We start from the raw sequence: 57,671 nt of genomic DNA, 5'->3' as shown, positions 1-57,671 counted from the left end.
CAGATTTCAAGCGCCTGCTCACCGGTGTCTGGCTGAGAAACCAGGAGTTCATCTACATTTACACCCAGCTTTGCAGCATAAACCGGATCCAGCGCATGCTCAGCATCAACAAAGGCACAGGTTTTGCCCGCTTTTTGCGCTTCTGCAATCACCTGCAGCGTTAACGTGGTTTTACCACTTGATTCAGGACCATAGATTTCAACGACCCGGCCAAACGGTAAGCCACCTATTCCAAGCGCGATATCTAAGCTCAATGACCCTGTTGAGACCGAGTCAATATCCAATGCATGGTTGTCCCCCAGGCGCATAATGGAGCCTTTACCAAATTGACGTTCGATCTGGCTCAATGCTGCGTCGAGTGCTTTCTGTTTGTCGTTGGTCATGATAATGTCCGTTCTATTGAATGCGATAAAATTGAGTATACTGTATTTTTATACAGTATCAAGAGATTTTTTCAAAACACCTTAAGGCCTCGGCAATAGTGCCATTGCGGACCGCCTCGCGGTCACCGTCAAAGGTTATCGCCCAACTGCGTGTTCCCGTTGGCCAGGCTAAACCAAACCAGACCAGCCCCACCGGCTTAGCAACACTGCCACCACCAGGTCCGGCTAATCCGGTGACAGCAATGGCAAGTTCAGTCCCAGCGGCTTGCCGGGCTCCCTGCGCCATGGCTTCTGCCGTTTCCGCCGAGACTGCACCAAACTCGTTCAAAGTCGCCTCAGGTACGCCTAGCAAATCCTGCTTTAGCCGGTTGCTGTAAGTGATAAAACCGCCCTCGAACCAGGCTGAGCTGCCTGGCACTGAAGTTAAAGCATAACCGATTCCACCGCCGGTGCAGGATTCAGCGGTGGTGATTTGCCAGTTTTTTGTTGTTAACCAACGACCGATTTCTTGTGCCAGATCATAATGAGATTGTGTTACCATTTTGCTTCCAGGCTCCCATAAAAACTTACTCTAAACGGATAATAACAGGCATGCCGAAAGCGACAACCGCCAGCGCAGATTTTTCCGCTCATACGCCCATGATGCAACAATACTTACGCATCAAAGGGGAACATGCAGACACCCTTTTATTCTATCGTATGGGCGACTTTTACGAACTCTTCTTTGACGATGCGCGTAAAGCTGCTGAATTACTGGACATTTCACTTACCCAACGTGGCGCCAGTAACGGTAAACCTATTCCTATGGCCGGTGTGCCTTACCATGCCGCGGAAAATTATCTTGCCCGGCTCTTACAGCTCGGTGAATCAGTGGCTATCTGTGAACAAGTCGGCGACCCAGCCACCAGTAAGGGTCCGGTTGAGCGTAAGGTTATCCGCGTACTGACTCCGGGCACAGTCACCGATGAAGCATTATTAAGCGAAGCCACCGAGAATCTGTTGGTGGCGGTGACCTATGATAAAACCTTTGGCGTGGCCTGTCTTGATTTAGCCAGCGGTCGTTTTAGCGTTTTAGAATGTGACAACGAAGCGCAGCTGCAAGCTGAGCTGCAACGCCTGCAGCCTGCTGAATTACTGCATCCTGATACCATGAGCTGGCAAGGGAAATGGTACCAGCGTGGTTCGATCCGCCCACGCCCTGACTGGGAGTTTGCCAGCGACAGTGGCAGTGCACTGCTGTGTCGGCAGTTTCAGGTGCAACACCTCGATGGTTTTGGTATCGCGCAACTCACCAGGGCCGTAGGCGCGGCTGGAGCTATTCTGAATTACGTTAAGTTGACGCAACGCTCGGCCTTGCCCCACATTCAGAGTATTCGCGCAGAACAAGGTGATGATGCCATCCAGATGGACGCTGCAAGTCAACGCAATCTGGAGCTGGTAAGCTCCCTCAGTGGCACTGCGACCTCACTTTTTTCAACTTTAAATACCACCGCTACCGCCATGGGCGGCCGCCTGCTAAGGCGTTGGCTACAACGTCCGTTACGCGACCATGAGCTGTTGCAACAGCGCTACGATGCTGTTGCTGAGTTGCAAGCGCTCGAACTCGATGAGCTGCGTAAACTCCTGAGAAGCATAGGTGATCTGGAACGGATCCTGTCCCGCATCGGTCTGCGCAGTGCACGTCCGCGCGATTTAACCCGATTACGCAGTGCCTTACAAAGTCTGCCGGAACTTCGACGCCATTTACAGGATGCTCGAGCCCTGCAGCCGTGGAGCCAGAACCTGCAGGACTTTCCCGAGTTGCTCGAGATGCTCGAGCAGGCCTTAGTGGAAGCGCCACCCATGCTGATTCGTGATGGCGGCGTTATCGCCGACGGTTTTGATGAAGAACTTGATGAACAGCGCCAGTTAGCGGCCGGCGCTACCGACTTCCTGCATCAGATCGAAACGCGTGAGCGCCAACGCACTGGAATTGCGACCCTTAAAGTTGGCTACAACAAAGTTCATGGTTACTACCTGGAAGCAAGTCGCGCCAGTTCGGCGCATATCCCAGCAGAGTACCAACGCCGCCAGACCCTGAAAAATGCTGAGCGTTATATTATCCCGGAACTAAAAACCTACGAAGACAAGGTACTACAGGCGCAATCCCGCGCGTTAGTGCGCGAAAAATGGCTATACGAAGCGCTTCTGCACGAGGTCGCCGAGAGCTTAACGCCGCTGCAGCAGACGGCTCAGGCTTTGGCGGAGCTTGATGTATTGCGCAGCTTTGCCGCACAAGCACTGACGCAGAACTACTGTCGACCTCAGTTACAGGACAGCAGCGGCATTGAACTGCAGAACGCCCGTCACCCGGTCATTGAGCAACAACTCGACGAGCCCTTTATTGCTAATGATTTGAGCATGGACAGTCAACAACGGATGTTACTTGTGACCGGCCCGAACATGGGCGGTAAATCGACCTACATGCGACAGGCCGCGCTACTGGTGATTATGGCGCACTGCGGCAGTTTTGTTCCGGCGCAAGCCGCCCGCTTCGGCCCCATCGATCGTATTTTTACCCGTATCGGTGCATCCGACGATCTGGCTTCCGGGCGTTCAACCTTTATGGTGGAGATGACCGAGGCTGCCACCATTTTGCACAATGCGACGGCACATAGTTTAGTGTTAATGGATGAAATTGGCCGCGGCACCTCAACCTACGATGGTCTGGCACTCGCCTGGGCCTGTGCTGAAGCTTTGCTGGAACAGAACCAGTCCCTGACCCTCTTCGCCACCCACTACTTTGAACTTACCGAGAGTATTGGTGAGCGTGAGGGTTGCGTCAATGTGCACGTTGAAGCGAGTGAGCACAACGACAGTATCGTGTTTGAACATCGGGTGAGCGCCGGTGCGGCCAATCGCAGCTTCGGGGTTCAGGTGGCCCAGCTAGCCGGTTTGCCACGGCCAGTTTTGCAACGGGCAAAACAAGTTCTGGTGGAGTTAGAGCAGCAGCCGCAACGGGCGGCACTATCAGTTGACGCTGCTCCGCCAAGCGCACCAGCGTCAAACTTAGAGCAGGCAAGCCAAGACGCTATCGAAGCGCTGCAAGCACTGGATCTGAATGCTATGACGCCACTGCAAGCGCTACAATGGCTTGCGCAATGGCAACAACGCGTCAAAGCTGACGACTAATCCCACGCAGGGATTAGCTGTCAGCCTGAAATAATGAGTCCAGACTCAGTCCTTGCTGGCGCAGCATATCGCGTAACCGCCGCAGTGCTTCAACCTGGATCTGACGAACCCGTTCACGCGTTAAACCGATCTCGCGTCCAACATCTTCCAATGTGGCAGGTTCATAACCCATTAAACCAAAGCGACGCGCCAGCACTTCGCGCTGCTTTACGTTTAAACTGGCCAGCCATTCAACAATGTGTTCTTTCAGGTCATCGTCCTGCATGACACCTTCAGGACCGTGATCGTTTTCGTCGGTCAACAAATCCACCAGCGATTTGTCATTGTCACCGCCTAAGGGCGTATCGACAGATGCGATCCGTTCATTGAGACGTAACATGCGACTGACGTCGGCAACCGACACATCCAAATGCTCGGAAATGTCTTCTGCGGTTGGCTCATGGTCCAGTTTGTGGGCAAGCTCACGTGAGGCACGCAGATAGCTGTTGAGCTCTTTCACCACGTGAATGGGCAGACGAATGGTGCGGGTTTGATTCATGATCGCGCGTTCGATGGTTTGCCGAATCCACCAGGTTGCGTAGGTAGAGAAACGGAAACCGCGTTCGGGATCAAACTTTTCTACGGCGCGGATAAGGCCCAAATTCCCCTCTTCGACCAGGTCAAGTAATGGCAAACCGCGATTCGTGTATCGCCGGGCGATTTTAACGACCAGGCGCAAATTGCTCTCAATCATCCGGCTCCGCGCGGCTTCGTCACCTTTAAGAGCAAGCCTTGAAAAATGGACTTCTTCTTCCGCTGAGAGTAACGGCGAATAACCTATCTCACTAAGATACAGCTGGGTAGCATCCATCTTTTTCTGATACTTCGCTCGGTTAGCGATGATTTCGTCAAAATCGGAATCATCTTTATTGGCATCCGCATCAGCTGGACTTTCCATTTCTGACACAACGTCTTGCTCATCAATGTCATCCGTGTCGTTTTGTCGACTCATTGTGACCCCCGTGGTAAATAATGCCGTGGATTAACAGACTTACCTCTGAATCGGATTTCAAAATGTAACTTCACCCGATCCGCGTCTGTATTCCCCATTTCGGCAATCTTATCGCCTGCGCTGACCCACTGCTGCTCTTTGATGAGCAATCTATCGTTATGGGCGTACGCAGTTATATAATCATCGTTATGTTTCAGAATAATTAAATTACCATACCCTTTCAACGCATTACCAGAATAAACAACTTTTCCTGCGGCGGCGGCATAAACCGGTGTTCCTTTGGTGCCACCAAAATCTAAGCCCTTGTTGCCCGCTGCTGCGGTCGAGAAGTCACGAATCACCTGGTTTGTCGTTGGCCATTGCCACGCTAACGCATTGCTTTCAGGGAAGCGTTCAACAGGACGCTTCGGCACTTGTGGTTGGACTACAGGCGCTGGTTTCTCGGCAACTTCAGGCTCCACTCTGGTAACTTTTTGTTTACGTTTCTTTTCAACATACTCTTTGTTTTCAACAGAAGCAACATCTTGTCTAGGTTTTGGCGAGGTTGCCGAAGATACCGATTGCACTGACTTTGTTCGCAGTCGTAACTCCTGCCCCGGGAAGATTGTATAGGGCTCATCAAGGTTATTGTAGCTGGCGAGTGTCCGCACATCGAGATTGGCACGAAAGGCTATGGAATAGAGGGTATCCCCCGGGGCGACGTGGTACACATCGCCAACCAGTGAATTAGCCTCAAAGTCGTGAATACTGGGACCCTGATACACACGGGTCACGGGCGCAGGTGCCTGCCGCTGAGCGCAGGCGGTAAGCGCCAGCGCTAACAAGCAGAGTAAAGTTGTCCTAAAAACGTGTCCATACATAGGCAATTACCGCAAGGATAACCAAGGTCCACCCTATTCGGTCGACATAAGTTCGAAGTTTTACGGCCATTTTCGGGCCGCCTGTTCGTAATAACCATGCTACCAAGTAAAAACGCAGTCCGCGACTGATTAACGACCCTAGCACAAAAGGCACAAAGAAGACCTGCAGCATCCCGCCCGTGACGGTAAATAATTTGTAAGGTAATGGCGAAAACCCAGCAATAAAAATAATCCAGAAGCCATAGTCCTGGAACCAACCCGTCACTGTGGCTAATTTATCCTGATACCCCGCCCATTCTATTAGCGGTAATACGAAGGGTTCAAAGGCAAAATAACCCAGCCAGTAACCCGTGATACCGCCAAGTACTGAAGCAATGGTAGTAATAAATGCAAACCACCAGGCACGCTTAGGCTGGGTCATTGCCATAGGGGCTAACATCACATCAGGCGGGATCGGGAAAATAACCGACTCAGTGAAGCTGATAATGCCTAAAATCGCTGGCGCGCGACGGTGCTGTGACCATTGCAGTACGCGGTCATACAAGCTGCTGAATAACTTCATGCCAGACTCCCCGGAACCAGAGGCACAAATTTCACGTCACCGAGTTGTTTGTGTTCGTAATCGTCACCGAAGCGGCGAATCACCACCAGACGTTGTTTAACCGAGCCGACCGGAATAATCATCACGCCACCGTCGGCCAGTTGTTCCATCAGCGCATGAGGAATATCACTGGCTGCGGCAGTTACGATAATGCCATCAAACGGCGCCTTCGATTGCCAGCCCTGCCAACCGTCGCCATGGCGCATACTGATATTGTGCAGGTCCAGTTTTTTCAACCGCCGCTTAGCCTGATACTGCAACTCAGCAATGCGCTCAACGGAATACACACGATCCACCAGTTGCGCCAGAATAGCTGTTTGATAGCCACTGCCGGTACCGATCTCGAGCACTGAATGGCAGTGATGCTGCATTAGCAACTGGGTCATCGAAGCCACCATCAGCGGCTGCGAAATGGTCTGTCCTTTACCGATCGGCAAGGCAGTATTCTCATACGCCTTATGGGCAAGTGATTCCGGCATGAACTGATGTCTGGGCGTGGTGGCAATCACCTCTAGTACCTGCTCATTGGTAATACCCTGACTGCGAAGCTGAGCGACCAGGCGCCTGGCCATTCCCTGAAAATTTTGAATCATGGCTTTAGTGTTCTTATTTTTCGTTTAACCAACTTGCTAACGTATCCTGATGACTGCGAGCGGTCATATCCAGACTAATCGGGGTAATGGACACATAACCCTCGCGAATTGCGTAGAAATCCGTGTCCTCAGCATCGTCCTGATGCCCGCCAATAGGACCGTACCAGTAGATTTTGCGACCAAAGGGATCAGCGGATTCCACCATGGTATCAGCGCGGTGGCGACGCCCCAGGCGTGTAACTTTAATACCTTTTAAGTCTTCATAAGGCATTGCCGGTACGTTAATGTTCAAAATGGTATCCAGGCGCAGTGGATTTTCTGCCATTTTGTTGACCACATCGGCGACGACCCGTGCAGCGACGTCGTAGTAATCTTCACTACGTGAGCCCATGGAAACAGCAATCGCCGGGAAGCCCATGTAACGCCCTTCCATTGCCGCGGCAACGGTACCTGAATAGAGCACATCATCACCCATATTAGGCCCATCATTAATGCCCGACACGACTAAGTCGACATCATCCGCCAACGGCGAGTTGGTGCCCAGGTGAACACAGTCTGTGGGGGTGCCGTTGAGCGAGTAAAAGCCGTTACTCAGACGCTGCACGCGCAGTGGATTGTGCAGCGTCAGTGAGTTACTTGCCCCACTGCAATTGCGATCAGGAGCAATCACACGTACCTGTGCAATCTCATTTAATGCTTTATGCAGTGCCACAATCCCCGGTGCGTGCACGCCGTCGTCATTACTCACTAATAACTTCATCATAATGGTAAACCTTTTCGTTCTTGTTTTAGGTTGTCGCGTCAGTGTTCAGCAACTCACGCAAAAGACTCGTGGCAAAGCTGCCGGTCGGTAAGGTAAAACGCAGCTCGGCATTACGCTCATCCAGCTCCTCCATGCTCGCTGCCGCAGGCTTGAGAAGAATAGCACGGCGCGCCAAATCAACGCGTTGCGCTTTGAGGCCAGCCACTAACTCAGCATCTTCCTGCAGTAATGCAAACTCAAAATCTGTTAAATGCGAGCTGCGTGGCTCGGGCCAGCTTCCCGCCAACGGAGCGGAAAGGAGAATATCTCCTGTGCGCCAGCGCGTCAGCAATTCCTCGTCCAAAGCGTCAATCTGGAAGAACGAACGACTGCCACTCAGTATCATGAAGTCGCCCTGCTCCGGTTTCATTCGGTCCGCCGCAATGCGCGCACTAACGATGTTATTAAACAGGTAACTGCGTGCCGTTGATAGCAGCATGCCCTGTTGTTGACGGCTCCATTTGCGCACTTGCTTACGGCTAAGCTCACCGGTCAACCAGGCACGGGCTTTAGCGAGGTTTTGTCCGTCATGACCAAAGCGCTGTTCGCCAAAGTAATTGGGAACGCCAAGCTCAACCACTTGCTGCCAACGTTCGCGCAGCTGCGCCATATCGCTGACATCGCGGACCCGCAACACAAAGGTATTGCCCGAATGATAACCTTGTTTGAGCTTTTTCGTTTGCCGCACGGCACGTTCAACACGAAACTCAGGATGCTCCAGTTGTGACCAATCCAGTAACTCCTGCCCCGGCAACTGCACTGAAAACCACTGCCAGGTTTCCGCATGGCGATCCTTGAGTCCAGAATAACTGACCTGACGCTCAGAAACTCCGGCGAAATCCGCCAACTGGCGCGCAACAAAATTGGTATTCGCACCGTTTTTGTAGACCCAGAGCCACTGATGCTCGCCGGGTTCATCGGCGCCGACCTCCAACTGTTCGATCACTTGAAAGTCTTCATGGGATTGCCGGTACTTCCCGGTCGTCTGGGGTTGGCCATGCCAGTAAGCTAACTCCGTAAGTGCATTACTGGTCATGAGTTGTCTCTTTCATCAGTACCACGGCGTGACAGGCAATGCCCTCTTTGCGGCCGACAAACCCCAGCTTTTCCGTGGTTGTCGCTTTCACATTGATACAGTTCTGCGCCACACTGAACAGCTTCGCAATGCGCTCTTGCATCGCCGGGATATGCTCAGCAAGCCGCGGAGCCTGGGCCACAACGGTGACATCCAGGTTGCCGAGGCGGTAGCCCATCAGGTTCGCTTTTTCGACCACCTGGCTCAGCAATCCAGCACTGTCAGCACCGGCAAAGGCTTCGTCGGTATCTGGAAAATGGTGGCCGATATCACCCAGCGCAAGGGCGCCAAGTACGGCATCCGTTACCGCGTGCAAAACCACGTCGCCGTCTGAGTGAGCCAGTACTCCTTGCTCGTAAGGCACGTGAATGCCACCCAGGATCAGGGGCTTGTCACTGCCAAATTTATGCACGTCATAGCCGTGGCCAATCCGCATAACTACTCCTTTTACTACGAATCATCGAATAACAGCAATCGCGCGATAGCGTCATCGCCCGGTTGCGTGATTTTAATATTACTGCGTCGGCCAGGCACCAGTTGCGGTTGCAGCCCTAACGCTTCCAGAACCGAAGCTTCGTCGGTCAGCTGCGGGTGATCGGTACCCAGCTGTTGCCAGCCGCGCTGGAGATCAGCGGCGCGAAACACTTGTGGAGTCTGTGCCTGCCACAAGTGTTCCCGAGCCACGCTTCCTTCACTGCGGCGAGTCTTGGAACTGCGCTTCAGGGTATCGGCCACCGGCAGTGCCAGCAACGCGCCCACCTCATCGGCGAGAGCGGTAGTCACCACCTGCTCCAGTTCAGCGGCAGTCAGACAGGGTCGTGCTGCGTCATGCACCGCGACCCAGGTAAAACCGTCCGCTACCGCCCTTTCCACTCCCGCGGCAACGGAAGCAGCGCGAGTCGCACCACCCTCAACGGCTACGATGGGGCATGCACTAGCAAAGTGCTGTTGCTGAAAATAGGGATCGTCAGGACTGATAGCGATGTAGATAGCGCGGATCCGTGGATCCTGGCTTATCGCCCGCACCGTCCACTCGAGAACGCTGCGTCCACCGAGTTTTAAGTACTGCTTGGGCAGCTCAGATTGCATCCGCTGGCCGATACCGGCTGCAGGGATCACTGCAGCAACCTGCTCACTCTTCGTCATAGGTCTTTGGCTTCACCGGAATTAAGCGGAAAAATGTTTCATCTTGTTTGATGAGTCCAAGTTCATTACGCGCACGTTCTTCAAGCGCCACCTCACCTTCACGCAAATCCTCAATGTCCGCGATCAGCACTTGATTACGCTGCCGCAGCTTCTGATTGGTTTGCTCTTGTCGTGCTACGTCTTCTTGCAGGTGCCAATACTCAGGCAGGCTGTTTTTACCGAACCAGAGTCGGTATTGCAGCACCACCAGTAGCACGAACAAGAAAAGTTTTAGCAGGCGCATCGTTTCACTCGCATGGTATGATGTCCTAAGTATACCTTTCTTTTGTTATGAACCAAGTAATTCAAGGCTAACATGGAATACTACCTTATCGCATTGATCATGTTTGCGGGGGCATCTTTACAGGGAATTACCGGATTTGGCTCAGGTCTGGTGGCTGTTCCCCTGCTGAGCTTGCTTATTCCCTTACCGCAACTTACCCCTTTACTGTCCATTATCAATGTCTTGATGGCGCTCTATTTATGCTGGCTTTTACGGCATTACTTCAGCCTCAAGCGCTGGCGTTGGCTGCTGCTCGCAGGTGTTGGCGGTACCTTAGTCGGTAATGCTGCACTGGCGTATCTGCCGGTCACTATCTTGCAACAGGGTATGGCTATTTTTGTCATCGCCGCCGGTTTGCTGTTCTGGTTTGGAGTGCAGTTCCAGGCCCGGGCGACCGCGCTGCAACAAAGTTACACCGGGTTGCTCGCTGGCTTTGCCAATGGAGCGCTGACCTTGGGCGGCCCACCCGTGGTCCTGTTTTTAACTGCTACGCGGCTGAATCGCAGCCAGTTCCGTGCAACCTTAGCCCTCTTTTTTCTGGTACTGGGCCTGACCAATGTGATCTCGTTCACCCTGCAGGGGCGCTACACGGTGACCGGTACAGCGCCAGTATTCGCCCTCGTAGTTGGAGCCATCAGCGGAGCCTATCTTGGTCACCGCGTCAGTCATTTGTTACCTGAGCAGCTGTTTCGCAAGCTTACGCTGGGGGTTGTCATTGGGGCAGGTGTGATGGTGCTTCTGACTAGCTAGCGGGGCATTTAAGACCAGTCGATGGCCGTCGCCAGCAGCAGCTCACGTAAGGATAAGGTGCGTGGATCTGTACGGCCCTTATGGGACCACTGATGGCCGCTTACTGCCGCTTTAAGCAGGTTTTTTTCCGGTTTTGCCAGGAACAAATGGTCGCCATCTGCTGCCGTGCTTTCGCCGGTAAACAAAAACCAGCCAAACTCATTACAGTGCACTCGGCCCGTGTCGCGATCGATACGATCAATTGAGTCAAGCCGGACTTGCTGCAGACGTGGATCAAGATTCAGAACAGGGACTGTAGTACCAAGCTGTACCTTGCCGGTCGTGAGCCATTTTTCCAACTTCGCGGAACGATTTGCGGTCGCCTTTAATTGGCGTTTCTGTGGCGTTTGCCAACTGGCATTTTGCACGTCCAGTTCACAGGGACATTGACTGCTCAACATGGCCCGTGCGGCATTCTGGATGTAGTAGCTGAGACTCTTAAGACGACGCTGTAAGCCTCTTGCTGATTGTACCTGCAGCCCTGCAAGAAATATAAGTTCGCGTTCGTAAAGTGCAGTGCAAAGTTCAGGGAAAGCAGCCGGGTCATAGCCCGGCTGCCGCTCAACAACTTCGAAGATATCGCGTTGTTCGCTCACCTAAACCTCACTTGGGCTCAGTTCGCTGCGCGAACTTCACCGCGGCCCCGATACGGTGCGTTACCATTGAGCTCTTGCTCAATCCGTAACAGCTGGTTGTATTTAGCAACCCGATCAGAGCGACACAGCGAGCCAGTTTTTATTTGGCCAGCTGCAGTACCCACCGCCAGATCAGCGATGGTGGCATCTTCGGTTTCACCAGAACGGTGTGAAATCACGGCGGTAAAGCCCGCTTCATTGGCCATACGAATAGCGGCCAGAGTCTCACTTAAACTACCGATCTGATTGAACTTGATAAGAATCGAGTTACCGATAGCTTCGTCAATGCCGCGCTTGAGGATCTTGGTATTCGTCACAAACAGGTCGTCACCGACCAGCTGCACTGTGTCACCCAGACGCTCAGTCAGCACTTTCCAGCCGTCCCAGTCGCTCTCGTCCAAACCATCTTCAATAGAGATAATCGGATAGCGCTCACAAAGGCCCGCCAGATATTCGGCAAATTCCGCAGCAGTAAAAGATTTACCTTCACCGCTCAACTGATACTTGCCATCACGGTAAAATTCAGACGCGGCACAGTCCAGCGCCAGAGTAATGTCATCGCCCATGCGATAACCGGCTTTTTCGACCGCTTCAACGATAACCGTCAATGCCTCTTCGTTAGAGCTCAGGTTGGGGGCAAAACCACCCTCGTCACCTACCGCAGTACTTAAGCCGCGCTCTTGCAGGACTTTCTTCAGAGCATGAAAAACTTCAGCGCCCATGCGCAGCCCTTCACGGAAGTTCGCTGCACCCACGGGTTGAATCATGAACTCCTGAATGTCGACGTTATTGTCGGCATGCTCACCACCGTTAAGGATATTCATCATCGGCAGCGGCATGCTGTAATGACCGCTGGTGCCATTTAAATTCGCGATATGTGCGTATAACGGAATACCTGCACTGGCTGCCGCAGCTTTTGCAGCCGCAAGAGAGACCGCCAGAATCGCATTCGCGCCAAGCTTTTCTTTATTTTCCGTACCATCAAGGTCCAGCATACGCTGATCCAATTGCTGCTGGTCAGCAGCATCAAGGCCCTTCAGCTCAGCTGCAATACTGTCATTCACATTGGCAACGGCAGTTAATACCCCCTTGCCAAGATAGCGCGCTTTATCACCATCACGCAGTTCCAGTGCTTCGCGCGAGCCAGTCGAGGCTCCGCTAGGCGCTGCTGCGCGGCCCCAGTGGCCATCGTCAAGATGGACATCGACTTCGATGGTGGGGTTGCCGCGGGAATCCATGATCTCGCGAGCCACAATAGATTGAATTGTTGCCATGCTAATAGTCTCTTCCTCTTTGCAACGTTAGTTAACCGCGTTGCTGCTTCTGATACTTACCTGCAGCTTCAATAAAGCCGCGGAACAAAGGATGCCCATCACGAGGCGTCGAGGTAAATTCCGGATGAAATTGCGCAGCGACGAACCAGGGATGCTCAGGTATCTCGACAATTTCGACCAGGCGATTGTCGTGAGACCAGCCGGAAATCTTCAGGCCGGCAGCTTCCAGACGCTCAACGTAATGTTCGTTCACTTCGTAACGATGACGGTGACGTTCACGAATGACATCTTCACCGTAAAGATCGCGCGCACGACTACCCGCAACCAGATTGCACGGCTGCGCGCCCAGGCGCATCGTACCGCCGAGATCTGAATGTTGGTCACGCAATTCTTTCTGACCTTTTGCATCCATCCACTCGGTGATCAGTCCGACCACGGGATGTTCTGTTTTGTCATCAAATTCGGTACTGTTCGCTGCCGTTAAACCGGCCACATTACGAGCGTATTCAATCAGCGCGATTTGCATGCCCAGACAGATACCAAGGTAGGGGATTTTATGCTCACGGGCATATTGCGCGGCCATGATTTTACCGCGGATACCGCGCTCACCGAAGCCACCCGGAACGATGATCGCATCAACATCGGCAAGTTTTGCAACACCTTTGGTCTCAACATCCTGAGCATCGATATAGCGAATATTAACCGTTAAGCGATTTTTTAACCCCGCATGGGCCAAAGCCTCGTTAACTGATTTATAGGCATCAGGCAGCTCAATGTACTTACCGACAAAGCCTACGGTTACTTCACCGCTTGGATTAGACTCCTGATACAGTACTTGCTCCCACTCGGCCAAGTCTGCTTCCGGACGATCGAGTCGGAAACGATTGACCACAAGTTCGTCAAGTCCCTGCGATTTCAGAATAGCGGGGATTTTATAGATGCTGTCGACATCCTTTAAGCCAATGACTGCACGCTCTTCAACGTTAGTAAACAGCGCAATCTTGGCGCGTTCGTTGGCCGGTAAGGCACGGTCTGAACGACAGACAAGAATGTCCGGTTGAATGCCGATAGAGCGTAACTCTTTCACTGAGTGCTGCGTCGGCTTGGTTTTAACTTCGCCCGCCGCGCCAAGAAACGGCACCAGCGTTAAGTGCATAAACAAAGTGTGATCGCGCGTGACTTCAGTGCCGAGCTGGCGGATCGCTTCAAGAAAAGGTTGCGACTCGATGTCGCCCACGGTACCGCCGATCTCAATGATGGCAATATCGTAACCCTTACCACCTTCAACAATACGGCGCTTAATTTCATTGGTAATGTGTGGAATCACCTGAATGGTGGCACCCAGAAACTCACCACGACGTTCGCGACGAATAATATCTTCGTATACACGGCCGGCCGTAAAGTTGTTCTTCTTGGTCATACGGGTGCGGATAAAGCGCTCGTAATGGCCTAAGTCGAGATCGGTTTCCGCACCATCTTCGGTGACAAAAACTTCACCATGCTGAATCGGGCTCATTGTGCCCGGATCCACATTGATGTACGGATCAAGTTTGAGGATTGTGACCTGTAAGCCACGTGCTTCGAGAATTGCCGCCAGTGAAGCTGCAGCAATACCTTTGCCCAGCGAAGATACTACACCGCCGGTGACGAAAATATAATTAGTTGTCATGCGAAACCTAAGTCGTCAGGTTAAATAAGGGAATTGCTTCAAGACGGGAAAACAGTATACCTTAAGCACTGAATTCCGACAATTTAAAATTCATCGGATTGCAATCGGCGCTTTACCTGTTGCCACTCGTCTTCTAATTCCGCCAGGCTCAGCTGCTCCGCACTACGGCCCTGTTCGGCCAGTCGGCGCTCGATTGCCTGGAAACGTTGTTTAAACTTTAAATTCGTGCGCCGCAGCGCATGCTCTGGATTCACCTGAGCATGCCGCGCCAGATTGACCACCGCGAACAGGACATCACCGATCTCATCTGCCAGTGCTTGCTGATCCAGTTCTGCGGCATTGAGTTCAGCTTCGACTTCAGCGATCTCTTCTTGTATTTTGTCCAGTACCGGCGTCACGCTGGGCCAGTCAAACCCAACATTCGCGGCGCGTTTCTGTAATTTTTGCGCCAGCAGAATACTTGGCAAATTATCGGGTATACCGGCAAAAACGGAAGCGTCAGCGCCTTGGTCCGCGCGCTCTTGTTGCTTAATTTGTTCCCACTGCGCTTTGATCTCCGCATCGCTTTGCGCCTGTGTCTCACCGAAGACGTGTGGATGACGGCGAATCAGCTTATCGGCTGTCTGTTGCGCTACCTCATCAAAGCTGAACTTGCCCTGCTCCTGCGTCAATTGGGTGTAAAACACGACCTGAAAGAGCAAATCGCCAAGCTCATCTTTAATCGCATCATCGTCGCCCTCAGTGATCGCTGCAGCTACCTCGTAAGCTTCTTCGATAGTGTAGGGAATTAAACTACTCAAGCTTTGCTTTAAATCCCAAGGGCAACCCGTTTCTGGATCTCGTAAGCGCCGCATCACTGCAAGTAACGCATCGACACCAGAGTAATTGTCTTGTTGTTCTGACTTAACTGTTTCCACTACGTTCTACCTTATGAATTCCTTTCACCTGCAACAGCCGCGCGATGATCCGTTGCAAGCTGGTTTGATTCTCAATAAACAGGCCCAGCGAAATACGTGCCTGATGGGTCGCATCATCTGACTGCGAGTCCAATTGCGCAACACTGGTTTTTTCATTGGCAAGGATCGCGGTAATATCATGCAATAAACCATTCCTATCATCAGCGTCTAGCTGTAGGTTGGCGCGATAGCGGCCATGATCCGTGCGGCTCCAGCTGACCTGCAAGCCACGCTCCGGATGCACCTCCAACAAGTGTTTCAGTTGCTCACAGGCGCGATGATGCACGGAAACCCCGCGTCCCTGAGTAACAAAACCCATGATTGGTTCGCCAGGGAGAGGCTGACAGCACTTGGCAAACTGCACCATCAGATTACCAATCCCCTGCACACTGACATCGCTTTGCTTGCCGGCTTTACGCTGGGATTTTCGTTGCAGCCGCTCCAACCGCTCGCTGGTGGTATCCGCAGCAGGTTTGAGCTGATTGACCACCTGATTCAAACGCACATCACCGGCACCAATCGCGGCGAGCAGGTCATCCAGTTGGTTAAAATTGAAACGATCAAGAACGGTGCTGGCCTGACTTAATGGGATCTCAAATTTGTTCAGTTCAGCTTCCAGCAACTCGCGTCCCGCTTTCAGGTTTTTATCCCGGTCCAGCTTTTTGAAATAGGTCACGACTTTACTGCGCGCTCGCGAGGTACGTAGGTAACCCAATGCAGGATTAAGCCAGTCACGGCGAGGTTTTACCGCCTTTTGCGTGAGGATCTCAACGCGTTGGCCATTTTTCAGGGTGTAAGTAAAAGGCACGATATGCCCATCTACCTTCGCGCCAACGCAACGGTGACCGACCTGGGAATGGATGTAGTACGCAAAGTCCAGCGGCGTTGCCCCTTGCGGCAAGTCAATGACCTCCCCTTTGGGGGTAAAGACATAGACACGATCTTCAAACACCTGCGAACGGATCTCTGCGACCAGCTCATCATTCTCGGCCATGTCTTCATGCCAGGCCAGTAACTTACGCAGCCACGCGATTTTCTCTTCGAAGCCACCTGTTTTACTGGCGGCCCCCTCTTTGTAAAGCCAGTGCGCAGCCACGCCAAGTTCAGCGTCATCATGCATGGCCTGAGTACGGATCTGGATCTCCACATGCTTTTCTTCCGGTCCAATCACGACCGTATGAATCGACTGGTAACCGTTGGCCTTGGGTGTGGCAATATAATCGTCAAATTCAGACTGAATATGCCGACATTGGCTGTGTACAACACCCAACGCCGCATAACAGTCTTTTAGGGATTGCGTAATGATTCGCACCGCACGGATATCGTAGAGCTGCTCGAAGCTGAGGTGCTTCTTCTGCATTTTTCGCCAAATCGAGTAAATATGCTTTGGTCGCCCGTAAACATCCGCCGCTACGCCCTCATGGGCCAACTCCTGCCCCAGATTCGCGACAAAATGTTCAATATACTCTTCACGATCCAAGCGTCGTTCATGCAGCTGACTGGCGATACTCTTGTAGGTCTGCGGATGCAGGTAACGAAACGCCAGATCCTCTAACTCCCACTTCAGCTGGCCAATACCCAGCCGGTTCGCTAACGGCGCGTAGATGTCCTGACACTCCTTGGCCACCAGCACCCGGGTTTCTTCGTCATCGTTTTTGACTTCCCGCAAGCGGCAAATCCGCTCTGCTAGTTTTATAAGTACCGCCCGAACATCGGCCACCATCGACAGTAGCATGCGTCTGACATTATCAATCTGTTCAACGTTTGGCTTGCCGTGCTGGAAATGTTGCAGGTCGCTGATCATCTGCATTTGTTGCACAGCATCCAGCAGTTGCACCAGCTCCGTCAGCTCGGGATGCTGGTGTTGCAGTTGCTCGGCGGTGATGCAATTGGCCTGGTAGGCAGGACTGTACAGTGCGGCCAGTAATGAGTCAGGATCAAGGTTGAGCGCGGCCAGAATTTCCACCATCTCCTGCCCTTTTACCAGCAGTTCAGGATGGTCTTGTAGCCGCTTGAGTAGTAGCTGATGATGGGCCGTCAGTTGTGCTTTGAGTTCGCTTGCAGCGACATGCTGCAACCAATCACCGTGTTGCTCAGGCTTATCAACATGGGTACTGCGCACATGGACCACAGCTATGTCTCCCGTTCAAACCAAGTCAGGCATTCAATGTGATGGGTTTGCGGAAACATGTCAACGATTTGCGCGCGTTTGAGCCGATATCCGGCGGCGAATAAATGCCGGGCATCGCGAGCCAGTGTATCCGCAGCGCAGGAGACGTAGACCACACGTTCGGGCTGGCGTTGCGCAACTTCGCTAATAGCATGCGCAGCACCTGCCCGGGCAGGGTCTAAAAAGACTTTATTAAACTCTATAGTGCCCCAGTCATAATTCTGCCAGGGTTGCTCAAGATCAGCGTGTTGGGCAGTAATAGACAAGTTGGCGCGACTGGCATTTGCAGTTAAACGCTCCACCATCGACGGCACCCCTTCTATCGCGGTGACTCGCGCGCCGCTGCGGGCAATCGGCAGACTGAAGTTACCGCTGCCAGCGTAAAGTTCTAACACATGATCTCCCGGCCCCGGCGCTAACCAGGCTAATGCCTGTTCCACCATCAGCGGGCTAAGCTCACCGTGGGCCTGTAAGAAGTCTCCTGGCTGAAACGACACTTCGGTCTGCCAGCTGGCATACCGGGGCAACTCTTGCCCGGCGAGTAACGGCTGAGGGGCAGTCTCACCACAGTGCAGCCAGACGTCGACACCATGATTCTGAGAGAACTCAAGCAGTTGCCTGTGATCTTTTGCAGATACCGGATTTTTTAAACGCAGTAGCAAGCAACAGCTGTTGGTCGTCATCAACTCCACGTGGCCAAGTTGGGCAATCAGGTCCAGTTGCGGCAAGAATTTGCGTAACGGTTGCAGTAAGCGGGTCAGTGCAGTGTCACTGATCAGGCAGTCACTGATTTCGACGATGGCCTTGCTGTTGGCCTGACGCAGGCCTAATTTGAAGTTCCGGCGTTTGCTGTCCCAGTGACAGGCCAGACGCAGCCGCCGCCGGTAGCGCCAGTCAGCGCCAGTTAAGGGAGCTTGCCAACAGTCAATGTCATGCCCGGCAAATTTAGCAAAGAGTTCACTGACCACTTGCTGCTTGTGCTGCCGTTGTCTGCTGAGTGCCAGGTGCTGTAAATCACAGCCACCGCACTGCTCATAATAAGGACAATCTGGCGTGACCCGAGCCGGCGCGGGCTGCTTCACCTGAATCAGTTTGCCCTGCCATTTGCCCTGCGGCTGAAAGTCGATAAGCTCATCGGTAAGCGCTCCGGCAATAAAGCGGACCCCCTTACTCTCGCGCACAATGCCGCGCCCCTGATGATCAAGGCCACTGACACTGGCATTCCGCTTTATGGGTTGCTCGGCAGGCTTGCTGCGACCGCGCTGGGGACGATAAAACTGCGCCACCTCAGCTTTTCACACTCAGCGCTCGAGCACCAAGCATAAGCGTTTTCATATCCCGTACGGCCTGATCCAGACCTACCAATACCGCTCGGGCAATAATCGCATGGCCAATGTTTAATTCTTCCAGCTCGGGTAGCGCCGCTACTGAAGCAGTATTGTGATAATTCAGCCCGTGCCCGGCATTCACCCGAAAGCCGGCAGCTTGCGCATATTTTGCTGCGTCATGCAGCAATACCAGGCTCCGATGTTGCTCAGCAAGTTGCGTCTGCTCCGCATAATGGCCGGTATGCAATTCAACCAGCTTCGCTCCGGTCTTAAGGGCTGCATCCAATTGTTTTTTATCAGGATCAATAAATAACGAAGTCTCAATTCCTTCTTCGGCCAAGCGCTCCACAGCGGCTTTAATTTTATCCTGCTGTTTAATCACATCTAAGCCACCTTCGGTGGTCAGTTCCTCACGTTTCTCGGGCACCAGACAGACGTAGGTTGGCTTTATCCGACAAGCGGTATCCAGCATTTCGTCGGTCACGGCCATTTCTAAATTCATGCGCGTCTGCAAAGTTTCTGCCAGCATCTCAACGTCACGATCAGTAATGTGACGACGGTCTTCACGCAAGTGGATGGTAATACCGTCTGCACCAGCTTGTTCGGCTAGCGCGGCGGCGGTCACCGGGTCCGGATAGGCCACGCCGCGGGCATTGCGCACTGTCGCCACGTGGTCAATATTTACGCCAAGTAAAATCGTCTTGCCTGGAGCTGCTAAATGCATCGTCGATTCCTTACTATTTTGTCTGTTGTGAGAGCTGCGAAAGCTGCGTAAAAAGCTGCCGGCTTTTCAGTGGTTGCTCGCCGAGATAAGGACGCAGCGCCTGACGCATGATGATTTTCATTAAGTTTAGCAGGCTTGGATCGCTGAGCTCAAATGTCGCCAGTTGCTGGATCCGGGCACCGATAAGAGCGCCGCTGCGCTCTTGCTCCACCCGCATAAACCCCTGTTCTGCGGCGAATCGATAATACCCCCCGGCAGCAATAGCCATACCCTGCTCATCGTGAAACCAGTCAAAGCCGTGGCCCAGGTGACATAGCAATCGCCATTCAAACTCACGTAAAGCAGGCTCGACCTGAGTCGACGTCGCCAGCTGCCTTAACGCCTGTTGATAGTCCTCAAACAAGCCTTCGACAGGCTCATAATTAGAGGTTAACCGTTGCACCAGTTCGTTCAGGTAAAAGCCGCTATAAAGTGCTGTGCCGCGAAGGGGAAAGCTTTCGGCCGTAGCTTCGGCATGGGTCAGAGTCTGCAATTCATGGCGCCCTCTGGCGCTAATCAATAAAGGCGTGAAGGGCTGAAGAATCGCCCGCCACTGACTTTTCGGACGGCGGGCGCCTTTGGCAACGACCCGAAACCGGCCTTGCTCACGACTAAACACCTCAACAATTAAACTTGAGTCCTGATAGGGCCAGCGATGCAATACAAAAGCTGGTTCCACCGGCGTTAATCCTCGTTGTAACCCAGGCTACGCAAGGCGCGTTCGTCATCGGCCCAGCCAGACTTCACTTTGGCCCAAAGCTCTAAGTGAACTTTGCCACCAATTAATTTTTCGATATCACGACGGGCTTCACTGCCGACAGTTTTCAGCTTGCTGCCACCCGCGCCAATGACCATGCGCTTCTGCCCTTCACGCTCAACCAGGATGAGCGCATTGATATGGGTGGTACCTGAGGGTGCCGTTTGAAAGCGTTCAATCTCTACTGTGGTGCTGTAGGGCAATTCATCACCGGTGAAGCGCATCAGCTTCTCACGGATTATTTCCGCTGCCATAAAGCGCAGCGAGCGGTCGGTAACGTAATCTTCAGGGTAATGGTGAGCGCCCGGTTTCGCATAGTTGTGGACCAGTTGCCGCAAAGCTTCCACCTGGTCGCCAGTTTTCGCGGACAAGGGGATAATTTCGGCAAATTGATGACGACCCGCCAGCTTCTGTAACAAGGGTAACAAGGCCCCTTTGTCTTTAATCTGATCAATCTTATTGACGACCAGAATAATCGGGCGCGACGTTTTCGCCAGCTTTGCCAGCACCAGATCATCATCCTCGGTCCAGCGCTCTGCTTCAACCACAAATAACACCGCTTCAACGCCGCTCATGGAACTGCTGGCGGCACGGTTCATCATCCGGTTAATCGCTTTCTTCTCGTCTTTATGTAACCCCGGTGTGTCTACGTAAACGATTTGACGGTCACCCTCAGTTTCGATGCCAAGAATGCGATGCCGCGTGGTTTGCGGTTTACTCGAAGTGATGCTTATTTTTTGCCCAAGGATCCGGTTCAATAAAGTTGATTTGCCAACATTCGGCCGGCCCACGATGGCGACGAACGCAGAGGCAGATGCGGATTCTGGGATTTCATTGCTCATTAGTTACCTTGCTCCTGCGTTTGCAGTAGTTCTAAAGTTTGTGCCGCGGCCTGTTGTTCGGCTTTACGGCGGCTGGTGCCGCTGCCCAGGACCGGCTCAGCAAGCAGTTCCGTGGTGCAACTCACCGTGAATCTTTGATTATGCGCCTGGCCTTGAATAGTGACCACATCATACAGCGGCAATGGCAATTGCTTACCTTGCAGGTACTCCTGCAGCCGGGTTTTTGGATCTTTATGCCCAGCGCCGGGCTTAATGTGATTAAGCTGTTCTTTATACCAGTTTAAGACCACTTTACGACAGGTGGCCAGGTCACTTTCCAGGTACATGGCCCCCAACAAAGCTTCCACAGCATCGGCCAGAATAGACTCACGGCGATGGCCGCCGCTTTTCATTTCACCGGGGCCCAACCACAAATGCCGGCCCAGTTGAAACTTTTGCGCCAGTTTCGCCAGCGAGCGACCACAGACCAGCGTCGCCCGCATCCGGCTCAGATCGCCTTCGTCGATCTGCGGAAAGCGCTCAAATAGCGCTTCACTGATGATGATGCCCAGTACTGAATCGCCCAGAAACTCAAGACGTTCGTTATGTTGAGCATTCGCACTACGGTGCGTCAACGCTTGCTGAAAGCGTTCACGATTCTGAAAAGTATAGCCAAAGGCTTGTTCTAACTCACTCAATGGTGGCTTTGGTAAGCTCACTGTTACTCTACCCCGCCTAAGCGTTGCCAGCGAATACCGCTTGGAATCCACGTCGGTAGCCAGCTTGACGCGGGCCTGTCCATCTCAAAACTCATCCAGATAAATTCTGCGCGACCGACCAGGTTTTCTTCCGGAACAAAGCCCCAGTAGCGACTGTCCTCGGAATTATCGCGGTTATCGCCCATAACAAAATAGGCTCCTTCGGGCACGAGCCATTCATCCCGGGCAGTACCTTGCTGTTGAAAATAATAACGTTCGCGTCCGCCCACCGTTGGGTCGACCAAGGTCGCATGACTGGTCGCGCCAAGCTTCTCTTCGAAACGTTGTAGCGGCGTAGCACCGTTAAAATAAAACGCATCAGAACGCGTCATATTGCGCTCAATAACCTGCAACGGCGGACACTCGTTCTGCACCTCAGTCTCGCAAGAGGGTTCAATATAGAGGGTCTTGTTCCGGTATATAATACGGTCGCCTGGCAAGCCGACCACACGCTTTATGAAGTCAAGGCTAGGCTCTGGCGGATACTTAAATACGGCGATGTCACCACGCTCTGGCTCGGCCAGTTCCAGCAATTCATGGCGCCAAATTGGATCGCGCAGGCTGTAGCTGAATTTCTCCACCAGAATAAAATCCCCTTCCAGTAACGTCGGCATCATCGACGCCGACGGAATTCGGAAGGGTTCGTAGAAGAACGAGCGCAGGATCAGAATGACAAACAAAATCGGGAACACCGACTGGGCAAATTCTGCCACGTTGCCTTGGGGTGCCAGGCGTTGTCTGGCATCTTCATCGAGCGTTTGTTGCAAGCGACGCTCTTCATCACCGATACGCTGTTGCCGTTTAGGCTTTAAGAACCTGGCATCAACCAGCCAGATGAGTCCCGCGAAAATTGTGACGACCGTAAGCAGTACCGAATAAAAGTTTGCCATGCTAAGCCTTGTTGTTATTTCCCTACTTTGAGCACCGCGAGGAATGCCTCTTGCGGTACTTCAACATTCCCCAACTGTTTCATCCGCTTTTTACCTTCTTTCTGCTTCTGTAACAGTTTCTTCTTCCGACTCACGTCACCACCATAACATTTGGCAGTCACATTCTTACGTAACTGTTTGACCGTTGAACGGGCAATGACGTGATTACCAATGGTAGCCTGAATGGCGATATCAAACATCTGCCGCGGGATCAGTTCACGCATTTTTTCAACCAGCTCACGTCCACGTCCCTGCGAGTTGTCGCGGTGCGTAATCATTGCCAGTGCATCGACGCGGTCGCCATTGATAAGTACATCAACCCGCACCATATCTGCTTCCTGGAACCGCTTGAACTGGTAATCCAGAGAGGCATAACCGCGTGAGGTTGACTTCAGACGGTCGAAAAAGTCCATGACCACTTCTGCCATGGGCAATTCGTAGGTCACCGCAACCTGTTTACCGTGGTAAGCCATTTTTGTTTGCACACCACGTTTATCAACACAAAGCGTGATGACATTGCCCAGGTATTCCTGCGGCACCAGAATATTGGCTTCGACAATAGGTTCGTAAATGGTTTCAATATCATTCACTGCTGGCAAATTGGTCGGATTATCGACGCTGACTTCTGAGCCGTCGGTTTTGACAACTTTATAAACCACGGTCGGCGCCGTGGTGATCAAATCAATATCGTATTCCCGCTCCAGCCGTTCCTGAATGATTTCCATGTGCAACATGCCCAGGAAACCACAACGGAAACCAAAGCCGAGTGCCGAGGAGTTCTCCGGCTCATAAAACAGCGAGGCATCATTTAACGAAAGTTTGCCCAGTGCATCCCGGAAGTTTTCGTAGTCGTCCGACGAGATTGGGAACATGCCCGCATAAACTTGCGGTTTGACCTTTTTGAAACCAGGCAATGGCTTTTCTGCTGGAGTCTTCGCCAGTGTCAGGGTATCGCCGACGGGCGCACCGAGGATATCCTTGATACCGGCAATCACAAAACCTACTTCGCCACAGCGCAAAATACCTGTTTCCGTAGGTTTAGGAGAAAAGAAGCCGACTTTATCAATTTGATGGCTCTGTCCGGTCGACATGACTTTCATCTTGTCGCCTGCACGTAAAGTCCCGTTTTTCACCCGTACCAGTGACACAACGCCCTGATAGTTATCAAACCAGGAATCGATAATCAATGCTTGCACAGGTGCTGTCGGATCGCCCTGAGGGGGTGGGATCTGCCGTACCAGACGCTCCAACACTTCGTTAATACCTACACCAGTCTTTGCCGAGCACTGCACAGCATCAATAGCTTCAATACCAACAATATCTTCAATTTCTTCTGCCACCCGCATAGGGTCAGCCTGCGGCAAGTCAATTTTGTTCAGCACCGGGACCACTTCGAGGTCCATTTCGATTGCGGTATAACAATTTGCCAGGGTCTGAGCTTCGACCCCCTGCGCCGCATCAACTACCAGCAACGCACCTTCACAACCAGCTAAGCTGCGCGAGACTTCATAAGAGAAGTCCACGTGTCCAGGGGTATCAATGAAGTTCAGCTGATAGGTTTCGCCGTCTTGGGCGGTATAATGTAAGGTGACACTTTGTGCTTTGATGGTAATGCCACGTTCACGCTCAAGATCCATTGAGTCAAGCACCTGTGATGCCATCTCGCGATCGGTTAACCCGCCGCAGTCCTGAATCAGTCGGTCAGAAAGTGTGGATTTACCATGATCAATATGCGCAATAATCGAAAAATTTCGAATGTTTTCTTGCTTAAACGCCCGTTCTGGCATTCATGCCCCCGCAACTACAAAATGAAATACGTGAATAACCGACGATCATACTGATAATACGGCTCAGAACAAAGGATTTTCGGGGATTTCAGTGCATTTGTTGCACTTGTAGCAACTGACTCACCTTAACATCACGCATCTGGAACCAGCGTTTTAATCCCCAGAACGAACCGGCAAAGCCAACTAACGACAATAGAATGGCGCTACCCTCGCTCATGCCCAGCAGCAGTTGTGCAATCAGCGCAGTGCCCAGCAGGGCCAGCAAAGGAACGCCGTAGATCAGTAGCGAGGCTCTGGTCAGCATTTGTTCCGGTAACAATAATTCGATTTGTTCACCAGGTTTAAACTGCATACCGGCCGGTTTTGCCACGCGAAATTCCGCGCGCCGATCAGAAAATGCTTTGGAGATAATACCTGCCCCACAATTCGACTGCTGTGCGCAGCCCGAACAGCCCGATTTTAACTCGGTCGTAACCAGCAAGCTGTCGGCTTCGATGGCTTGGACGATGGCAATTTCTCTAATCATTGAGGCTATCCATTGAATTAGTTCGCCGTTTGCATGCTTTCCGCAATGCGTTGCAGCGTGCCGACAGGCAGTTTGCCAACCACGGTGATGGCAAAATCCCCTTTATTAAGATTAAACAATGACTCCGGACCCTGTAAGGCCAGTTCCGGCAGTGCTTGTTGTTGGCTGTTGCTGACGTAAACTGAAACTTCTGTCAGGCCATCGGTGTACAGAAAATAATCTGTGGGTAGACGGGTCTCGGCCACCCGCCGGTGACTCGAACGCAACAGCTCGAAACCAGCCGGCATCCACGTGGGTTCCAGCGTAAATTGCGGTGGTTCTTGATTACGTATCTCATGCAGACGTGGTGGCCGTGGCACACCACGTAAATCGCTTAAGCTGATCGGCATGGACTCACGTTCGGTAAAGGTGGTGAGCTGAATTTGCTCCAGCACTTCGCCCTGCGGAGTCGTCATCTGCATCTTCAGCAACATGCCGCTTTTCCGATCGATCCACAAACCATAGTGATAACGATCATTATCACGGCTTAAAATCCGTAGAAAGTAGGTCGCCCGGCCTGTCACTCGCATACCACGATCAACCAGCACCTGATAATGCGGTTGCAGCTGCTCAAACGGCTGGTAGAAGGCTGCGGGAAGTAAGCCGTAGGTGACATCGCTATGCAGAGTATAGGAACTGTCGCTCGGCTGGGAATAATAGGACGTATCATCGCCAATCCGCACACTGCGAACATCGGCGCCATTTAAACGCACCACCAGCTCAACTTCCAGGCCGTCCTCATAGACACCATGCAACCAAGTCATCGGTTCCAGACGAGCACCGCTACTTTTCACCAGGGTGGCTTCAAAATTGAGTTCGCGCAAGGCCGTCGACATCTGATTAAACCAGTATTCGGCGGAAGACGCTGGAGCTTGAACGGCAGGAGTTTGTGCAACAACCTGTAGGGGGGTTATAGAGCCAAGCAGGAGCAGCCCGGCAAGGCTGCCCCGCCAAATCTTATTGGTCATTCCCGGTGGCTGGGTTGTCTGCGTCCGGTTGGCTATCCGCTTGTGCTTTAGAATTTGTTTCAAGATTCTCATTTAACTGCTGCGCCTGCAATGAAAGCTGAAGTTGCTGTTGATGATCCAACATATAGGATTGCAGCAAACGGCTTTGCTGCGCAAGCTCTGCTTGCGTGGGTTCGTTGGATTGCAGCACAGTATTGTAACTGACTGGGTTACGGCCACCAATAGGTGCGGTCGCAAATGCCGGCTGCACAGTTTCTTCCGGTGCTACCGGATTGGCTTGCTGCACGGACAACACGGCAACTAGAGCGACACTCGCCGCAATGGCAACACTACCCGCCGGTGCGAACCAGCGTTGCATGGTTTTCTTGCCAAACCGACCTTGCACAACCTTGGCAGGTTTTGCTTCAGCGCTTACCTGGGCGGCTACAGCGGCGCTGATATCAAGCGGTTGATGCGTTTCCGCATCTCCTTTCATCACTCGACCTATCAGCGCATAACGCCCCCACACTTGCTGTGCTTCGGTGTCGCTTAACAATGTATCCAGCTCTTGCTCCTGTTCGCGCGACGTTTCACTCGCGTTGTCCAGCAGTGCTGATAATTGTTCGTAGCTACGGTTTGTCATAGGGTTTCCTTTAATAATTTAGCGCTCTAATAAGGGTTTTAACTGCGCGTCGATTGCTTCTCGAGCCCGGAAGATGCGCGAACGCACAGTACCAATCGGGCAATCCATCTCGATTGCAATTTCTTCGTACCCTAGCCCCTCAATTTCACGTAATGTAATTGCTCTGCGAAGGTCATCCGGTAATGCATCTATCGTACGCATTACCACATCGCGAATTTCATCCGTCAGCAGTAAACTCTCTGGTGATGCCCCATCACGTAATGCACCCGCTCCCTCGTAATAGTCTGCATCTTCTGCATCGACATCCGAAGCAGGCGGCTTACGCCCCTGGGACACCAAATAATTCTTCGCAGTATTCACGGCAATGCGATACAACCATGTGTAGAACGCACTATCACCGCGAAAGTTCCCTATTGCACGATAAGCTTTGATAAATGCTTCCTGCGCGACATCCGGAACATCTGCTGCCTGTTTAACGTAACGTGAAATCAGGCTCATTACTTTGTGCTGATATTTTTTCACCAGCAGGTCAAATGCTTGCTGGTCCCCCTGCTGCACACGCAGTACCAGGGCTTTATCAGTATCTTGTTCGCTCATCTGAGCCTGTTCTCCTCAACCCATATCTTGTACTGCGAACCAGGCCCAAGCTCTTTAATTTTACATCGTGCAAATTCAGACCTAAGCATTCGTAAAAAGTTCGCAAAAAAATTCTAAACGAGTAAAATCGTTCGCATTCCGTCGGCAAAACAGCGCTTTGCGCTCTACAAGCTCCCTACTTTATGGAACAAGTTATCAATTATCAATGCGACGTTCTTATCATCGGCAGCGGCGCTGCTGGTCTCACCCTGGCGTTACACCTCGCTGATCATGCTCAGGTTTTGGTGCTTTCAAAAGGCCCGCTAACTGAGGGCTCAACCTATTATGCGCAAGGTGGTATCGCTGCCGTCTTTGATGAAGATGATAGCATTGAAAGCCACATCCAGGATACGTTGGTCGCCGGTGCCGGGCTTTGCGACGCCGATGCAGTTGCGTTTACCACCTCAAACGCACGTAAAAGTTTACAGTGGTTAATTGATCTCGGGGTTGGCTTCGACCGCGTTGATGCCGCAGATAGTGAATCCAAATTTCATCTCAATCAAGAGGGTGGCCACAGCCACCGGCGTATTTTACATGCCGCCGACGCTACAGGTAAAGCGGTGCAGACCACCCTGGTTGGCCAGGTGAAGGCGCATCCGAACATCCGCATTCTGGAGCGCTACAATGCCGTTGATCTGATCACCAACCGCCAGACCCACAAACAGCAGCAGGTGTATGGTGCTTACATCTGGAATCGTAAAGCCGAGCAGGTAGAGACGGTTGCCGCTAAATTCGTCGCACTGGCGACCGGTGGCGCCAGTAAAGTCTATCAGTACACCTCGAATCCTGATGTTGCCAGTGGCGATGGCATTGCCATGGCATGGCGTGCCGGCTGCCGCGTTGCCAATATGGAATTTAATCAGTTTCACCCGACCTGTCTGTTCCATCCGAACGCACACTCGTTTTTGCTCACTGAAGCACTACGCGGTGAAGGAGCGGTACTGAAACGACCTGATGGTTCGCGCTTTATGCCGGACTTCCATGAGGCAGCTGAACTGGCGCCGCGGGACGTCGTCGCGCGAGCCATCGATTATGAAATGAAACGTCTCGGTGCCGACTGCATGTATCTGGATATCTCCCATCAGTCAGCGGATTTTATCCAAGAGCATTTCCCGACCATCTACGATAAGTGTCTGAGTCTTGGCATCGATATTACCCGCCAGCCCATGCCAGTCGTCCCCGCCGCGCACTATACCTGCGGTGGCGTAATGACCGACCTCGACGCACATACGGATCTCCCGCACCTGTATGCCATCGGTGAAGTCGCATACACCGGCTTACACGGCGCCAACCGCATGGCCAGCAACTCCCTACTTGAGTGCCTGGTGTTTGCCCAGGCGGCCGCTGCAGATATCCTTAAACGCTTGCCCGAGGCACGCTTACATCTTGACCTACCCGGCTGGGATGAGAGTAAAGTCACAGATTCAGACGAAGAAGTCATCATCCAGCATAACTGGCATGAGCTGCGGTTATTTATGTGGGACTATGTTGGTATTGTGCGCACCAATAAACGTCTGGAACGCGCTTTACGCCGCATCGAACTGCTGCAGCAAGAAATCCATGAGTACTACAGCAATTTCCGCGTCAGTAATAATTTGCTGGAACTGCGGAACCTGGTGCAAGTGGCGGAATTGATCGTTCGCTCAGCAATGAGTAGAAAGGAAAGCCGCGGCTTACATTACAACCTGGATTACCGGGAAACGTCGGATTCCGCTTCGCCTTCAGTGCTCACGCCAGGCGAGAAATAGCCGTCGACATCGGGCAAACGCCTGCCCGTCGGTCCAGAACACACAACAGCACCACCAACGTGGTGCAACTTTGCTGTTACCAAAGTGGACACGCTCAAAACGCGCGAAAACCAACCATGGCGTCAGGAAAATAAAGCTCGGTTGTGCCAGCTGCAAGGGCGTAAAACTGTCCAGCCGCAACAGTTTTTTCTGCTCTGGGTCGACTCCCCAAACCGAGCTTGGCAGACCACACCAGCGCCAGGGCATCTGGCAGCATAACCACACTTCAGACTTTAACCCGGCTTAAAATGTAATCGACCATCCCTTTCAGTTCGGGGTCTTCACAGGCCTGATGGCCCATAAACCAGGCAAACAAGTCCGGGTCATCACAGGTTAACAAACGGCGAAACGCTTCCTGCTGCTGCTCATCCAAATCATCATAGGCCTCTTCCACAAAAGGCATAAAGAGCACGTCGAGTTCCAGCATGCCACGCCGGCAGGCCCAGCGTAATCGGTTCTTGTTGCGTAAAGTTTCAGCATTTTGTTGTAACTTTTGCATAGGATTTTATTGCGCCCCTTGTATCTCAAAAATCCGTCCCCACCTATCTGACATAGACGCCAAACAGTGAGGTTGATTGTGTTAACGACAGAGTTTACCAAAGCTCCTCCCGAATACGTAACTGTTTCCGTGGATGATCACGGGATAATTCAAGTTTCGGGATCTGATACAGAAAGCTTTTTACAAGGTCAGTTCACCTGTGATCTGGCTCAGCTGTCTGAAAATGATTGGCTTTTTGGTGCGCACTGCGACAACAAAGGCAAAGCCTTGAGTGTATTTCGGATCCTTCGGTATCGCGATGGCGTACTGATTGTGACGTCAAAACCTTCACTTGAAGCATCCTTAAACCAGTTGCAGAAGTATGGCGTCTTTAACAAGGTTGAGATCCGGGACGCAACCGCTGATTTCCAGCTGGTGGGTGTATTTGGCACCGCCGCCCCTGCCCGCCTGGCAGAACTGCTGGACACGCCGCTTCGCACTCCTGACAGCAACAGTGTCAGTCATTGCGAGGACGCCGAGGTGCTGAGCCTTGGCACCCATCCGGATCAATACCTGTGTCTGAATCGTGGCGAATCATTGCCGACCAATTCCGATTTGCGCTATTGGCAAGCGCTGGAAATCGAACGTGGCCGGCCGACCCTGTTTTCAGGTACAATACAAGAGTTCGTACCCCAAATGCTTAACGTTCAGGCACTGAACGGCATTAGTTTTAGCAAGGGGTGTTATATCGGCCAGGAGACGGTGGCCCGAATGAAATATTTGGGCAAGCAAAAGCGTGCACTCTTTCGTCTTAGTGGACACGGTAAGCAAGTTTCAACAGGTGCTACTGTTGAGCAACAGCTTGGTGAAAACTGGCGACGTGCAGGCACGGTAATAAATGCAGTGAACCGTGCTGACCAACATCTTGATGTGTTAGCCGTACTTCCGAGTGATATCGAAAGTACGACACCATTACGTATCAAAGATGATGACGCGAGTCTCCTGGAAATTTACCCACTGCCTTATCAATTGGATGAATCATGACTCAAACCATTAGCCAAGACAAAGTTGTCGGCATTCACTACACCGTGAAAACTGCCGAAGGACAAACGTTAGACCAGTCAAAAGAAGGTCAACCGTTGCAGTTTATCTTTGGTCGCGGCATGTTAATTAAAGGTCTCGAAGACGCGCTTGCAGGTAAATCCGAGGGCGATAAATTCACTGCGGACATCGACCCTGAAAATGCTTACGGCGAGCGTCACGACGGTCTGATCCAGACTGTACCGCGCAACCTGTTTGGCGACAACCCTGTTGAGCCAGGTATGCAATTCCGTGCCAGCACGGATCACGGCGAGCAGTCTGTTATCATCGTAGAAGTTAACGATGATCAGGTCACTGTCGACGGTAACCACCCATTAGCAGGCGCTGCGCTAAACTTTGACGTTGAAGTTGTCGAAGTTCGCGATGCAGATCCAAGCGAACTGGAACATGGTCACGTGCACACTGACGGCGACCACGATCACGCGTAAGCCACCCGGCTTTTGCTGATTGCGAGAAAGCGCATCCGCGGATGCGCTTTTTTTGTATCTGCAGCCTTGCCATTAAATCTTCGCCGGGTGCTTTTCAATACCCGTCCGATTCTATACTCTAACGACTATCTTCAGCCTATTCGTTGCTTACGAGAGTCTTTATGCCCGGTAACTCTAAATCTGATCAGAACTACCCCTATTCCGCCGCAACAGCCCTGGCTCAATCTCTGGGCAACATCGATGAGAAGACCCAGGCCGTAGTGCCACCTGTGCATGTCGCCACGACCTATATCCGTGGCGCCGATAACACTTACCCGACAGGTTTGGTCTACTCGCGCGATAATAATCCGACCTATAAGCCTGTGGAAGCCTTGCTATGCCAACTTGAGCAAGGGCAGGATGCTATAGTCTTCAGTTCAGGCATGGCAGCAGCGACTGCAGTTTTTCAGGGCCTGCGTCCGGGCGACCATGTGCTGGCGCCGAAAGTGATGTATTGGGCTTTACGCAACTGGTTGCTCAATTTCGCCACCGACTGGGGCCTGCAAATTGAGTTCATTGATATGACCGACGTCGCAGCAGTGCAACAGCATCTGCAGCCCCAACGAACCAAACTGGTGTGGTTGGAAACGCCTGGTAATCCACTCTGGTGCATCAGCGACATAGCGGCTATTGCGGAGTGTGCTCATGCCGCCGGCGCTCAAGTCGCGGTCGACTCCACCTGCGCCACGCCGCTGCTCAGCCAGCCGCTGCGCTTAGGTGCAGATATCGTCATGCATTCGGCAACCAAATACCTCAACGGCCACTCAGACGTGATTGCCGGCGCTTTGATTGCAGCCCGTGATGATGCTTTCTGGCAGCGTATTCGCCAGGTGCGCGCGCAAGGAGGTGCCGTGCCAAGCCCGCATGATGCTTCACAGCTACTGCGCGGTATGCGCACCATGCATTTACGGGTACGCGAATCCTGTACCAATGCGCAGTATATTGCCGAACAGCTCGAGCGGCACGACGCCGTCGCCGAAGTCCTTTACCCAGGGCTGCCCTCTTTCGCCGGTCACGAGATTGCCAAACAACAAATGCAGGGCGGCTTTGGTGGAATGTTGTCGGTACGCCTCAAAGGTGGTGCAGAAGCCGCTATTCATGTCGCAGCGCACACCAAGCTCTGGAAACGGGCGACGTCGCTGGGCGGCGTCGAAAGTCTCATTGAACATCGTGCCAGCGTTGAAGGTCCAGGTACCCCCTGCCCGGACGACTTATTGCGGATGTCGTGCGGTATCGAAGATCGAGAAGAACTGCTGAACGATTTTTTACAGGCGTTAAGCAACTAAAAAAGGCCCTTGATGGGCCTTTTTTTCAATCCAAACTAGCTCAAACCTTAGTCTTTGCGTACACGCATGTGCGGGAATAACAGAACATCCCGGATAGAAGGCGAGTCTGTCAGCAGCATGACCAGGCGGTCAATACCAATGCCCTCGCCCGCCGTCGGCGGTAAGCCGTGCTCCAGGGCGGTGATGTAGTCTTCATCGAAGAACATAGCTTCGTCATCACCTGCTTCTTTTTGCTCAACCTGGTGCTGAAAACGTTCGGCTTGATCTTCGGCATCATTGAGCTCCGAGAAACCGTTCGCCAGTTCACGCCCACCGACGAAGAACTCAAAACGGTCGGTGATGTGCGGGTCGTCGTCGTTGCGACGTGCTAATGGCGAAACTTCTGCCGGGTACGCAGTGATAAAGGTCGGTTGAATCAACTTGTGTTCGGCAACAGCCTCAAAGATCTCAATCTGAACTTTACCCAGTCCCCAGTTCTTTTTCACTGTGATTCCGAGTTCTTCAGCCAGTGCTGTCGCCGCCTCAAGAGTGGCCAGCTGTTCAGCTTTTGCGCTAGGCAAATGCTCTAAAATCGCCTCGTTCACTGTCATACGGGTAAAGGGTTGACTGAAATCGTACTCAACGCCTTCACTGGAAAACTGGTGAGAGCCCAAAATCTCTTTGGTCATGCCACGCAGCATGCTTTCGGTCAGATCCATCAGATCATTAAAGTCTGCATAGGCCCAGTAAAACTCAAGCATGGTGAATTCAGGGTTGTGGCGGGTCGACAGACCTTCGTTGCGGAAGTTGCGGTTAATCTCAAAGACCTTCTCAAAGCCACCCACTACCAGGCGCTTCAAATACAACTCGGGTGCGATACGCAGGTACAGTTCCATATCCAGAGCGTTGTGATGCGTCACGAACGGACGTGCGGCAGCGCCACCAGGAATGGTTTGCATCATCGGCGTTTCCACTTCCAGGAACTGCTGCTCAGTTAAGAAACGGCGGATATAATCCACCACCTTCGAGCGCACAATGAAGGTACGCCGGGATGTGTCATTGGTGATCAGATCCAGATAACGCTGGCGATAACGGATCTCCTGATCGGCAAGGCCATGAAACTTATCAGGTAAAGGACGCAGGGCTTTCGTTAACAGACGGATATCATCCACCTGCACGCTCAGCTCACCCGTTCCGGTGATAAACAAGGTACCGGTGGCACCGACAATATCACCCAGATCCCACTTTTTGAATTCCTGGTTGTAAAACCCTTCTTGCAGATTATCGCGCGCCACGTACAACTGGATTTGACCGGACATATCTTTGATGGTCGCAAAGCTGGCTTTGCCCATAATACGGCGGGTCATCATACGGCCAGCAACTGCCACCCGGATCCCTTTAGTTGCCAGTTCTTCTTTTTCTACATCATCAAATTCAGCATGCAGTTCAGCAGCAAGATGCTCACGACGAAAATCGTTAGGAAACGCCACACCGCGCTCACGCAAAGCTTTTAATTTCGCCTTTCGCTGGGCAATCTGTTCGTTAACATCAACAACTTCATTGCCTTGCGTTTTATCTGTCATGGTCAAAATCCTGTAGTTTCTTAGGTTTGCAGTAATCTTAATGGTCAGTAAAAAACCGGGGTTAGAGTCCCGACTTCAAGCTTGCTTCGATAAATGGATCCAGTGCACCATCAAGCACAGCCTGAGTGTTGCGATTTTCAATACCGGTCCGTAAATCTTTAATGCGCGCATCATCCAGCACGTACGAGCGGATCTGGCTGCCCCAGCCGATATCCGACTTACTATCTTCCAGCGCCTGCTTTTCCGCCAGCTGTTTTTGCAGCTCAAACTCATAGAGTTTGGCGCGCAACTGCTTCATGGCCGCATCCCGGTTCTTGTGTTGTGACCGATCGCTCTGGCACTGCACCACAATACCTGTCGGCTCGTGCGTAATACGGATGGCGGAGTCCGTTCGGTTGACGTGCTGACCACCGGCACCTGAGGCACGGTAGGTATCAACCCGCAGATCTGACGGATTGATTTCGATCTCAATCGAGTCGTCAATTTCCGGATAAACGAAAACCGATGCAAACGAGGTATGCCGGCGGTTACCTGAGTCAAACGGCGACTTTCTTACCAGCCGGTGAACGCCGGTTTCCGTGCGTAGCCAACCGTAGGCATAGTCACCCTGCACGCGAACCGTCGCCGACTTGATACCGGCCACATCACCCTCAGAAAGTTCTGTTAGCTCAGCCTTAAAGTCATGACTTTCGGCCCAGCGCAGGTACATCCGCAACAACATATTGGCCCAGTCCTGAGCCTCAGTGCCACCGGAGCCGGCCTGAATATCCAGGTAACAGTCCGCGGCATCCTGTTCGCCTGAAAACATTCGGCGAAACTCAAGTTTGCCCAGCTGCTGATCTAACTGTTCAAGTTCTGCAACAGCTTCGTTGTAGGTCTCTTCATCTTCCGCTTCGACGGCAAGATCCACCAGACCTTCGACATCGTCCAGCCCCTGCGCGAGCTGGTTTAAAGTTTCTACCACTTCGTCCAGCGCCGCGCGCTCTTTCCCCAGCGCTTGCGCACGTTCTTGATTTTCCCACACTGACGGGTCTTCCAGTTCTCGGGTAACCTCTTCTAATCGCTCAACTTTTTGAGCATAGTCAAAGATACCCCCGAAGCGCTTCACTGCGCTCACGCATCTCTTTTATGGCAACGTAGGTGGCATTGGTTTCAAACATAGTGAGTCTCAGCTCGTCCATTGATGAATGCAAAGGGCGGCATTTTACCGTAAAGGCTGTAAATGCTCCACCAACAGTTGCACATTGGTACGACCGCGGAAGTGATTTAATTGCAATTTATACACCAGATGGGCTTCGCGTATGGCCAAATCTGGCCATACCTGAGTATCTACATTAAAAGCAATAGCATCAATGGTAATACCGTCGGCGGAGCGCAGCACCAACTTCAGATGCTTCTGACCGACAATACGCTGTTGCACCAGTTCAAAAGTTGCGTCAAAACTGGGCTCCGGAAAACCCTGACCCCAGGGTCCCAGATGATTAAGTTGCTCGACAAAAGGCACGCTGAAACAGGAGCCATCAAGTTCACCATCACTCCAGATCTGCCGTTGCAAGTCCTGCTCATCCAGCCATTCAGTGGCAACGCGTTCAGCACAGTCCCGAAACCGTTCCAGATGCTCTGGTGGTAAGGATAAACCTGCTGCCATCGCATGCCCGCCAAAGCGCGTGATCAAGTCAGGTTCCAGGCTGTGTACCCGCTCCAGCAGGTCACGCATGTGCAGACCCGGCAGCGATCTTGCGGAACCGCGCAACAGTCCATCATCCCCTTTGGCAAAGGTAATGGTCGGCCGGTGGAACTGCTCCTTTACCCGACCCGCGACAATACCAATGACGCCCTGATGCCAGTCTTCCTGATGCAAAACTAGCAACACGGGTAATTCGGTACTATCGAGTTGCAACTGAGTCACATAGTGGGCCGCGCTTTCGCGCATCTCGGTTTCGATTTCACGGCGCTGACCATTGAGCTCGTTCAACTGTGCCGCCAGCGCTTCGGCCTGACTGTAATTCTGACACAGCAAACACTCAATCCCTACGCCCATATCATCCAGCCGCCCGGCGGCGTTAATGCGTGGCGCTAAGGCAAAGCCTAAATCGCTTGCCTGCAAACGACTGGGATCACGCTGGGTTACCGCCAGCAAGGCCTGAATGCCGGGCCGACAATGCCCGCTACGAATCCGTTGCAACCCTTGTTGCACCAAAATGCGGTTAATGCCATCCAGCTTCACGACATCGGCAACGGTGCCCAGCGCCACCAGATCAAGCCACTCAGCCAGGTTCACCTTTGCGGCGCGATGACCGCGCTCGCGTGCCGCTGCACGCACCGCGAGCAACACGTAAAAGGCAACACCCACGCCAGCGATGGCTTTGCCCGGAAACGGGCAGTCTGGTTGATTAGGATTAACGATGGCATAGGCCGGCGGCAGGGTTGCGCCCGCAAGGTGATGATCCGTTACGATCACATCGAGTCCTGCAGCATTCGCAGCCTCGACGCCCGCGTGACAGGAAATGCCACTATCGACGGTAATCAGCAGCTGGGCACCCTGTTGCTCGGCTGCACGCACCAGGTTCGGTGACAAGCCGTAGCCGTCGGTAAAGCGATTGGGCACACAATAGCTGACTTTACCGGCGCCCATCGCACTTAACACTGATACCATCAGCGCTGTTGAAGTTGCCCCATCAGCGTCAAAGTCGCCACAAATGCAAATGGCCTGATCGTTGAGTATCGCCTCCAAAATCCGGGCGGCGGCCTTCTCACAGTCCTGCAATTGCTGAAAATGGGGCAAGTGCTGAACGCGTAAGTCCAGTTGCTGCAACTCGGTAACGCCCCTGCGCGCCAGAATTTGCCGGAGTATTGCGGGCATCTCCTGCGGCAAGGCGTCGCTTGCGACATCGGGTCTGCGTTTTATCTCGACAGCTGAATCAACCACAATGCAGCAACATTATTGACCGTTTTGCATCATACTCAGCAGTCGCTCTGCTGGCACCAGGCCGGGTAACATTTCACCCGATGGCAACACAATCGCTGGAGTGCCGCGCACACCAAACTTGTTGCCCAGGGCAAAGTGTTCATCAACGGGGTCATCACAACTGGCGGCTGGTAAGCGCTTATCGTTTTTCGCTGCATCCAGTGCTGCCTGTTGATCCTCTGAGCACCAAACGGTCTTTAATTGCTGATAGGCGCTGCCTTGCAAACCGCTTCGTGGCCACGCCAGATAACGCACAGAAATTCCAAGCTTATGGTATTGCTCAAGATTGGTATGTAATTGGCGACAGTAGCCACAGGTGGGATCGGTGAAGACGGTGATCATGTATTTTTCGTTTTCGGCAGGATAAAGAATGGCCTCATCGCTGACTTTGGCAATATCACTGCGGCGCATTTCGCGAATTGAAGCTTCACTTAAGTTCTGCGGTTCACTGCCGGTAATATCATAAAGGCGACCGCCAATAAGGGTCTCGCCATCGGCGGTGACATACACCAGACCTTGATCGGTAATCACTTCATAAACGCCATCAATAACTGAATCATTCACCGATTCAATGACAAAGCCCATGCGCTCAAGATGCTGCCGCTTGAAGCTCGATGAATCGTTTTGTGCGACCCCTTGTGGACTGCACGCCAATAAGCCAATAACACTGGCTACCACTAGCAATTGTTTCATAATTTTCCTAATTGTTTTGCTGCCATTTTCTGCCGTCAGTCTACCGCGAAATAGCTCCAGCTGCAGCACTTTTAAGCACGTGGATGGTGAGCTGCGTGAAGTTGTTGCAGACGTTCACGAGCCACGTGGGTATAGATTTGCGTCGTCGATAAATCACTATGGCCAAGCAGCATCTGTAGCACCCTTAAATCAGCTCCGTGATTGAGTAGGTGGGTGGCGAAGGCATGCCGGAGAGTATGGGGCGACAAATGCGAACGGATATCCGCGCGCTGCGCGTAGAGTTTGATGCGATGCCAGAACGCCTGTCGGGTCAGCGGCCCGCCGCGACGCGTGATAAACACAAACTCGCTGGATTGCGAGCTCAGCGCCGGACGCCCGTCCCGCTGATAGCGTTGCAGCCACTCTAAGGCGGTTTCACCTAAGGGCACCAGGCGTTCCTTATTGCCTTTACCCACCACTCGTACCAGCTCCTGTTGCATGGAAACTTGGGCAAAGGTTAAGTGCACCAGCTCGGTCACCCGGAGGCCCGTTGCATAAAGAACTTCCAACATGGCGCGATCACGTAGTTGCACCGGGTCAGCTAACTCAGGCGCCTCAAGCAGTGCTTCAACTTCAGTTTCAGCAAGACTATGCGGGATCGCCTGCGGCTGTTTCGGCTGCCGTAACCGTGTTGTGGGGTCAGCGCCCCGCAAACGCTCAGTGACCGCATAGTTATAGAACTTTTTCAGCGCGCTTAACGCACGGGCTGTACTGCGCGGCGATAAGCCCTGCTGTCGCCGCCACAGCATGTAACTTTCGATAACTTCGGTTTCCGCACTCAGCAGGTCAGCGTGCTCGCCCTCAAAGTCGAGTAAAAACTGATAGAACTTTTTCAAATCGGTGCCGTAAGCCGACGCGGTATGTTTGCTTATGCCCTGCTTGAGCCACAGACGCTCAAGAAAGGTGTTGATTAATTCAGCAGTTGATGTCGACAAAATAGGCAGCCTGTTGTTGTGGGGCAATTTATACTCAGACTTTTATGATAGCGGGGTTTACAGCTACCCTCAATCTGCTATGATGCGGCGTCTTCGTGGAGGGGTTCCCGAGTGGCCAAAGGGATCAGACTGTAAATCTGACGGCTCAGCCTTCGCAGGTTCGAATCCTGCCCCCTCCACCATTTTTTACCAGGCCAGTACCAGTTTTCCTTTCGTCTTATTCTCAGAAATTTGCTGCAATGCCGTATCCAGTTCGGCGATGGCATAAACCTTTTCAATACGTGCCTGACAGGTGCCACTCGTCAACAGTGGCCAGACCTGCTGTTCCAGAGCGCGCATTAAACGACCTTTCACCGTTAACGACTGATTACGCAGGGTGCTGCCCTGAATGCGTTGCCGCTTCATCAGCAAGCGCCCGGCATCAAGCTCGGCCATGCGTCCGCCCATCAGGCCCAGCACGACAATACGTCCGTCGAGATTGAGCACCTGCTGATCCGCGGCTAAGTAGTCGCCCGCCACAGGGTCAATGATCACATCAGCACCGCCCCACGCCTTGACGGCTTCAACAAAGGAGCCCTGCTGGCGATTCCAGCCGCCGCCAGCACCGAGATTCCGACACAGGTCAATTTTCTCGTCACTGCCGGCAGTCACAAAGACCGGGTTACCGGACGCTACGGCGAGCTGCAAAGCGGCCAAGCCGACAGTACTGGCACCCGCGTGCAGTAACAGTTTTTCATTGGCCCGCAAAGCGGCAATCTCGTACAGGTTGTACCAGGCTGTAGTAAAGGCTTCACAGATGGCTGCGCCCTGCTCCAGGCTGATATTTTTGGGTAACTTATTCACCTGCTGCTCGCTAACCACAACATGGCTGGCGTACCCCCCTGCTGCCAACAAGGCACAGACTTCGTCGCCCACTTTTAAACGGCTCACGGACGGCCCAACGGCGACCACCCGCCCACTTGCCTCCAGACCCAGTATGTCTGAGGCTCCGGCGGGTGGCGGATAATGTCCCGCCAGTTGCATCAAATCCGCACGGTTAACACCACTGTGGGAGATTTCAATGACAACCTCATCAGTGACCGGCGTGGCCAGCTCGAACTCAGTTTGACGGGGGCGTCCTCCCTCAGCAATGAAGCCTGTTGCTACTCTTGGCATAGTGGATCCTTGTGGCAGTTAAATAAGCACCTCAGGCAGTCAGCTTTCCGCTTTGGTAATCGCGAATCGCCTGTTCAATTTCAGCCTGATGATTCATGACGAACGGCCCATATTGAGCAACAGGTTCGCCAATCGGTTGTCCAGCTAGCAGCAGCATGCCAGCCGCATCCTCTGAACGCAACGTCAGTTCGGCATCGGCATCCAGGCGCACCAGTTCACCGCGACTGACATCTTGCCCGTTAACCCTGACCTGTCCCTGATAGACATAACCCAGCCGTGTCCGTTGTCCAGCTCCCGCGTACTGCCAACTCCCAGCCTGTGAAAAGCGAACGTCCAGCATTTGAAAGCTCTGCTCCGGTTGTTGCACCGGACCTTTCAGCGTACCCTCGGCCGTCTTTAGCTCACCAGCGACCACCCGCACAGTGATGGCATCAGCCTCAAACTGAGGGATCTTCGCAGCTGGGTAATCGGCCCACTCGGCTGCTGACATTTTGTCTTTTGCAGGCAAGTTGATCCACAGCTGAAAGCCCCACATCAACCCATCTTCCTGTTTTGGCATTTCTGCATGAATAATGCCGCGGGCCGCTTTCATCCATTGCGCACCACCGGCACTTACCATGCCGGTATTACCGACCGAATCTTTATGCTCCATTTGCCCGGCAAGCATATAGGTCAGGGTGACAAAGCCCCGATGTGGGTGCGGCGGAAATCCGGCAATATAATCATTCGGATCATCCGAACGGAACTCGTCCAGCATCAGAAAAGGATCCTGATAGCCTAATCCGGGTTGATTCACGATGCGGGTCAGTTTTACCCCTGCGCCATCCTGCGCAGGCATGCCCCGATGCCGACTTAAAATCACATTGTCTGACGCTTTCATAGAACCTCTCCGCGCTGGTGCGCAGCATTAAAATCAAGCCGCGGGCCACGCGGAACAATTTGCGTGGGGTTAATCATCGTATGGCTGGCGTAATAATGGGTTTTAATATGGTCCATCACCACGGTCTCAGCAACGCCAGGAACCTGATACAGGGCTTTGACGTAATCCCATATCGCCGGATAATCCTGAATGCGTTGCTGATTGGTTTTAAAGTGACTGTAGTAGACTGCGTCAAAGCGCACCAGCGTCGTAAACAACCGCCAATCCGCTTCAGTTACCTGATCACCCACCAGAAAACGCTGCGAGCTAAGCCGCTCTTCAATGTCATCAAGGCTCGCGAAAAGTTCATCATAGGCATCATTATACGCCTTCTGCCGGGTCGCAAAGCCACATTTATACACACCGTTATTGATGGTGTCGTAGACCTTGTCATTAATACTGTCGATGTTGTTTCGTAAAGCTTGCGGGTAAAAGTCCAGGGTATTGCCCGTGATGCTGTCAAAGGCACTATTCAACATGCGGATAATATCCGCCGATTCGTTACTGACAATGGTCTGCTTTTTCTTATCCCATAACACCGGCACTGTGACCCGGCCGCTATAATTATCATCGGCACGTAGGTACAACTCATACAGATAGTCTTGTTGGTACAAGGGATCAGCGAGAATGTCATCGCCAAACTCCCAGCCATTCTCCAGCATCAGTGGGTGTACGGCAGACATTGAAACATGCTCTTCGAGGCCCTTAAGTTTTCTGAAGATCAGCGTTCGATGCGCCCAGGGACAGGCGTAACACACGTACAGATGATACCGTCCGGATTCTGCAGGAAACTCAGCGTCAGGATCAGCACTTAACCAGTTGCGAAACTGCGACTCGCTGCGTTCAAAGCGGCCGTCGTTTTCCTCGGTGTCGTACCATTTGTCCTGCCATTTTCCATCAACTAATAAGCCCATTGTTCACCTCTTTTATCTGTGAACTCTAAGTATAGCTGGTGACAAATGGAATGATTAGTGCGAAATAATGGGGTTTACGTTCGATTAATTCGAACTTTGAGAGGATTGCGCCAGTTCCAGAGCGACCCTTGCGCTGACTGCATCAGCATCACGCTGCAGGTCGGTATGAAGCTTGGTAAAGGTATGCAATAGTTGGCCATGGTCGGCGGCGTCCAGTTGCTTTTCCAATGCCTGTACAATGCTTTCTGGATTGACATCACTTTGCAGTAACTCAGGTACCAGTTCGCGCCCGGCCAGCAGATTAGGCAGGCTGAAAAAAGCGGCTTTAAACATACGGCGCATGATCTGGAAGGTTAACCAGCTGAAGCGGTAGGCGACCACCATCGGCCGTTTAATCAACATCGCTTCCAGGGTCACCGTGCCTGAGGTCAGCACGAGTCCATCGGCAGCAGCCATGGCCTTGCGCGACTGTCCGTCCAGCAATTGCAGGGGTAGCTCAGGTGCTAGTTGTTGTTGCATGGCACGGAACTGCTCAGCACGAGCTGGAGAGATCATTGGGCTTATGAACAGGGTGTCGGGATGGCGTTGTAAATACAGCTGAGCAGCTTGCAAAAATACCGGACCTAAGCGGGCAATTTCACCGCCACGACTACCCGGCAGAAGTGCAATCACACGTTTCTTCTCACCCAGTTTAAGCGCGAGCTCCTGCTGCGCCTGCTGCCGATCCCAGTGCATGGGGATGCTATCAGCAAGTGGGTGACCTACAAAGGTAGCAGCTAAACGGTGTTTGTCGTAAAACTCTTTCTCGAAAGGCAGTAAGCATAGAACGTGATCGACACTGGCTTTAATTCCCTTAATTCGCCCCTGTCGCCAGGCCCAGACACTGGGACTGACGTAATGCATTGTGGCAATACCGTGTGCCTTCAGACGCCTGGCGATAGGTAAGTTAAAATCAGGCGCATCGATGCCGATGAAAACATCCGGAGCTTGTTCCAGAAAAGTAGCCACTAAGCGCTTACGGTGATTGAGCAGGGTCCGCAGCCGGCCAAGCACCTCGACCAGGCCCATCACAGCAAGGTCCTCCATGGGGATAAGGCTTTGCAAGCCTTCAGCTTCCATTAAAGGACCACCGACGCCGATAAAGCGCACGCCCGGATGCTGCTGCTTAAGCTCGCGCAGCAATCCCGCACCAAGCAGATCGCCCGAATGCTCTCCGGCAATCACCGCGATCAGTAAAGGTGTGTTTTTGCCCATAGTTTAACGAATAATACCGCGTGAGCTTTGCTGGACGAAACGGATGAAGTCATCGAGCTCGCTGGCCTGCCAACTTTGCATTTCCTGCACCGCCTCGTCGACCGTCAGACCTTGTCGGTAAAGGGTTTTATAAGCACGCTTTATGGTCATCACTTGTTCTTTAGTGAAGCCCCGGCGCTTCAGGCCTTCGCTATTGATCGTGCGTGGCACGGCGTTGTGCCCCTGGGCCATCACGTAGGGAGGAATATCCTGCACCACCACAGAGTTGACTGCAGTGAAGGCATGCTCACCGATGTGACAGAACTGATGAACGCCGGTAAAACCACCCAGAATCGCCCAGTCCCCCACATGCACATGGCCGGCGAGTGTGGTGTTATTGGCAAGAATCACGTTATCACCGACCATACAGTCGTGCGCCACATGCACATAAGCCATCAACAGGTTATTGCTGCCGATTCGCGTCAGACTCTGATCTTGTATGGTGCCCCGGTGAATCGTGACCGACTCCCGGATAACATTGTTATCGCCAATCTCTAACCGGGTGGGCTCGCCATTGTATTTTTTGTCCTGGCAATCTTCGCCCACAGAAGCGAACTGAAAAATGCGGTTGCCTTTGCCCAGAACCGTTGGTCCTTTCAACACAACATGAGGACCAATCCAACAGTCATCGCCAATCACAACATCGGCCCCGATAATGCTGTAGGGACCGATTTCAACGTTATTGCCAATACTCGCTTTACTATCAATAATCGCTGTAGGATGAATCACTTAAGTTTCTCTTCTCGCGCAAATGATATCGGCACTGCAAGCCAGTTCGCCGTCGACTTCGGCGCGTCCTTTGAACACCCAGATACCGCGTCGTTCTTTCTCAAACGTGACGTGTAAATGCAGTGCATCACCCGGTAAAACCTGACGTTTAAACCGTGCGTTATCAACGCCTGCAAACAAGTATAGGTCATTCGCGCCCGGCTTGCTTTCGGTGATTTTAAAGCCAAGCAAACCTGCTGCCTGAGCTAAAGCTTCCAGAATCAAGACCCCGGGGAAAATAGGATTTCCCGGAAAATGCCCGGTAAACAGGTTTTCATTTACAGTGATATTTTTCACTGCATGAATTTTAGTCTGCGCATCACAACTGACCACCTTATCCACTAATAAGAAAGGATAACGATGCGGCAATAAGCGCATGACTTCTTGAATATTAAAAGCTGAGTCAGAGACAGACAAAATTGGATCTCCAATTATAAAGTTCAATCGGTGAGTTTTTTCTCGATTTTTTTCACGCGCTGGAACAGATCATCAAGCTGGCGGAACCGCGCACCATTACGGCGCCATTCGCGATGCGGCGCAGCCGGAATCCCGGACGCGTAAACACCAGGTTCAGTGATAGCTTTAATCACCATAGAAAACCCGCTAATTTGCACATCGTCGCAGATTTCAATGTGACCGTTGATCGCTGTCGCACCACCAATCAGGCAACGTTTACCGATGCGGCAACTACCCGCCAATACGGTGCAGCCCGCAATTGCGGTATCTTCATCAATAAAGACGTTATGCGCGATCTGGCATTGGTTATCGATGATACAGCCACTGCTGATAATGGTATCGTCCAGAGCGCCGCGATCAATAGTGGTATTGGCACCAATATCGACACGATCATGGATAATAACGCGCCCCAGTTGTGGAATTTTCACCCATTTCCCGGCTTCGTTCGCCCAACCAAAACCATCAGCGCCAATCACTACGCCACTATGCACCAGACAGTTTGCGCCAATTTCACAGTCATGATAGATCACAACTTGCTGCCAGATTTTAGTGTTTGCCTGAATTTTTACGCCAGGACCGATGTAGCAGCCTGCTCCGATTTGCACGTTATCACCAATCTCGGCATGGTCGGAGATGATGGTCAACGGCCCGACCGCAACTTGCGTTCCAAGTTGTGCCGTTGTCGCAATTTGCGCGGAAGGATCAATACCTTCTGAGGCAGCTCTTGGCGTGGTATCAAGCTGTTGTGCAATCTTAGCGAAACCCGCATAAGGATTTTTGGTGACCAAAGCAGATAACCCTGCAGGAAGCTCAACATTGGGCGCGACGATCACTGCGCTGGCTTTTGTTGATTCAAGCTGGGCACGGTACTTTTCATTGGCCAAAAATGCAATTTGCCCCGACTGAGCCGAGGCAAGAGTTGCAACGCCGGTGATGAGCTGTTGCTCATCGCCGACAACGTCGGCATCAATGACGGATGCCAATTGTTGCAGTGTTTGTTGCTGCATTGCTCTTAGTTTCCGGCCGTCATTTTTTGCAGCACAGCATTGGTCAGGTCTAAGGCTTCAGTTGCATAAAGCACTGAACCATCGTTCAAGACCATGTCATACCCTTGCGCTTGAGCAAGTGCTTGTGCTTCGCGAACGATATCGCGCATCAGTTTGTTACGCTCTTCCTGCTGACGGCGCTCGCTGTCTTCACGCAAAGCTTTGTACTTCAGCTGACGGCGAGTTTCCAGCAGTTCAATTTCACGGCTCAGTTGCAGACGCTCAGTCGGTGACATGATTTGTGCGTCACGCTCAGCTTTTTCCTGCAGGCCTTGAAGTTCGGTCGTCATTTTTTCTAATTCGGCGAAATCACTGGCAAATTCTTCTTGCAGACGCGCAGAGATTTGCTGAGTTTGTGGCAGCTGTTGCAAAACATTTTGCATGCTTACTACGCCAATTTTTTGCTGTGCTTCAGCAGCGTTGGCAAAAAATGCCGTTGATAAGATTGCTGCAGCAACTGTCGTTTTCATTAATACTTTCACGTGAATACTCCTGTCATTCAAAATGTAATAGCCCGACTCGTTTATGCTTCTTAGAAAGTCGTGCCAAAGTTGAAACTAAAGCTTTGCGTACGGTCGCCATCATAGGTTTTGATCGGACGACCCAGAGCAAAGGTCAAAGGTCCCATAGGTGATAGCCATTGTACGGCGATACCTGCAGACGCCCGATATAAACTCGGTGAACTAAAGTCGTACAACCGGAAGTTAGTGTTACCTGTTCGCTGTAACTGGCTGAACTCTTCGTATTGGAATTCAGTATCCCAGACACTACCTACGTCAACGTAGATACTGGTACGAACTGAGTTTTTCGTCTCTTCACCGACCAAAGGCGTTGGTACGATTAATTCAATACCACCAGTGTACATGGCGTTGCCGCCCACTGAGTATTGGCTTACCGCTAAAGTATCAGCACCAGGACCGACTGGCAAATCCGTGGGCACACCATAATAGTTCGGTGGACCTGTGATTGTGTCAGGGTAGCGGTAAACCGCACGCGGACCTACGGTGTTGGCTTCAAAGCCACGTAAGCTGTCATTACCACCGATGCGGAAGTTCTCATAGAATGGGAAAATGTAATCATTGCCCTTATCATCTGAGCCATAACCGTTACCGTAGCCAACGTTCAGGCGCGTTAAGAGCACAAAACTGTGGTCTTTGGTAATAGGTAAGTAATGTTTGAAATCATAGCTGACCCGGAAGTAACGGATATCACTACCTGGTACTGTGACTTCGGCATTAATTCTGTTTGAGGTCCCGGCCGTCGGATAAGTTCCGCGGTTCAGAGTAACGCGCTGCCAGCCCGCTTCCAGCGAGAACATGTCAAAGGCCACACCCGAATTTGGATCCTGAGTATCCAGATACGGTTGATAGAAGCGTTTCACCTGTTCATAACCTTCGACGTTGGTCACTTCTTCACGACGTGCCATCGCGCCGAAACTTAGACTCGAAACCTCGTTGATTGGGAAGCTCAGATTGCCACCAACGCCTAAGCGTTTCGTGTTGTAGCGAATCAGGTTCTCCTGGCGTCCGGCATCGAACTCACTCAAAAACATCTGGCCGGATAGATTCACGCCATCTTTGGTGAAATAACGGTCCATGTAGGACAAGCTAACGGATTTATTAAAACGGTTGGTGTTGACGTTAATTGCTGCCCGGTTACCTGTGCCCAGAAAGTTATCCTGCGACACGCCAACGCCAAGTTGCAGTCCTGAGTAATCGCCATAACCCAACATGAAGTTAAACGAGCCAGAGGGTTGCTCTTTGACCAGGTACTCGATATCAACAAGGTCCTGCCGGCCGCTTACACGGTTGGTTGAACTTTCGACCGTTTCAAAGAAGCCCAGACGCTCTAAGCGCACTTTACCTTGCTCAACAAGTTCGTCATTCAGCGGTGAACCTTCAAACTGACGCATTTCGCGACGCAGAACTTCATCTTCGGTAACGCTGTTGCCGCGGAACTTGATACGGTTCACGTAAACGCGTTTACCCGGGTTAATTGAGAAGATCAAATCAACTTCTTTGGTCTCTCTGTCGAGCTCTGGAATGGCCCGGACTTCCGGGTAGGCATAGCCATAACGGCCATAAACTTTAGCTACCAGCTCTTCAAGATAAGTCACCTGGGCCGCACTGTAGCGCGTGCCTGGTTCAATTTTGGTTAAGCGTTTAACGACTTCGTCCTGGCCACGGAGATCACCCATCACGCGCGTCTCACGCACATTGAAGATCTCGCCTTCGTCGATATTCAGGGTGATATAAACACCAGAACGATCCGGAGTCATGCTCACCTGTACAGACTCGAGCTGGAAGGTCAGGTAACCACGGTCTTTATAAAACGACTCTAAGGTTTCCAAATCGCCGCTAAGCTGTTGTTTCTGATACTGACGCACACCGAGGAAGTTCCACCACGGCAACCGGTCTTTAAGCTCCAGGTTAGCTAAGAGTTCTTCATCGCTAAATACACTGTTACCAACAATGTTAATTTGTTGGATTTCCGCAGACTCACCTTCGTCGAAATCAATTTCCAGGCGCACGCGGTTACGTGGCAGTTTGATGATATTAACGTTGACTTCGGCGCTGTATTTTCCGATCGAATGGTAAAAGTCTTCTAACCCCGTTTCGATGCTGGAAATAGTAGTCAAATCAAGCGGCTCACCTTCGATGATGCCCTGATCCGTCAAACTTTGGACCAGCTGTTCATCTTTGATGTCTTTGTTACCGTCAAACTCAATGGCGCTGATTGTAGGACGCTCAGTGACCTCAAAAATCAGTGTGTCGCCAACACGACGAACCACAATGTCATTGAAGTGAGTCGATGAATACAACGAGCGAACTGATGTCTGAATATTCTCACTGTCGATACTATCGCCTACGCGAATTGGAATGTAGGTTAAAGCTGCGCCTAAAGCCACACGCTGTAAACCGCGAACCCGAATATCTTCTACGACAAATTCGTCAGCACTGTAGGCTGGTAATGCGGCGCCCGCTACAAGGGCGCTTAAAAATAGCTTTTTCAACGTCATTCTGTGCTACTTATTTGTTTATTGTAAATTTATTCTCACCGAAGCAATCGTAAAACATCATTGCTAATCGCAATTGCCATCAGTGCAAAAATCAGTGCGCCACCAATTCGGTAGCTAATCTCCTGGACTCGCTCTGAGACCTCTTTCTTGCGCACACTTTCAATCGCGAGGAACATTAAGTGCCCGCCATCAAGCATCGGCAATGGTACCAGATTAATGATACCGAGATTAACACTGATTAGCGCGAGAAACCCTAAAAAGTAAACCAATCCGTAGCTCGCAGATACACCGGCTCCTTCTGCGATAGCTACCGGGCCACTTAAGTTCGTGACCGATACTGTTCCGGTTATTAATTTGCCAATCATCTTCACACTGAGAACCATTAATTCCCAGGTGCGTTCAGCGCCTTTCACTAGGCCGTCCACTATACCGTATTGTTGCACAAATCGATATGCTTCCGGGTAAGCTTCACGACGCGGCTCCACTCCTAGATAACCATAAGTTTGCCCATTGACTTCACGTTCGCCGATGGTGACCTGAATCGTCTGTTCCACCTGCTGGCGTTCAACTGTCATCTCCACTTCAGCGCCAGGTACCGCCATAATTGCGTCTCGTATTTGAGACCAATCACTCATGAGAGTTCCGTCAAAGGCGACAATTTTATCACCTTCCTGCAGTCCTGCCTCTGCAGCGGGTGAATTCTCCTGAACATAGTCTAACTCTGTAAAGATTTCAGGCTGGTAGGGTTGCAAGCCAAGCGCCATAAAAGTAGGCACCTGTTCATTGCCCAGTCGCCATGAGCTGATATCCAGAGTTAAGGTACGCGTACGCTGTTGCTCATCGCGCACGGTGACGGTTGCTTTGTCTTCACCTAAGGCCGACGCAAAGGCCAGATTCACCTGTTGCCAGTCTTCCGTTTCCGCGCCATTCACTGAGATAATTTCAGCAGGTGTTGGCCAGTCGGCCTGGGCGGCGATTGAGTTCGGCGTAACACTGCCTAGCATAGGTTTGACCGATGGCACGCCAATGACAAACATGCCCCAGAGCACAACCACCGCGAGAAGAAAGTTCGCTGCCGGTCCCGCGGCTATAATAGCTGCACGTTGCCCGACGGACTTTGAATTAAAGCTTTTGTCGCGATCTGCTGGTTTAACGTCATCAACGCGCTCGTCGAGCATACGAACATAGCCACCCAAGGGGATACGACTCAGCTGATACACAGTGCCGTCTTTGCCCGTCCGCTGCCAGAACGCTTTACCGAAGCCTACTGAGAATGTCAGTACCTTAACACCGCACTTGCGGGCAACCCAGAAATGACCAAACTCATGAAAGGTCACCAGTACCCCTAGAGTGACAACGAATGCCCCTAGCGACCAAATAATATCTAGCATGCTTCAACCTGTTTAATTCGTTCACGCGCAATGGCACGTGCTTGCTCATCTAAGGACAAGATTGCGGCAATGGAGTTCAACGCAACCGCATTATTACCTTGCTGGATCTGTTCCAGCGCCGCGCGACATACACTGGCAATGCCAGTAAATTTGATCTGTCCAGCTAAGTAGGCTGCAACGGCAACTTCGTTGGCGGCATTGAGTGTGGTTGTTGCCCACTGACCTTGCCAACAGGCTTGCATAGCCAGCTCCAAACACGGATAACGCGCGCTATCGGCGGCCGCAAAATTCAACTGGCCTATACTCAGAAAATCAAGGGGTGCTACACCGCTCTCGATGCGCTCAGGGAAACTCAGGCAGTGCGCGATAGGCGTACGCATGTCCGGCTGGCCCATTTGCGCCAACACCGAGCCATCTTTGTAGCTCACCATAGAATGGATCACACTTTGCGGATGCAGTACGACATCCAGCTGCGCTTCATTACAGTTGAATAACCAGCGGGCCTCAATGTACTCGAGCCCCTTGTTCATCATGGTTGCTGAATCAACCGAGATCTTTTGTCCCATGTCCCAGTTCGGATGCGCACAGGCTGCGGCCGGCGTTTGTGCAGCCAGCTCTGCCAGGGGCAGCTCACGAAAAGGACCGCCGGAGCCGGTCAGCAGGATCTTATGGATCCCCGCTGCGCTCAGATCGCAATGGCCAAGTTGTTGTTGCACCTCAGCCGGTAAGCACTGGAAAATAGCATTGTGTTCACTGTCAACGGGAAGGATTTGTGCGCCGCTACTCGCCGCCGCATCAATAAAGAGTTGCCCGGACATGACCAGTGCTTCTTTGTTTGCCAGTAATACGCGCTTACCCGCGGTTACTGCTGCAAAGGTAGGTACCAGACCAGCACCGCCAACAATGGCCGCCATCACAGTGTCACTGTTACTCGCTGCAGCAATATCGGCGACCGCTTGCGCGCCACTTAAAACCTGCGTAGCACGACCTTTAAGTACCTCAGCCAGATCCCGTGCGGCCTGTTCATCCACCATGACCGCAACCTCAGGCTGAAATTCCTCGCAAATAGTGCGCATCTGTTCAACATTGCGGTGGGCAGTGACTGCGGTTAACTGAAAGCGGTCCGGTTGTTCGCGTAAAACAGCCAGTGTACTTGTTCCAATCGAGCCCGTGGCACCGAGCAAACACAGCTTGTGCATCATACTAACAACCACAAATAGGCAAGCGTAAAGACAGGTAATGCCGCGGTCAGGCTATCGATACGATCAAGTATACCGCCATGGCCTGGTAGCAAAGAGCCACTATCTTTCACCCCAGCATAACGCTTGAACATACTTTCGGTTAAATCCCCAAACACCGATACCACCACCGTTAGCAATCCGGTGAAATAAAAGCCACTGTATTGAGATGCTGGTACCTGTACCCATTGTGCGACCACCATCATCACCACAAACGCCAACGCAATACCGCCGCATAGGCCTTCCATGGTTTTACCGGGACTCACCGCTGGCATCAGCTTATTGCGGCCATAACGCACACCAGCAAAATAAGCGCCGACGTCAGCCGCCCATACCAGTAACAGAATAAATAACAGCACAAAGCCACCGAATAAAGGCTCAGTCTGATAATTCAATGAACGTACGGCAAACATGCCAGCTGCAGCAGGGATCAAGGTAAGGTAGCCAAACACGCCAACAATAGAGCGTGTTCTTGACCATAAACGACGACTATTTGGGTAATTCAGAACTAACAAAGTAGCAACCGCCCACCACAGTCCACCGGCGACCATCAGCCAGAAATAAACTGGATGCAGCTGTTGGTTTTGCCAGATCTGTGAAAGCGGCAGCCAGTATTGCAAAGCGGCAAGTGCCACCACCACCGACAGCGTATAGCCAATACGGCTTACCGGGCGCTTAAGCCCCATAATAGGTGACCATTCCCACGCAGCAGCCGCCATCACCAGGGTGATGACCACTGCAAACCACTCAAGTGCAAGACCAAAGACACAGTACAATGCAAGGGGCAGAAGAATGAGAGCTGTTATTAGACGTTGTTTTAACACGCTTACTCCCCAGAAGTTACGTCAGTATCGAGAATCGCTTGCTGCACCTGCTCGCTGGTAAGACCAAAGCGTCGTTCGCGACAGCTAAAATCGGCGATTGCGCGAGCAAAAGCTTGCTCATCAAAGTCAGGCCAAAGTACATCAGCGAAGTAGAACTCAGCGTAGGCGAGTTGCCACAATAAAAAGTTACTCACCCGATGTTCGCCGCCAGTTCGGATCAGCAGATCCGGAGCCGGCTGCTCCGCCAGACAGAGTTCGTTAGCGAGCATCTCTTCGGTAATAGCCTCACTGCTTAGCTTACCCGCTTGTACAGCTGCCGCCAACTGCTTTGCAGCCTGGGTAATATCCCAGCGCCCCCCGTAGTTAGCAGCGATATTGAGAGTTAAGGCAGTATTGGCGGCAGTCAGTTGTTCAGCATCATTGATGCGCTGCTGCAATTTCTCCGAGAAGCCTTGCTTATCGCCGATAATGCGTAAGCGGACATTGTGCTTATGGAGCTTTTTTACTTCGCGCTTCAGTACGGTAAAGAACAAGTCCATGAGCACCGACACTTCCTGTGGCGGCCGCTTCCAGTTCTCACTGCTGAAGGCAAACAGAGTCAGTGACTCGATACCCTTTTGTCGGGCAAAGGTGACTGCACGACGCACGGCATCAGCACCTGCTTTATGCCCAAAGGTGCGATGTTTTCCGCGCAGCTGCGCCCATCTGCCATTACCATCCATAATAATAGCGACATGTTTGGGTAGTCTAATTTGTTCGAAGTCAATGTTATCCATTCGCGCTGCCGTAAAAATAAAAACGCCGTGCGAGTGTAACCGAACACGGCGCCTGGAACCAATGAGATGTAAAGCGGTAACTTAGACTTCCATCAAGTCCTTTTCTTTATTCGCTAACAATTCATCGACTTTAGCTACGTAGGTATCAGTCAGCTTCTGGATTTCATCATTGCCACGACGCTCATCATCTTCAGTGATTTCTTTCTCTTTCAACAGTTCTTTCAGATCACTGTTGGCATCACGGCGAATGTTACGAATGGCGACGCGGCCTTGTTCTGCTTCTGCACGCACGATTTTCACCAGATCACGGCGACGTTCTTCTGTCAGAGCTGGTAATGGGATACGAATCACAGCTCCTGCTGAAGCGGGATTCAAACCTAGATCCGAGGTCATGATCGCTTTTTCAACTGCAGCGCTGGAGCCCTTATCGAAAACGGTCAAAGCGAGCGTACGCGAATCTTCGATAGTAATATTGGCAAGCTGTTTCAACGGTGTTTCAGTACCGTAATAATTCACCGTTATGCTATCCAGAATACTTGGGTGTGCACGCCCTGTACGGACTTTTGAGATTTGTGAGCGCAACGCTTCGACGGTTTTTTCCATACGTTGCTTGGCATCTTGTTTAATTTCGTTAATCACAGTGCTTTCCCTTTTTTTAAATTCTTGATGACAACCGTTCCAGCATTTCGTCGCTGGCAATCAAGGTCCCTTCTTCGGAGCCCATAATCACTGCGCGCAGAGCGCCTGGCTTGTTCATATTGAAAACGCGGATCGGCAATTTATGATCGCGTGCCAGAGTAAATGCTGCAAGGTCCATCACTTTTAACTGTTGTTGCAGTACATCATTATAACTGATTTGCGGATAGAGTTGTGCATTGCTGTCGGTATTTGGATCAGCAGAATAGACGCCATCAACTTTGGTGCCTTTTAAAACCAGCTCCGCCTCGATTTCGATACCGCGCAAACAAGCTGCAGAATCAGTTGTAAAAAATGGGTTTCCAGTACCGGCGCAGAAGATCACTACGCGACCAGACTTCAATAAACTTATCGCATCCGCCCAGTTGTAGCTGTCGCAGACGCCATTCAATTCGATCGCAGACATTAACCGCGCATTGACGAACGCCCGATGCAGCGCATCACGCATGGCCAGACCATTCATGACCGTTGCCAGCATACCCATATGGTCGCCAACAACCCGGTTCATGCCCGCTTTGGCTAAGCCTTCACCGCGGAACAAATTGCCACCACCGATGACTAAACCGACCTGCACACCAAGTTCCACTAACTCTTTGATTTCGTGGGCCATCCTGTCAAGGACCTTGGCATCAATGCCGAAGGGTTCATCGCCCATTAATGCTTCGCCACTTAGCTTAAGTAAAATGCGTCGGTAGGCAGGTTTTGTCGTTGCGGTCATATGGTTGCTCCCTGTGCAGCATAAACGATGAAATTGGATTGCATTAAATGCATAGTCTCACTCTACGCGAAAAAAAACCGCATCCCAACAAAGTAGGATGCGGTTTCTTTAGCTCTAACTCTGCGTCGTCGATAGCGACATGGGCATTACGCCTTTTTCGCAGCAGCCATTTGAGCTTGTACTTCAGCAGCGAAATCTTCCGATTTCTTCTCGATACCTTCACCAACTTCGAAACGTACGAAGGTCAGTACATCAGCATTTTTCTGCTTCAGCAAATCACCAACAGTCATGGAAGGGTCTTTCACAAATGCTTGACCAGTCAGGCTGATCTCGCCAGTGAACTTACGCATACGACCTTCAACCATTTTCTCAGCGATTTCCTGTGGCTTGCCGCTTTGCATAGCGATATCCAGCTGGATTTTACGCTCTTGCTCAACAACTTCAGCATCAACGTTTTCTGGCTTCACAAACTGTGGAGCGCTTGCCGCTACATGCATTGCCAAGTCTTTGGCCAGCTCTTTGTCACCACCAGTGATGGCAACCAATACGCCGATACGACCGCCGTGAACATAAGCTTCGACCAGGTCACCACCTTCAACAGTGATCACGCGGCGAACATTCATGTTCTCACCGATTTTAGCAACCAGTCGCTCACGAACTTCTTCAACAGTACCGTCGCCGATATCGGTCGCTTTCAGCTTCTCAACATCAGTTTCTTTGTTCGCAAACGCTGCTTCGATAACCTTCTCACCAAATGACAGGAAGTTCTCGTCACGGGCAACAAAGTCAGTTTCGCAGTTCAATTCAACCAAAGTACCGACATTACCTTCGGCTTTAGTCAAAATGACACCTTCAGCAGCAACGCGACCAGCTTTCTTAGCTGCTTTCGCTTGACCGCTCTTACGCATGTTCTCGATGGCAGCTTCGATGTCACCGTTGGTTTCTTCCAAAGCTTTTTTGCAATCCATCATGCCAGCGCCTGTGCGCTCGCGCAGTTCTTTTACCAGAGCTGCTGTAATAGCCATGTGTAAATTTCCTCTATTCGGATGGTTTATTCAGTTTCTTCCGCTTCAACGAAGTCGTCAGCTTTACCTTCAACTACAGCACCACGTGCTTCGTTGACAGCAGCTGCAGCAGCGTTCAAGTACAATTGTACTGCGCGGATCGCATCGTCGTTACCAGGGATAACGTAATCTACGCCATCTGGATTGGAGTTGGTATCAACGACTGAGATAACTGGAATCCCAAGGTTGTTCGCTTCTTTGATCGCGATGTGTTCGTGATCAGCATCGATAACGAATAGTACATCTGGCAAGCCTGCCATATCTTTGATGCCGCCCAAGCTCTTTTCAAGCTTTTCCATTTCGCGGGTGTTTACCAAGGCTTCTTTCTTGGTCAACTTCTCAAAGGTACCGTCCTGGCTCATTGTTTCGAGCTCTTTCAGGCGTTTGATCGACTGACGAACAGTTTTCCAGTTGGTCAACATACCACCTAACCAGCGGTGGTTGACGAAGAACTGGTTACAGTTGGTCGCGGCTTCTTTTACCGATTCAGCTGCGGCACGCTTAGTACCAACAAACAAGATTTTACCTTTGTTTGCAGCAACGTGTTGCAGTGAGTTCAACGCGTCGTTGAACATCGGTACGGTTTTTTCCAGATTGATGATATGAATTTTGTTACGAGCGCCGAAAATATAAGGCTTCATTTTCGGGTTCCAAAAGCGGGTTTGGTGGCCAAAGTGCACACCAGCTTTGAGCATATCACGCATTGATACGTTAGCCATTTCTCTTTCCTTATTAGGGGTTATGCCTCCATACATCCCATAGTTCGACCCGTAGCTTTCGCCTTGAGCACCCCGACCTATGTGTCGATGTATGTGTGTGGTTTAAATTAGTGAATTACTAGTGCAATCGAAATTGCGGGCGCTTTATACCATGAAAAGGCCTCGCGGCGCAAGCTTTATTGGCGTTGTAAGAGCTTCCCCGTGCGCCTGGCAAATGCTACTATAGGCGCCATTAAACAAGGTTTCAGCATGATATAGGACGAGGCATGAGTATTACCATCAAAACGCCGGACGAAATTGAAAAAATGCGCGCCGCGGGCAAACTTGCCGCATCAGTATTAGAAATGATTGGGCCGCACATTAAAGCGGGTGTCACTACAGAAGAAATCGATAAGATCTGTCATGACTACATTGTCGCCCACGATGCCTACCCTGCGCCTCTGAACTACCATGGCTTCCCTAAGTCGGTATGTACCTCATTGAACCACGTGGTTTGTCACGGCATCCCGAACGAAAAACCGCTAAAAGATGGCGATATTCTCAACCTGGATGTCACCGTCAAGCTCGACGGTTACCACGGCGATACCTCGAAAATGTTTGTCGTTGGCAAACCCAGTATCCTTGCTGAGCGCTTAATTCGTGTCACTCAGGAATCGCTTTATAAAGCCGTTGAGATGGTTCGCCCTGGCCTACCCATTGGCGACTTCGCCGCAGTGATTCAGAAGCACGCCGAGCAGCATGGCTATTCGATTGTACGTGAATACTGTGGCCACGGCATTGGCGCTGTCTTTCATGAAGAACCGCAAATTCTGCATTACGGGAGTCCGGGGACGGGCGAAGTGCTGAAAGAGGGAATGTGTTTTACTATCGAGCCTATGGTGAATGCCGGCAAACGTCACACCAAATTGTTACGTGACGGCTGGACCGTATTGACCAAAGATCGCAGCTTAAGCGCTCAGTGGGAGCACACCCTGCTGGTTACTGCAACTGGCGTTGAAGTCTTAACCTTGCGCAGCGATGAAGATTTCCCGCGGGTGATTGAGCACTCGGAAGCCTCGTAATGACGACTTCTGTGGCGGACATTGAATGGCCGAAGCCAATTACCATAAGCGCTGGTCGCGACTGTTTAGAGCGTTACCAGCGCTGGTCCGCCGAAGCCTTTATTACTGCCGATATCGAGAGCCTGCTGACCGACCGCAGTGCCTTTATTGATAACCTGCTACGGCAACTCTGGCAACAGCTCGGTCTGGATGAAACTGAGTTAGCCTTGATTGCAGTCGGCGGTTATGGCCGCGGTACCTTGCACCCCCACTCCGATATCGACTTATTGTTTTTGCATAGCTCTGCGCTGTGCAATAAAGCCCAGCAGGCGATTACCAGTCTCGTGCAAATGCTTTGGGATCTGCGCCTGGATGTCGGCCACAGTGTACGAACGCTGAACGATTGCCAGCGCGAAGCTGCGGCGGATACCAGTGTCGCTACCAGCCTGCTGGAACAGCGCTTTATCAGTGGTAACGCCGACCTCGAACAGGCCCTTCGGCAACTGATCCATACTGACTTCCCCTGGACCAGTGATCAGTTTTATCACGCCAAGCTCGATGAGCAAAACGAGCGCCACCAGCAATTCCATGGTACCTCGTACAACCTCGAACCCAATATTAAAAGCAGTCCGGGGGGCTTGCGCGACATCCAGACTATCGGCTGGATCGCTAAACGCCACTTCCATACTCAAAGCGATGAAAGCCTGGTGCAGTACAATTATATCAGTGCCGCTGAACTGCTCGAATTGCGGGAGTGTCAGGAGTTTTTATGGCGCATTCGCTTTGCTCTCCATCTGGAAGCCGGGAAGAAAGAAGATCGCCTGCTGTTCGATCATCAACCCGCTGTCGCGGCGCGTATGGGCTATGAAGGCCGCGGCAAGGCAGCCGTCGAAGCCATGATGAAAGATTATTTCAACGCGGTAGTGGATGTCAGCGAACTCAATGATA

The 57,671-nt window shown here is 51.9% G+C and carries 59 protein-coding genes and 1 tRNA gene (2 of these 60 running past the window's edge); 9 read left to right on the top strand and 51 right to left on the bottom strand.

Features of this window, described 5'->3' with window-relative positions; genetic code table 11:
- Together recA and J6J34_RS05955 are read right to left on the bottom strand one after the other, a co-directional pair.
- Positions 1–383 carry the 5' end (the start) of a recombinase RecA gene (recA, locus tag J6J34_RS05960; RefSeq protein ID WP_301720208.1) on the bottom strand. Its footprint begins 673 nt before the window's first position, so only the first 383 of its 1,056 coding nucleotides appear in the window; the start codon lies at positions 381–383; its stop codon lies off the left edge, out of view.
- A gap of 58 nt (positions 384–441) precedes the next feature.
- A complete protein-coding gene (locus J6J34_RS05955; RefSeq protein WP_301720207.1) occupies positions 442–924 on the bottom strand; it encodes a CinA family protein in 483 nt (160 codons plus the stop codon).
- A gap of 50 nt (positions 925–974) precedes the next feature.
- On the opposite strand from J6J34_RS05955, the gene mutS reads away from it, so the two are divergent.
- Positions 975–3,554, top strand: coding sequence for a DNA mismatch repair protein MutS (gene mutS, locus J6J34_RS05950; protein ID WP_301720206.1), 2,580 nt, complete (start codon positions 975–977; stop codon positions 3,552–3,554).
- A gap of 13 nt (positions 3,555–3,567) precedes the next feature.
- Here mutS and rpoS read toward each other — a convergent pair whose 3' ends face one another.
- From rpoS to ftsB, 9 genes are read right to left on the bottom strand one after another with little or no spacing between them, the layout of a single operon-like run.
- Positions 3,568–4,545 carry an RNA polymerase sigma factor RpoS gene (gene rpoS / locus J6J34_RS05945; protein ID WP_301773896.1) on the bottom strand — a complete coding sequence of 326 codons (978 nt, stop codon included), beginning with the start codon at positions 4,543–4,545 and terminating at the stop codon, positions 3,568–3,570.
- The gene (locus tag J6J34_RS05940) at positions 4,542–5,405 is read right to left on the bottom strand and encodes a peptidoglycan DD-metalloendopeptidase family protein (RefSeq protein ID WP_301720203.1); all 864 of its coding nucleotides are present in this window, start codon (positions 5,403–5,405) and stop codon (positions 4,542–4,544) included. Before J6J34_RS05940 ends, rpoS begins: the two co-directional genes overlap by 4 nt.
- On the bottom strand, positions 5,386–5,967 hold the full coding sequence (locus J6J34_RS05935; RefSeq protein ID WP_301720202.1) for a YqaA family protein: 582 nt from the start codon (positions 5,965–5,967) through the stop codon (positions 5,386–5,388). Before J6J34_RS05935 ends, J6J34_RS05940 begins: the two co-directional genes overlap by 20 nt.
- A complete protein-coding gene (locus J6J34_RS05930) occupies positions 5,964–6,599 on the bottom strand; it encodes a protein-L-isoaspartate(D-aspartate) O-methyltransferase (protein ID WP_301720201.1) in 636 nt (211 codons plus the stop codon). Before J6J34_RS05930 ends, J6J34_RS05935 begins: the two co-directional genes overlap by 4 nt.
- 13 nt (positions 6,600–6,612) lie before the next feature.
- The gene (gene surE / locus J6J34_RS05925) at positions 6,613–7,362 is read right to left on the bottom strand and encodes a 5'/3'-nucleotidase SurE (protein ID WP_301720200.1); all 750 of its coding nucleotides are present in this window, start codon (positions 7,360–7,362) and stop codon (positions 6,613–6,615) included.
- Positions 7,363–7,387: 25 nt separating this feature from the next.
- Positions 7,388–8,437, bottom strand: coding sequence for a tRNA pseudouridine(13) synthase TruD (gene truD / locus J6J34_RS05920; RefSeq protein WP_301773893.1), 1,050 nt, complete (start codon positions 8,435–8,437; stop codon positions 7,388–7,390).
- Positions 8,427–8,912, bottom strand: coding sequence for a 2-C-methyl-D-erythritol 2,4-cyclodiphosphate synthase (gene ispF, locus J6J34_RS05915; protein WP_301720198.1), 486 nt, complete (start codon positions 8,910–8,912; stop codon positions 8,427–8,429). The genes truD and ispF overlap by 11 nt, the downstream gene beginning before the upstream one ends.
- 14 nt (positions 8,913–8,926) lie before the next feature.
- Positions 8,927–9,622 (bottom strand): 2-C-methyl-D-erythritol 4-phosphate cytidylyltransferase, encoded by a 696-nt coding sequence (gene ispD / locus J6J34_RS05910; protein WP_301720197.1) that lies wholly within the window; start codon positions 9,620–9,622, stop codon positions 8,927–8,929.
- Complete coding sequence (gene ftsB / locus J6J34_RS05905; RefSeq protein WP_301720196.1) at positions 9,609–9,905, bottom strand: cell division protein FtsB; 297 nt, start codon at positions 9,903–9,905, stop codon at positions 9,609–9,611. Before ftsB ends, ispD begins: the two co-directional genes overlap by 14 nt.
- A 72-nt stretch (positions 9,906–9,977) precedes the next feature.
- On the opposite strand from ftsB, the gene J6J34_RS05900 reads away from it, so the two are divergent.
- Positions 9,978–10,694: a sulfite exporter TauE/SafE family protein gene (locus tag J6J34_RS05900; protein WP_301773892.1), complete on the top strand. Its 717-nt coding sequence runs from the start codon at positions 9,978–9,980 to the stop codon at positions 10,692–10,694.
- Positions 10,695–10,702: 8 nt separating this feature from the next.
- Here J6J34_RS05900 and J6J34_RS05895 read toward each other — a convergent pair whose 3' ends face one another.
- The 16 genes from J6J34_RS05895 to rpoE all read right to left on the bottom strand — a co-directional run bounded on the left by J6J34_RS05895 (position 10,703) and on the right by rpoE (position 27,332).
- Positions 10,703–11,329, bottom strand: a complete 627-nt coding sequence (locus J6J34_RS05895) for a hypothetical protein (protein WP_301720194.1) — start codon at positions 11,327–11,329, stop codon at positions 10,703–10,705.
- A 17-nt stretch (positions 11,330–11,346) separates the two neighbouring features.
- Entirely contained in the window at positions 11,347–12,642 is a 1,296-nt protein-coding gene (gene eno, locus J6J34_RS05890) for a phosphopyruvate hydratase (RefSeq protein ID WP_301720193.1), read from the bottom strand.
- Between the two features lie 31 nt (positions 12,643–12,673).
- Complete coding sequence (locus J6J34_RS05885; protein ID WP_301720192.1) at positions 12,674–14,311, bottom strand: CTP synthase; 1,638 nt, start codon at positions 14,309–14,311, stop codon at positions 12,674–12,676.
- Between the two features lie 83 nt (positions 14,312–14,394).
- Entirely contained in the window at positions 14,395–15,228 is an 834-nt protein-coding gene (gene mazG / locus J6J34_RS05880; protein WP_301773891.1) for a nucleoside triphosphate pyrophosphohydrolase, read from the bottom strand.
- Positions 15,215–17,398 (bottom strand): GTP diphosphokinase, encoded by a 2,184-nt coding sequence (relA, locus tag J6J34_RS05875; RefSeq protein WP_301720190.1) that lies wholly within the window; start codon positions 17,396–17,398, stop codon positions 15,215–15,217. Before relA ends, mazG begins: the two co-directional genes overlap by 14 nt.
- Positions 17,399–17,400: 2 nt before the next feature.
- A complete protein-coding gene (locus J6J34_RS05870; protein WP_301898639.1) occupies positions 17,401–18,723 on the bottom strand; it encodes a methyltransferase domain-containing protein in 1,323 nt (440 codons plus the stop codon).
- Between the two features lies 1 nt (position 18,724).
- Positions 18,725–19,489: a pyridoxine 5'-phosphate synthase gene (pdxJ, locus tag J6J34_RS05865; protein ID WP_301835750.1), complete on the bottom strand. Its 765-nt coding sequence runs from the start codon at positions 19,487–19,489 to the stop codon at positions 18,725–18,727.
- Between the two features lie 13 nt (positions 19,490–19,502).
- On the bottom strand, positions 19,503–20,207 hold the full coding sequence (gene recO, locus J6J34_RS05860) for a DNA repair protein RecO (protein WP_301773885.1): 705 nt from the start codon (positions 20,205–20,207) through the stop codon (positions 19,503–19,505).
- 5 nt (positions 20,208–20,212) lie between these two features.
- A complete protein-coding gene (gene era / locus J6J34_RS05855) occupies positions 20,213–21,127 on the bottom strand; it encodes a GTPase Era (protein WP_301720185.1) in 915 nt (304 codons plus the stop codon).
- Positions 21,127–21,825, bottom strand: coding sequence for a ribonuclease III (gene rnc / locus J6J34_RS05850; protein ID WP_418055163.1), 699 nt, complete (start codon positions 21,823–21,825; stop codon positions 21,127–21,129). The genes era and rnc overlap by 1 nt, the downstream gene beginning before the upstream one ends.
- A gap of 2 nt (positions 21,826–21,827) precedes the next feature.
- The gene (lepB, locus tag J6J34_RS05845) at positions 21,828–22,754 is read right to left on the bottom strand and encodes a signal peptidase I (RefSeq protein ID WP_301720184.1); all 927 of its coding nucleotides are present in this window, start codon (positions 22,752–22,754) and stop codon (positions 21,828–21,830) included.
- Between the two features lie 14 nt (positions 22,755–22,768).
- Entirely contained in the window at positions 22,769–24,580 is a 1,812-nt protein-coding gene (gene lepA / locus J6J34_RS05840) for a translation elongation factor 4 (protein ID WP_301720183.1), read from the bottom strand.
- A gap of 88 nt (positions 24,581–24,668) precedes the next feature.
- Complete coding sequence (locus J6J34_RS05835; RefSeq protein WP_301720182.1) at positions 24,669–25,106, bottom strand: SoxR reducing system RseC family protein; 438 nt, start codon at positions 25,104–25,106, stop codon at positions 24,669–24,671.
- 17 nt (positions 25,107–25,123) lie between these two features.
- The gene (locus J6J34_RS05830; protein ID WP_301835751.1) at positions 25,124–26,113 is read right to left on the bottom strand and encodes a MucB/RseB C-terminal domain-containing protein; all 990 of its coding nucleotides are present in this window, start codon (positions 26,111–26,113) and stop codon (positions 25,124–25,126) included.
- Positions 26,103–26,735 (bottom strand): sigma-E factor negative regulatory protein, encoded by a 633-nt coding sequence (locus tag J6J34_RS05825; RefSeq protein ID WP_301720181.1) that lies wholly within the window; start codon positions 26,733–26,735, stop codon positions 26,103–26,105. Before J6J34_RS05825 ends, J6J34_RS05830 begins: the two co-directional genes overlap by 11 nt.
- A gap of 18 nt (positions 26,736–26,753) precedes the next feature.
- Positions 26,754–27,332 carry an RNA polymerase sigma factor RpoE gene (gene rpoE / locus J6J34_RS05820; RefSeq protein WP_301720180.1) on the bottom strand — a complete coding sequence of 193 codons (579 nt, stop codon included), beginning with the start codon at positions 27,330–27,332 and terminating at the stop codon, positions 26,754–26,756.
- Between the two features lie 182 nt (positions 27,333–27,514).
- On the opposite strand from rpoE, the gene nadB reads away from it, so the two are divergent.
- Entirely contained in the window at positions 27,515–29,119 is a 1,605-nt protein-coding gene (nadB, locus tag J6J34_RS05815) for an L-aspartate oxidase (protein WP_301773880.1), read from the top strand.
- On the opposite strand, the gene J6J34_RS05810 is transcribed toward nadB, so the two are convergent.
- Positions 29,093–29,365 carry a hypothetical protein gene (locus tag J6J34_RS05810; protein ID WP_301720178.1) on the bottom strand — a complete coding sequence of 91 codons (273 nt, stop codon included), beginning with the start codon at positions 29,363–29,365 and terminating at the stop codon, positions 29,093–29,095. The genes nadB and J6J34_RS05810 overlap by 27 nt on opposite strands.
- 19 nt (positions 29,366–29,384) lie before the next feature.
- Complete coding sequence (locus J6J34_RS05805) at positions 29,385–29,657, bottom strand: FAD assembly factor SdhE (protein ID WP_301720177.1); 273 nt, start codon at positions 29,655–29,657, stop codon at positions 29,385–29,387.
- Between the two features lie 66 nt (positions 29,658–29,723).
- Between J6J34_RS05805 and ygfZ the strand changes: the two genes are divergently transcribed.
- From ygfZ to J6J34_RS05790, 3 genes are all read left to right on the top strand, one after another.
- Positions 29,724–30,680, top strand: a complete 957-nt coding sequence (ygfZ, locus tag J6J34_RS05800) for a tRNA-modifying protein YgfZ (protein WP_335342628.1) — start codon at positions 29,724–29,726, stop codon at positions 30,678–30,680.
- Positions 30,677–31,165, top strand: a complete 489-nt coding sequence (locus J6J34_RS05795) for an FKBP-type peptidyl-prolyl cis-trans isomerase (RefSeq protein ID WP_301720175.1) — start codon at positions 30,677–30,679, stop codon at positions 31,163–31,165. Before ygfZ ends, J6J34_RS05795 begins: the two co-directional genes overlap by 4 nt.
- A 161-nt stretch (positions 31,166–31,326) precedes the next feature.
- Positions 31,327–32,490 (top strand): trans-sulfuration enzyme family protein, encoded by a 1,164-nt coding sequence (locus J6J34_RS05790; protein WP_301720174.1) that lies wholly within the window; start codon positions 31,327–31,329, stop codon positions 32,488–32,490.
- A gap of 47 nt (positions 32,491–32,537) precedes the next feature.
- Here J6J34_RS05790 and lysS read toward each other — a convergent pair whose 3' ends face one another.
- The 5 genes from lysS to xerD all read right to left on the bottom strand — a co-directional run bounded on the left by lysS (position 32,538) and on the right by xerD (position 38,696).
- Positions 32,538–34,052 (bottom strand): lysine--tRNA ligase, encoded by a 1,515-nt coding sequence (gene lysS, locus J6J34_RS05785; protein ID WP_301898638.1) that lies wholly within the window; start codon positions 34,050–34,052, stop codon positions 32,538–32,540.
- A gap of 61 nt (positions 34,053–34,113) precedes the next feature.
- A protein-coding gene (gene prfB / locus J6J34_RS05780) for a peptide chain release factor 2 (RefSeq protein ID WP_301720172.1) occupies positions 34,114–35,212 on the bottom strand; the annotation gives its coding sequence in 2 pieces (ribosomal slippage) (positions 34,114–35,136 and positions 35,138–35,212; 1,098 coding nt in all).
- A gap of 44 nt (positions 35,213–35,256) precedes the next feature.
- On the bottom strand, positions 35,257–36,915 hold the full coding sequence (gene recJ / locus J6J34_RS05775; protein ID WP_301773988.1) for a single-stranded-DNA-specific exonuclease RecJ: 1,659 nt from the start codon (positions 36,913–36,915) through the stop codon (positions 35,257–35,259).
- A gap of 78 nt (positions 36,916–36,993) precedes the next feature.
- Positions 36,994–37,713: a bifunctional protein-disulfide isomerase/oxidoreductase DsbC gene (gene dsbC, locus J6J34_RS05770; RefSeq protein WP_301720171.1), complete on the bottom strand. Its 720-nt coding sequence runs from the start codon at positions 37,711–37,713 to the stop codon at positions 36,994–36,996.
- Positions 37,714–37,784: 71 nt separating this feature from the next.
- Complete coding sequence (gene xerD / locus J6J34_RS05765; RefSeq protein WP_418055172.1) at positions 37,785–38,696, bottom strand: site-specific tyrosine recombinase XerD; 912 nt, start codon at positions 38,694–38,696, stop codon at positions 37,785–37,787.
- A gap of 88 nt (positions 38,697–38,784) precedes the next feature.
- Between xerD and J6J34_RS05760 the strand changes: the two genes are divergently transcribed.
- Positions 38,785–38,869 (top strand) — tRNA-Tyr (locus tag J6J34_RS05760).
- A 4-nt stretch (positions 38,870–38,873) separates the two neighbouring features.
- Here J6J34_RS05760 and J6J34_RS05755 read toward each other — a convergent pair.
- From J6J34_RS05755 to rpsB, 17 genes are all read right to left on the bottom strand, one after another.
- Positions 38,874–39,842, bottom strand: a complete 969-nt coding sequence (locus tag J6J34_RS05755) for an NAD(P)H-quinone oxidoreductase (RefSeq protein WP_301720168.1) — start codon at positions 39,840–39,842, stop codon at positions 38,874–38,876.
- Positions 39,843–39,873: 31 nt separating this feature from the next.
- A complete protein-coding gene (locus tag J6J34_RS05750) occupies positions 39,874–40,722 on the bottom strand; it encodes a pirin family protein (RefSeq protein ID WP_301898637.1) in 849 nt (282 codons plus the stop codon).
- A complete protein-coding gene (locus J6J34_RS05745) occupies positions 40,719–41,675 on the bottom strand; it encodes a glutathione S-transferase family protein (protein WP_301898635.1) in 957 nt (318 codons plus the stop codon). The genes J6J34_RS05750 and J6J34_RS05745 overlap by 4 nt, the downstream gene beginning before the upstream one ends.
- An 84-nt stretch (positions 41,676–41,759) precedes the next feature.
- Complete coding sequence (lpxB, locus tag J6J34_RS05740) at positions 41,760–42,929, bottom strand: lipid-A-disaccharide synthase (RefSeq protein WP_301898634.1); 1,170 nt, start codon at positions 42,927–42,929, stop codon at positions 41,760–41,762.
- Positions 42,930–42,932: 3 nt separating this feature from the next.
- The gene (lpxA, locus tag J6J34_RS05735) at positions 42,933–43,697 is read right to left on the bottom strand and encodes an acyl-ACP--UDP-N-acetylglucosamine O-acyltransferase (protein ID WP_301720163.1); all 765 of its coding nucleotides are present in this window, start codon (positions 43,695–43,697) and stop codon (positions 42,933–42,935) included.
- Positions 43,698–44,153 carry a 3-hydroxyacyl-ACP dehydratase FabZ gene (gene fabZ / locus J6J34_RS05730; RefSeq protein ID WP_301720162.1) on the bottom strand — a complete coding sequence of 152 codons (456 nt, stop codon included), beginning with the start codon at positions 44,151–44,153 and terminating at the stop codon, positions 43,698–43,700. It abuts the gene before it with no gap.
- A 23-nt stretch (positions 44,154–44,176) separates the two neighbouring features.
- Positions 44,177–45,199, bottom strand: a complete 1,023-nt coding sequence (gene lpxD / locus J6J34_RS05725; protein ID WP_301720161.1) for a UDP-3-O-(3-hydroxymyristoyl)glucosamine N-acyltransferase — start codon at positions 45,197–45,199, stop codon at positions 44,177–44,179.
- A gap of 5 nt (positions 45,200–45,204) precedes the next feature.
- The gene (locus tag J6J34_RS05720) at positions 45,205–45,720 is read right to left on the bottom strand and encodes an OmpH/Skp family outer membrane protein (RefSeq protein WP_301720160.1); all 516 of its coding nucleotides are present in this window, start codon (positions 45,718–45,720) and stop codon (positions 45,205–45,207) included.
- A gap of 50 nt (positions 45,721–45,770) precedes the next feature.
- Positions 45,771–48,257: an outer membrane protein assembly factor BamA gene (bamA, locus tag J6J34_RS05715; RefSeq protein ID WP_301720159.1), complete on the bottom strand. Its 2,487-nt coding sequence runs from the start codon at positions 48,255–48,257 to the stop codon at positions 45,771–45,773.
- 35 nt (positions 48,258–48,292) lie between these two features.
- A complete protein-coding gene (gene rseP, locus J6J34_RS05710; protein ID WP_301898633.1) occupies positions 48,293–49,648 on the bottom strand; it encodes a sigma E protease regulator RseP in 1,356 nt (451 codons plus the stop codon).
- Positions 49,642–50,847, bottom strand: coding sequence for a 1-deoxy-D-xylulose-5-phosphate reductoisomerase (gene ispC / locus J6J34_RS05705; RefSeq protein WP_301898708.1), 1,206 nt, complete (start codon positions 50,845–50,847; stop codon positions 49,642–49,644). The genes rseP and ispC overlap by 7 nt, the downstream gene beginning before the upstream one ends.
- On the bottom strand, positions 50,847–51,710 hold the full coding sequence (locus tag J6J34_RS05700) for a phosphatidate cytidylyltransferase (RefSeq protein WP_301720157.1): 864 nt from the start codon (positions 51,708–51,710) through the stop codon (positions 50,847–50,849). The genes ispC and J6J34_RS05700 overlap by 1 nt, the downstream gene beginning before the upstream one ends.
- Positions 51,711–51,712: 2 nt before the next feature.
- The gene (gene uppS, locus J6J34_RS05695; protein WP_301720156.1) at positions 51,713–52,486 is read right to left on the bottom strand and encodes a polyprenyl diphosphate synthase; all 774 of its coding nucleotides are present in this window, start codon (positions 52,484–52,486) and stop codon (positions 51,713–51,715) included.
- Positions 52,487–52,567: 81 nt separating this feature from the next.
- Positions 52,568–53,125, bottom strand: coding sequence for a ribosome recycling factor (frr, locus tag J6J34_RS05690; RefSeq protein WP_301720155.1), 558 nt, complete (start codon positions 53,123–53,125; stop codon positions 52,568–52,570).
- A 16-nt stretch (positions 53,126–53,141) separates the two neighbouring features.
- Positions 53,142–53,900, bottom strand: coding sequence for a UMP kinase (gene pyrH, locus J6J34_RS05685; protein ID WP_301720154.1), 759 nt, complete (start codon positions 53,898–53,900; stop codon positions 53,142–53,144).
- 146 nt (positions 53,901–54,046) lie between these two features.
- Entirely contained in the window at positions 54,047–54,925 is an 879-nt protein-coding gene (gene tsf / locus J6J34_RS05680; RefSeq protein ID WP_301720153.1) for a translation elongation factor Ts, read from the bottom strand.
- 26 nt (positions 54,926–54,951) lie between these two features.
- Positions 54,952–55,683: a 30S ribosomal protein S2 gene (rpsB, locus tag J6J34_RS05675; RefSeq protein WP_301720152.1), complete on the bottom strand. Its 732-nt coding sequence runs from the start codon at positions 55,681–55,683 to the stop codon at positions 54,952–54,954.
- Positions 55,684–55,949: 266 nt separating this feature from the next.
- Here rpsB and map point away from each other — a divergent pair, with 266 nt between their 5' ends.
- Positions 55,950–56,744, top strand: a complete 795-nt coding sequence (gene map / locus J6J34_RS05670) for a type I methionyl aminopeptidase (protein ID WP_301898632.1) — start codon at positions 55,950–55,952, stop codon at positions 56,742–56,744.
- Positions 56,744–57,671, top strand: the beginning of a protein-coding gene (gene glnD / locus J6J34_RS05665) for a [protein-PII] uridylyltransferase (RefSeq protein ID WP_301720150.1). The gene runs 1,688 nt beyond the window's last position; 928 of the gene's 2,616 nt are visible here — the first part of the coding sequence; its start codon is at positions 56,744–56,746; its stop codon lies beyond the right edge, outside the window. Before map ends, glnD begins: the two co-directional genes overlap by 1 nt.

The organism is Pseudidiomarina terrestris (assembly GCF_030466405.1).
Taxonomy (GTDB): domain Bacteria; phylum Pseudomonadota; class Gammaproteobacteria; order Enterobacterales; family Alteromonadaceae; genus Pseudidiomarina; species Pseudidiomarina terrestris.
Note: the sequence above shows the minus strand (reverse complement) of the source record. Positions and strands in the feature narration are given on the sequence as shown.

Excerpts from the sequence above, each read along its gene's own strand:
- J6J34_RS05955 (WP_301720207.1), bottom strand. The coding sequence starts at position 924 with ATGGTAACACAATCTCATTATGATCTGGCACAAGAAATCGGTCGTTGG.
- mutS (WP_301720206.1), top strand. The coding sequence starts at position 975 with ATGCCGAAAGCGACAACCGCCAGCGCAGATTTTTCCGCTCATACGCCC.
- rpoS (WP_301773896.1), bottom strand. The coding sequence starts at position 4,545 with ATGAGTCGACAAAACGACACGGATGACATTGATGAGCAAGACGTTGTG.
- J6J34_RS05940 (WP_301720203.1), bottom strand. The coding sequence starts at position 5,405 with ATGTATGGACACGTTTTTAGGACAACTTTACTCTGCTTGTTAGCGCTG.
- J6J34_RS05935 (WP_301720202.1), bottom strand. The coding sequence starts at position 5,967 with ATGAAGTTATTCAGCAGCTTGTATGACCGCGTACTGCAATGGTCACAG.
- J6J34_RS05930 (WP_301720201.1), bottom strand. The coding sequence starts at position 6,599 with ATGATTCAAAATTTTCAGGGAATGGCCAGGCGCCTGGTCGCTCAGCTT.
- surE (WP_301720200.1), bottom strand. The coding sequence starts at position 7,362 with ATGATGAAGTTATTAGTGAGTAATGACGACGGCGTGCACGCACCGGGG.
- truD (WP_301773893.1), bottom strand. The coding sequence starts at position 8,437 with ATGACCAGTAATGCACTTACGGAGTTAGCTTACTGGCATGGCCAACCC.
- ispF (WP_301720198.1), bottom strand. The coding sequence starts at position 8,912 with ATGCGGATTGGCCACGGCTATGACGTGCATAAATTTGGCAGTGACAAG.
- ispD (WP_301720197.1), bottom strand. The coding sequence starts at position 9,622 with ATGACGAAGAGTGAGCAGGTTGCTGCAGTGATCCCTGCAGCCGGTATC.
- ftsB (WP_301720196.1), bottom strand. The coding sequence starts at position 9,905 with ATGCGCCTGCTAAAACTTTTCTTGTTCGTGCTACTGGTGGTGCTGCAA.
- J6J34_RS05900 (WP_301773892.1), top strand. The coding sequence starts at position 9,978 with ATGGAATACTACCTTATCGCATTGATCATGTTTGCGGGGGCATCTTTA.
- eno (WP_301720193.1), bottom strand. The coding sequence starts at position 12,642 with ATGGCAACAATTCAATCTATTGTGGCTCGCGAGATCATGGATTCCCGC.
- J6J34_RS05885 (WP_301720192.1), bottom strand. The coding sequence starts at position 14,311 with ATGACAACTAATTATATTTTCGTCACCGGCGGTGTAGTATCTTCGCTG.
- pdxJ (WP_301835750.1), bottom strand. The coding sequence starts at position 19,489 with ATGCATTTAGCAGCTCCAGGCAAGACGATTTTACTTGGCGTAAATATT.
- era (WP_301720185.1), bottom strand. The coding sequence starts at position 21,127 with ATGAGCAATGAAATCCCAGAATCCGCATCTGCCTCTGCGTTCGTCGCC.
- lepB (WP_301720184.1), bottom strand. The coding sequence starts at position 22,754 with ATGGCAAACTTTTATTCGGTACTGCTTACGGTCGTCACAATTTTCGCG.
- lepA (WP_301720183.1), bottom strand. The coding sequence starts at position 24,580 with ATGCCAGAACGGGCGTTTAAGCAAGAAAACATTCGAAATTTTTCGATT.
- J6J34_RS05835 (WP_301720182.1), bottom strand. The coding sequence starts at position 25,106 with ATGATTAGAGAAATTGCCATCGTCCAAGCCATCGAAGCCGACAGCTTG.
- J6J34_RS05830 (WP_301835751.1), bottom strand. The coding sequence starts at position 26,113 with ATGACCAATAAGATTTGGCGGGGCAGCCTTGCCGGGCTGCTCCTGCTT.
- J6J34_RS05825 (WP_301720181.1), bottom strand. The coding sequence starts at position 26,735 with ATGACAAACCGTAGCTACGAACAATTATCAGCACTGCTGGACAACGCG.
- rpoE (WP_301720180.1), bottom strand. The coding sequence starts at position 27,332 with ATGAGCGAACAAGATACTGATAAAGCCCTGGTACTGCGTGTGCAGCAG.
- nadB (WP_301773880.1), top strand. The coding sequence starts at position 27,515 with ATGGAACAAGTTATCAATTATCAATGCGACGTTCTTATCATCGGCAGC.
- J6J34_RS05810 (WP_301720178.1), bottom strand. The coding sequence starts at position 29,365 with ATGCCCTGGCGCTGGTGTGGTCTGCCAAGCTCGGTTTGGGGAGTCGAC.
- J6J34_RS05805 (WP_301720177.1), bottom strand. The coding sequence starts at position 29,657 with ATGCAAAAGTTACAACAAAATGCTGAAACTTTACGCAACAAGAACCGA.
- J6J34_RS05795 (WP_301720175.1), top strand. The coding sequence starts at position 30,677 with ATGACTCAAACCATTAGCCAAGACAAAGTTGTCGGCATTCACTACACC.
- J6J34_RS05790 (WP_301720174.1), top strand. The coding sequence starts at position 31,327 with ATGCCCGGTAACTCTAAATCTGATCAGAACTACCCCTATTCCGCCGCA.
- lysS (WP_301898638.1), bottom strand. The coding sequence starts at position 34,052 with ATGACAGATAAAACGCAAGGCAATGAAGTTGTTGATGTTAACGAACAG.
- recJ (WP_301773988.1), bottom strand. The coding sequence starts at position 36,915 with ATGCCCGCAATACTCCGGCAAATTCTGGCGCGCAGGGGCGTTACCGAG.
- dsbC (WP_301720171.1), bottom strand. The coding sequence starts at position 37,713 with ATGAAACAATTGCTAGTGGTAGCCAGTGTTATTGGCTTATTGGCGTGC.
- J6J34_RS05755 (WP_301720168.1), bottom strand. The coding sequence starts at position 39,842 with ATGCCAAGAGTAGCAACAGGCTTCATTGCTGAGGGAGGACGCCCCCGT.
- J6J34_RS05750 (WP_301898637.1), bottom strand. The coding sequence starts at position 40,722 with ATGAAAGCGTCAGACAATGTGATTTTAAGTCGGCATCGGGGCATGCCT.
- J6J34_RS05745 (WP_301898635.1), bottom strand. The coding sequence starts at position 41,675 with ATGGGCTTATTAGTTGATGGAAAATGGCAGGACAAATGGTACGACACC.
- lpxB (WP_301898634.1), bottom strand. The coding sequence starts at position 42,929 with ATGGGCAAAAACACACCTTTACTGATCGCGGTGATTGCCGGAGAGCAT.
- lpxD (WP_301720161.1), bottom strand. The coding sequence starts at position 45,199 with ATGCAGCAACAAACACTGCAACAATTGGCATCCGTCATTGATGCCGAC.
- bamA (WP_301720159.1), bottom strand. The coding sequence starts at position 48,257 with ATGACGTTGAAAAAGCTATTTTTAAGCGCCCTTGTAGCGGGCGCCGCA.
- rseP (WP_301898633.1), bottom strand. The coding sequence starts at position 49,648 with ATGCTAGATATTATTTGGTCGCTAGGGGCATTCGTTGTCACTCTAGGG.
- ispC (WP_301898708.1), bottom strand. The coding sequence starts at position 50,847 with ATGCACAAGCTGTGTTTGCTCGGTGCCACGGGCTCGATTGGAACAAGT.
- uppS (WP_301720156.1), bottom strand. The coding sequence starts at position 52,486 with ATGGATAACATTGACTTCGAACAAATTAGACTACCCAAACATGTCGCT.
- pyrH (WP_301720154.1), bottom strand. The coding sequence starts at position 53,900 with ATGACCGCAACGACAAAACCTGCCTACCGACGCATTTTACTTAAGCTA.
- tsf (WP_301720153.1), bottom strand. The coding sequence starts at position 54,925 with ATGGCTATTACAGCAGCTCTGGTAAAAGAACTGCGCGAGCGCACAGGC.
- rpsB (WP_301720152.1), bottom strand. The coding sequence starts at position 55,683 with ATGGCTAACGTATCAATGCGTGATATGCTCAAAGCTGGTGTGCACTTT.
- map (WP_301898632.1), top strand. The coding sequence starts at position 55,950 with ATGAGTATTACCATCAAAACGCCGGACGAAATTGAAAAAATGCGCGCC.